Source organism: Halotalea alkalilenta (assembly GCF_001648175.1).
In the GTDB taxonomy this organism is placed as follows: domain Bacteria; phylum Pseudomonadota; class Gammaproteobacteria; order Pseudomonadales; family Halomonadaceae; genus Halotalea; species Halotalea alkalilenta_A.
Window position 1 is genome coordinate 1,878,853 of the sequence record NZ_CP015243.1, and the last position, 56,192, is coordinate 1,935,044.

The following is a 56,192-nucleotide window of genomic DNA, read 5'->3' on the forward strand; positions in this document are numbered from 1 at the left end:
CGCTCGACCAGCTCGACCAGCACAGCGCTGGGCACCTGTTCATAGGTCTCGAGCGCAAGCCTCACCCCTCGGGCCTCGAAGCGCGGCACTGCCTCGCTGAGCAGCTTTCGGGCCTCGAGCGTGGTGGGGCGGTGGTCCGCGCTGTAGAGCATGCTGCGCAGCAGGCTTACGCCAAGGGGCTCGGCGAGATCCAGGTAGCGATCCAGCGGGGCACGGCCGATCCCCCTGGTGCCTAGCTCGAGCTCGACGTCGAGCTCCTCGGCGCGCAGGCGCAGTTTCTCGAGACGTTGGGACGATAGCGTCTCCACCGCGGGGTGATCACAGATCTGGAACACGCCGGCGCCCAGCTCGGCGCACTCCTCGAGCATCGCCTCGATGCTCAGTGGCTTACTGACGCGTGATGATGCGCGCCAGAAAAAGGCATAGGTGCTCAGGCCGATCGCCATGTCGCTGTCTCCTGCTGTGGCCGTTGCGCCGCCCGGTGCGGCATTGGGTGGTCAGGCATTGGAGGCGGTCCGGGTATCGCGGAGCGCGCGCTTGTCCGCGCCGTCGAGCAGCTGCATCAGCACGGCGGAGAGCAGCATGAAACCGCCGACCACGAACATCGGGACGGTGTAGCCGCCGCTCAGATCGTGCAGCGCTCCGGTCAGGTAGCCGGCGCTGAAGCCCGCGAGGTTGCCGATGGTGTTGATCAGCGCTACGCCGGCCGCCGCCGAGGCGCCGGTCAGAAAGCGCGTCGGCAGCGTCCAGAACGTCGGCAGCGCGGAGAAGATCGCGCAGGCGGTCACGGTCAGCACCAGCACCGTGGAGAAGGCCGAGCTCATGTACAGCGCCATCGGCACGCTCACCGCTCCGGCGAGTGCCGGCAGGGTGATGTGCCAGCTGCGAAGTCCGCGCCGGCTGGCGTCGCGTGACCAGAAGTAGAGCACCACCGCCGCCGGCAGGTAGGGGATCGCGGTGATCAGCCCTTTCTCGATCACGTTGAAGGTGGTGCCGAACTGGGCCTGGAACCCGGCGATGATGCTCGGCAGGAAGAACGCCAGCGCATAGAGGCCGTAGATGAAGCCGAAGTAGATCAGGCACAGCACCCACACCCGGCCGTTGAACATCACCGTACGTACGCTGGGATGGTGTGCTCCGCTGCTTTTCTCCACGTGCTCGCGCTCGAGTTCGTCGCTCAGCCAGCGGCGCTCCTCCTCGGTCAGCCAGCGGGCGTCCATCGGGCGGTCGACGAGGTAGAACCAGGCAACGATCCCGATCACGATCGCCGGGAGGGAGACGCCGAGGAACATCACCCGCCAGCCTTCGAGGCCAAACAGGCCGTGCTGCTCGATCAGCGCGGCGGCGAGCGGTGCGCCGATCACCGTGGTCAGCGGCTGGGCGAGATAGAAAAGGCCGAGCACCTTGGCGCGGTAGCGCGACGGCACCCACATGCTCAGGAACAGGATCGCGCCCGGGAAGAAGCCCGCCTCGGCGATGCCAAGCGCCAGGCGCAGGACGTAGAGACCCTCGACGCTCTGGACCCAGGTGAACAGCAGCGAGACGATCCCCCAGCTGACCATGATCCGCGCCAGCCATTTGCGGGCGCCGAACTTATGCAGCGCGAGGTTGCTCGGCACCTCTAGCAGGATGTAGCCGATGAAGAAGATGCCCGAGGCGAGCCCGAACTGCGCGGCGGTGAGGCCGAGGTCCTGGTTCATCCCGTTGGGGCCGGCGAAGGAGATCGCTGTGCGATCGAGGAAGTTGATGAAGAACATCAAGGCGACGAACGGCACCAGCCTGATCGAGACCTTGCGGATCGCCGATTTCTCGACCTCCGATTGCAGCCGATGGTGGTTCACGGTGACTCCTGCGGCAGCCCGTCTTGCTGCCTTGGCGGGTGGAGACATTCGACTCGGCGCCCATCCGGCACCGACGACCGATCTCTAAAGAGCCAATGCATGATTATATGATCGACATGTGATCATATGATTGGTCTGATTGTGAGTATCCATCCGCTTGGCGCGGAGCCATATACAACTTTAGTGTTGGTTTCTGCGCGGCGACGCAGGCGCGTTGGTTTTTTAAATAACGATCAAAATCAAGTTATTGCCGTGTTTTTTAGACGAGGCCATTCCCCGTGTCGCGCAGGGCGCTTTTCGGTGGAATAAAGTGCGAATAGTGTCACGACTCGATCATATGATCGGACGCTGACCTTGGGTTTGATGCCCAGGCGCTGCCTTCAGGACCATGAAAACGCATTGAGCGTGATGATGTCATCATACCAATGGTCGAATATCCTAAGGTTTCAGCCTTTGGCTGACTGGCCATTCGTGGCCTGACGCGGGGCCGGTGTAGGATGAATCGATCGCCGCCCGCGTGGTTTCCCCGGCGCTGCGAGCGATGAGCGCAAGTCGATTCTCGCTAGAGGAGTGCAATGCTGAATGCCGCCGCTGAAACCGCTGAAGAAGCGCCCGGTCGCGAGGCGAAAGCTGTCCGAGATCGTCTTCGAGCAGTTGATCGAGCTGATCCGGGAGGAGGGCTATGCGCCGGGCGACCCGTTGCCCACCGAGCGCGAACTGATGGAAACCTTTGGCGTCGGTCGTCCGGTGGTTCGCGAAGCGCTGCAGCGCCTCGAGGGCATGGGCATGATCTCGATCCAGCACGGCGAGCGGGCGAAGGTGCGTCAGCTCGATATGCACGCACTGATCCAGCAGCTCGATGTGAGCGCTCGTCATCTGCTTTCGACCTCGGCGGAGAGTGTCGACCACCTGCGTGAAGCCAGGGTGTTCTTCGAAACCGGCCTGGTGCGGATCGTCGCCGAACGTGCCGATGCGGATGCGCTCGAGCGGCTTAGGGCGGCACTCGAGCGGATGCGTACGCTGAGCGATGCGCCGCGCACCGAGTTCATTCCCGCCGATATGGCCTTTCACCTCGAGATCGCGCGAATCAGCGGCAACCCTATCTATCTAGCGGTGGCGAAGGCGATCCTCGAGTGGATGGCGGATTACCGCCGCGACATGCTGCGCTTCAAGGGCACCGAGGTATCGATCGCCGAACACGAGCGGATCTTCGAACGGGTCGAGCAGGGCGACGCCGAAGGTGCCGTACGCGCGATGCGCGATCATCTCACCGCCGTTGGCGGCGGCTGAGGGGCGCAGGGCTTCTACGCTACCAGCGTTGGGGAATCACGATCCTGCGCTCCTCGGCCGCCTGATAGGCGGCTTCGACCAGCGCCAGGGTGTGGAAATTGTCGATGCCGTGGGTTTCGGGCAGATCATCGGTCTTTAGCTTCGCCAGCCAGTCCGCCTGGAAGCGCACCACGCTCTGTTGAATCGGCGTCCAGGGGGGCGTGCTCCAGCTCGGCGCGCTGGGCGCGACGAGGCGTTCGGTTCGTTCGATCCGGCCGTCGCGCAACCGATCGATCTGCAGGCGAAAGCCTGCGAGCAGCCGTATTGAGCCCCGTTCGCCATCGATCTCGATCAGCGTCTGGGGAAAGGGATCCTCGCTCTGCCGGGTCGCGTAGCTGCAGTCGACGATCGAGGTCACGCCGCTGGCATGGGCCAGCATCATCGTCGCCACGTCCTCACCCTCGATATCCGCAGAGACTCTTCGCGTCTGGCAGCCCAGCCGCTCGACCTCGCCGAATAGGGCGCGGGCGATGTCGAGCAGGTGGATGCCCAGGTCGGCGATGATGAAACGCTTGGTGCTTGCCAGGTAGGGTTGAGCGCGGAAGACGTCGAAGCCGCTGCGATAGCTGATCCGGGAGAAGAAAGGCTCGCCGATCGCACCGTCGCGCAGCGCGTCGATGGTCTCGCGCACGGCCGCCTGCCAGCGGAAGTTCTCGTGCACGGTGAGCGAGACGCCGGCCCGCGTACAGGCCTCGATCATCATCCGGGCGTCGTGCAGATCGGTGGCGAAAGGCTTCTGGCAGATGACCGGCACGCGATGGGCGCAGGCGAGGGTGATCAGTGAGCGATGCGCGCTGGTCGGCGCTGCGATATCGACGAAGTCGAGCCCGACCTCCTCGAACAGCCGCTCGGCTTCGGTATAGCAGGCGCTGGGCGAAAACGAGAACGAGGCGGCGAAGCGCTCCAGACGCCCGGCATCGAGGTCGCACAGTGCGACGATCTCGACGCCCTCCAGCTCGCGCCAGGCATGCAGCTGGTTCTCGGCGAAGAAACCGCAGCCGAGCAGCGCGCCGCGCAGCGGCGCCCGAGACCGCGCGCTTTGCGCTTCATCATCGATGTCGCGCGGGGTGCGCAGTACGCCGCGCAAGGTTCTGATCTGGGTCATCTTTCTCTCCTCGTCCTACCCGGTCATGGCTTGGATCGAGCGCCGCGGGTCTTGGATGGCGTCGATGCTCAACGCATGCCGAATCCGCCGGGCAGGACATCCTCGACGTTTTCCTTGCTGACCAGCACGCAGTCGACCGACTGTTTCTCCGGGAGCTGCGTGGTGCCGCTGCGCAAGTAGGCATCGGTCTGCTCGACCGCCATTTCCGCCATTCTCGTCGCCTGTTGCAGGCCGGTCGCCTTGATCGTGCCATCGTTCGCGATCTGGCGGATCACGTCCGGGTTGCCATCGATACCGACGACGATCACATCGTTGGCCCCTGCGTTGCGCAGCGCGGCCGCCGCACCCAGCGCCATGGTGTCGTTGCCGGCGAGTACACCGACGATGTCCGGATTGCCCTGCAGGATCGACTGCATCACGTTGTAGCCCTGGGTCTGGTCCCAGTTGGCGGACTGCTGGGCGACCATGGTCATGGTAGGGATCTGGTCCAGCACGCGGTGGAAGCCTTCCGAGCGGACGTGGGCGTTGGTATCGGAGGTGCGTCCGAGCAGCTCGACGTAGTTGCCCTGGTAGCCGACCTGTTCGGCGAAGAACTCCGCCACCGATGTAGCGCACTGGGAGTTGTTCGAGACGATCTGCGCAGTGGCGACACCGTTGGCGTTGACTTCACGGTCGATCAAAAAGACCGGGACGTTCGCATCCTTGGCTCGTCTCACCGCTGCTACCGAGGCATCCGAGCCGGCATTGTCGAGGATGATCGCGCTGCTGCCTTCGCCCAAAGCGGTCTGTATCAGACGCAGCTGGACATCCGGGTCATCCTGATGGTCGAGCGTCTTGACCCGGTAACCGAGCTCGGTGGCCTTGGCGCGCGCCGCGTCGGCTTCCGCCTTGTAGAAGGCATTGCTCGGCGGTGGCGTGATCACAGTGATCAGGTGGTCCGCGGGAGAGAAATCGGCGGCGGCTTGGCCTGCGAATCCCATCGCCGCGGCGAGGGTGAGACTGATCAACGATTGGCGATGCATGGTTGTCGCTCCTTGGATGACCGAACGAATGGTGGGCGGCGGGCGGCTAGTCTTGCCTGGCTCGGCGTTCCGACATCGATTTCTCCACCCGGCGCTGCAGCTGGTCGACCACCACCGCCAGCACGATCACCGCGCCGGTGATCACCGTCTGCCAGAAGTCCGAGATTCCGACCAGCACCATGCCGTTGCTCAGCACACCGAGCACGAAGGCGCCGACCAAGGTGCCGCCGATGGTGCCGACGCCGCCGAACAGTGATGCCCCGCCAAGCACTACGACGGCGATGGCATTGAGTTCATAGGAGGTGGCGATGGCCGGATTGGCGGCGCCGAGGCGGGAGGCGATGATCAGACCGGCGAGCGCGGCGCAGAAGCCTGAGATCGCGTAGGTGCCGATCTTGATCCGGTTGACCCGTACACCGGAGAGCTCGGCCGCGCGCTCGTTGCCGCCGACGGCGAAGACCTGGCGGCCGAATACGGTGCGCCGGGTGACGTAGATCGCGACCAGTGCCAGCGCGACCATCAACCAGATCGGGATCGGCACCGACAGCAGCCGGCCGGTGCCGAGCAGCAGGAAGCCTTCGTTGTTGAGCGCGGCCTGGCCGCTCAGGTCGCCATAGGTGGCGCCGTCGGAGACCAGCTGCGCCGCGCCCCTGGCGACGTAGAGCATGCCCAGGGTCATGATGAAGGGCGTGACCCGCAGCCGGGTGATGAACCAGCCATTGATCATGCCGACCAGGGTGCCTATCGCCAGGGCGGCGGCGCAGACCAGCACCACGTGGGCGAACACAGCGACATCGACGAACGGCAGCCGTAGCCCTTCACTGATCAGGTAGCCGGTGATCATCGCTGAGAGCCCGGCGATCGAACCGACCGAAAGATCGATGCCCGAGGCGAGGATCACGAAGGTCATGCCGATACCGAGGATGGCGAACACCGCGACCTGCTCGGCGACGATCACCAGGTTGCGCGAGGAGAGGAACGACGGCGCCACCAGCGAGAACAGCACGACCAGGAAGATCAGCGCGAGGTAGGCCCGCAGGCGCAGCAGCAGCAGCGGCAGCGACTTGAACGAAGGGCTGGCACCGGCGCGTGGCGTGGTACCGATCGAATCCGTCATCATGCACTCTCCTTGCGCGTGTCTCGTCGTTGGACTTGCGAGCTGGCCACCAGCCGGGCTTCGGTGAGTTCTTCGCGTTGCAGGTCGGCGGTGATTCGGCCCTGGCTCATGACCAGTACGCGATCGGCACCGCTGATGATCTCTCCCAGATCGGACGAGGCGTAAAGAATCGTAAGCCCCCTTTCGGCGAGGCGGTCGATCACCTCGAACAGCTCCCGCCGAGCCTTGATGTCGATCCCTCGGGTCGGCTCGTCGAGCAGCAGTATCTTGGGCTCGGTGAGCAAGTTCTTGCCCAGCACCGCCTTTTGCTGGTTACCGCCGGAAAGGGTCGAGACCAGCACTTCGGGATCGGATACCTTGATCATCAGCTCATCGATGCAGCGCGATACGTCGCGGCGCATCCTGCCCGAACGCAGCCCTGTGATGCCTGCGTAGCGCTCGAGATTGGCCAGCAGCAGGTTGTCGGCGACCGAGCGATTGGGTACCAGGCCCAGCTTCTGGCGATCCTCCGGGACCAGCGCAATGCCCGCCCGGATCCGTTCGGCGATGGTGCCGTCGAGGGGGAGCCTTCGGCCCTCGATCTCGATCGTGCCCGCCAGCGCGCGGCGTAGGCCGATCAAAGTCTCGAACAGCTCGGTTCGCCCCGCTCCCATCAGTCCGTAGAAGCCGACGATCTCGCCGCGCTTGATACTGAACGAGAGCTGTTTCAGCGCCAGACCGCCATTGACCCCGCTCGCTTCGAGGCCTTCGACCCGCAGTGCCACCGGGCGGTCAGCGAAAGTGGCGGCGGCGCGCCCGTCGCGCAGCGGTCCCTCCATCTGCGCACCGATCATGCGTGTCACCAGCCAGTCGACCGTCACCTCGCCCGCCACACCCGTACCGGCCAGGTTGCCGTCACGCAGCACGGTGAAGGTATCGCCGATCTCGATCAGCTCCTCGAGCCGGTGCGAGATGTAGACGATCGAGACGCCTTGGCGCTTGAGCTCCTCGATCAGCGAGAACAGCACCCCGACTTCCGCCTTGCTGAGTGACGAGGTCGGTTCGTCGAGGATCAGAATGTCGACCTCGGAGACCAGCACCTTAGCGATCTCGACGATCTGGCGCTCGCCGATGCTGAGTTCCTGGACCAGCGCATCGACGTCGATCCGCTGGCCCATCCGTGCCAGCACATCGGTGGCGATACGGCGCTGCCGGGCGAGACGAACGGTGCCGCCGGGGCCTTTTAGCTCCTTGCCGATGAACATGTTCTCGGCGACGTTGAGGTTGGCGCAGAGGTTCAGCTCCTGATGGACGATGCCGATGCCACGCTTGATCGCTTCTCGGGGATGGGTGAGATGCAGCGCCTCGCCGCGGTAGTGGAGCGTTCCGGAAGTCGGCTGCTCGATACCGGCGAGGATCTTCATCAGCGTCGATTTTCCCGCACCGTTCTCGCCGATCAGCACGTTGACCTTGGCATGGTGGATGTCGAAGTCGACGCCCTTGAGCGCAACGGTGCCCGGATAGGCCTTGCGGATCGCACGGGCGCTGAGCACGATCCTGGGGGCATCGTCCCGACACCTTTCGGCCGGGGCCGTCATGGCGCCACCTTCAGGCTTACCGGCACGATCCGCTGGGGCCCGCTCGGCCTCAAGTCGAAGACGCCGAGGAAGCGCACCCGCTGGCCCTCCAGCGTGCTGGCTGGATGGTCGGCATAGGCCTGGGCGAGGGCGCGCTGGTTGAGGGCCTGGGCGACGTCGGCGAACTGCATCTGGTTGGTGAAGCTGTCGAGCCCCATGCCCTCCATCGCGTCGCGCAGCGAGGTATCGACCACCAGCGGACCGGCGAACAGCTGGGCCGGGGTGTCGACGCCATCGAGCTCGAGCACGACCACGCCCATCGGCGTATCGGTGCGCACCTCGACCACACGGGCGCTGCCTTCGATCGCATAGCGCGGCGTGCCGCTGGGCTGGCCATATCGCTGGCGAGCGCCGTCCGGGTCCTCGGCAAGGGCTGCGAACAGGGTGGCTGCGTCGAGCTTGGCGCGCTCGAGTGTGGGGAGTACCTGCGTGCTCCACTGGTTATCGACGTAGGTCGCGGGGTCGAAACTGCCGACCGCGAACTTCTGGTCGAGGCCTGCGCTGTTGGCCTCGGTATCGCGTATCACCCGGCCGCTATCGGGATCGACCGGACGCAGGGTGACCAACGGCCCGCGGGTCAATTCGAGCAGTGCGAGCGACAGCGCCACGAGCGTGATGGGCAGGATGGGGAAGGGGAGTCGCCATCGATAGGTCGCCATCGTGTTCTCCGCAGGATGATGATCGGATGTTTGATGACTGATCAAAGCGCACTGATCGAGATGATGTCATCATACCAATGGTCGATCATCCTAAGGTGTGATTGCTCGTCGTTTGCCTGCTCGACATTCTCCCTCGCAGTGCTCGGTTCCCCATCGAAGTCCCAATCATTGGAGAGGATGCCGCGCTCGCCGTCGGATCGTGACGAGGAGGTGCCATGGCGCGTGAAAGAGGAACGCGGGAACGAAGAAAGAGTGCCTTGCAGTGGCTGTACGGTACCGGGCAGCCGCCGGCACTGCCGCGCCGGGTGGTTCTTGGCCGGTTGGGATTCGATTGGTACGGCGAGGCGATTCGCGCGCTGAGCTGGGACGGGCACGAGCTGGTTCGCGCGGTCTCGCTGGTGGTTCGTGACGAAGACTGGGGCAGCTACGCGCCAAAGGTGGTCGATTCGAAGCTTCGGCACGGATCGAAGGGGTGGGAAATCGAGCACTTTTGTCGCATCGAGGATCATCTGGATGGTTCGGCCTTGCTCGATAGCCGTTTCAGCGTGCGGGTAGAAGCCCAAAGCGTGGTGGTCGAGGCGGTGCTCGATGCCCGGCGACGCATTTCCACCTGCCGGGCGGGGATCACCGTACTGCATCCGTTGCAAGGGGTGGTCGGGGCACCGGTCAGCGTGACCCATGCCGACGGCACGGTGAGCGAAAGCCGGTTTCCAGAGCTGATCAGCCCCTGCCAGCCTTTTTTCTCCATTCGTACGCTGCGCCATGCGCCGGCCGAAGACATCGAACTGAGGCTGCATTTCGAAGGCGACGTGTTCGAGATGGAGGATCAGCGCAACTGGTCGGACGCTTCGTTCAAGACCTACAATCGGCCGTTGGCCTGGCCGACCCCTTATGCGATCGAGGCCGGTGATCGAATCGAGCAGCGGCTGACGATCGAGATCATCGAGCGGAGCAGCGGGCGATGAGCGCTGTGCTGCGGGTCGACTTGCGCGCGGCGGATCAGGGCAGGATGCTGCCCTCGCTCGGCTGCGGGCTATGGCTCGAGACGTTCGATGCCGCTTTCGCCACCCGGCTGGGCCAGCTGCTGCGTCCCGCCCATCTCGACCTGCTGGCCGATGCGCGCAGTGCTGGTTGGGAGGCTCGCCTGGACGCCGCGATGGCGCTTTGCGCCAAGATCGAAGCCCAGGCCTGGCTCTATCTGGTGCTGCCCGACGACCGGCCCGAAGCCGCGCTCGAGAGGTTGGCGGCAAGGCTCGATGGCAGCCCGGTCGCGGGTCTGCTGCTCACCCCGGCGGCCTATCTCAAGAGCTACCAGCCCGATGCCGTCTGGCCGAGCGGGCCTTCGCCCGCCGAACTCCTGGCGCTCGGTCGAAGGCGCTTTCCCGACCTGGCGCTGGGCGGCGGTACGCCGACCTACTTCACTGAACTCAACCGCTGCCGGCCCGATCCCCAGGCGATCGATTTCATCACCCACGCCACCTCGCCGATCATCCACGCGGCGGATGATCGGTCGGTGATGGAAAGTCTCGAGAGCCTTGCCCATATCGTTCGTTCATGCCGGGCGTTGGCGCCTGGCAAGCCTTATAGGATCACCACCAGCGCGATCGGCGCCTGGACCAATCCCTATGGCCGGCGGCTGACACCTAATGATGGCCTGCAAAGGGTCACCCTGAGCGAGCGCGATCCTCGCCAGCGCGGTCTCTTCGCCGCCGCCTGGGCGCTTGGCTATCTTGCCGAGATCAGCCGGGTCGGTGGCGTCGATGCCCTGAGCCTGGCATCGCTGGGCGCGCCCTTTGCGCCCGCGACGCAGTCTCATCCCTATCCGCTCTACCTGGTGATCGAGGGAATCCTGCGTGGCAGCCGACGAACGGCGCTGGAGATCGGGCACGCCGGCGGGACCAGGCTTGCCGCGGTCGGCTGGTGCGAGCCCTCGGCAAAGGGGGAACTGTGGCTTGCCAACCTATCGAGCGAACCGCTCAAGGTCGAGCTAGCCGGGGCGCGGGTGGAGCGAGGCGCCGCGCTCGATCTGTCCAGCGTCGAGAGGCTCTGCGCCGATTTCGCTTCATTGGAGTACGGCAGTTGGCAGGAGGCCTCCACGATCGCGCTGTCTCCTTTCGCTTCGGTGCGCCTGGATGTCGCTCTGGTCGACCGAACCGGGCCGGCGTAGCGATTCAGTCACCCCAGCCGACGATCAACCCGGCCCGGCCGCGGCTGGCTGCGATCAGGCGCGCATTGGGTTCGTCGGTATGTTCGATCCAATCCCGCGCGGCTTCGGGCGATCGGCCAAAGCGTCGATGCCGGCCTTCGAGCCGCTCGCGACGCAGGCTGTCGTCGACGTCGAGGAACCAGCTCTGGTCGAGCATCGTCGCTACGCGGTTCCAGCCCGGCTGCTCGAGCAGCAGGTAGTTGCCCTCGGTGATCACCAGTTCGACCTCGGGCTGCACCGCGATCGCGCCGGCCACTGGCTCTTCGATTTCGCGTTCGAAGGCGGGCGCGTAGACCACCTCATCGGTGCGCTGATGACGCAGGCGTTGGAGCAAAGCCAGATAGCCGTCGATGTCGAAGGTGTCCGGTGCGCCCTTGCGCGCCATGCGACCGAGCCTCGAGAGCTGGCGGTTGGAGAGATGAAAGCCGTCCATCGGCACGATGGCCGCGCGGTCTCCCAGGGCGGCGAGAAGCGCTTCGGCGAAGGTCGACTTGCCCGCTCCAGGAGCGCCGCAGATGCCGAGCAGTCGCCGTTGCCCGGGGGTGCAAAGGGCGGCGGCGCGCTCGATCAGGGCTGCGGGTAGTGCAGGGGCGGGTGGCTGAGCGTGCTGGCCGGCGTGATGATCGAGCACTTGGATCTTCCTTATGGTGACGGTTTGGGTCAGGCAATATACCCTAGCCGAATGCGTCTCGATCTCCGAGCACCCACGCGGTGGCGGAAACGAATTCACTTGCGATGTTTGAGGCGTGGCCGGGAAGCTGTGCTAACATATGACGCCTCCCCCCTTGATACTTAGTCGTCTTGCCACCATAAACCAAAGTGTCGGCAACGCGGTCCGAGGTTAGCTTCTCGTGTCGAAATTCCTGTCAGTCAAAGAAAAATGGTCACTGGAAGAACAGTTCGGGCAGATGCTTCGCGAACTGGATGAAAAGAAATCGCCATCCAAGCGTGAAGAAGAGTTCGAATCCCGTCTGCATGCGTTGATGAATGAATATGGCATTGCTGCCTCTACCATCGTCGAATGGTTCATGGCGGAGCGTCAGAGTTAGACCGGGCGGTCGATCGAATGGATCAACTCGATGTCGTTGCCCCCTGTTGTTTTCCTCTCCTGCCGCCGATGTAAGAAGAGGCGGGAATGTAATCGCCGCAGGTTCGAAAAGTGCCGCCGTTGAGCTAAAAAAGTGACTTTGGGACATGGCCCGGTCGGGTCCAGGTGCTATATTTTTCAAGTCTGGTGATGCAAGCCCGATATTGTCTTTGGTGATCGGTTCATCATCGGGCAGAGCCTCGTTGCTTCTTTCGAACTCCATCGGGACTGAATGAAGCGCGGTTCAATGGCTCTTCGCATTCCAATCCAGTCCATCGCGCGCACCCGTGCCTGTCGGGGAAACGAGCCGTCACTTCGATCCTTCGCGCATGTCGCTCGCAGGCTCGGGTGGAAGCTCGGGTGGAAGAGAGCCCAGCGCAGTCGATAACCTCCGCTCATGGTAGGCGCCCTGAGCGCAGGGGCAGTCGATGATCCCGCTCATAGTGAGCGCCCGAGGAACGAGGGCAGTCGAACCATGTATCGCGCCAACCTGCGATGCATCGATTGCATCGCCTTCGAATCTTCCGGATGCGGACAAGCTCATCGAATCACGTGCCAATCTGGGCGAACGGGTTTGAAAGGGACGCTTAGACGCGATTGCCCGTTGGCGCTGTATTTGTATTGCGCACTCATCAGCATGGGTGTGCGGGTTCCACTGAGTTCGTTGGAGACGTATTTCTATAATTCGGGACGCTTTGCGTCTGATTATTTGGAAGGAATGTTATGGCTCGAGAAAGTACCTTATCGATCAAGCAGAAATGGGCCCTGGATTCACAATTGGGCGAAATGCTGCGTAGTCTTGAAGGGCCAGCCGCCAATGATCAACGTTTCGAGAAACGCCTCAATGCGCTGATCGATGAGTATGGCATCGCTCACCAGGATGTCCTCGAGATCGTACTGTCGATGCGCGGCGCCTCGCGCTGAGGCCCGCTCTGGACGCTGGGCGCGGGCGGCTTGATCGGGCCTCGTTCATCGGCAAGCAATGCCATCCGGGTGCGTCTGGTCTTTCTTGACCGCAAATCCCCGCCCCCGTGGAGCGACGAAAAGGCCGCGGCGCTGAACCGGTTCGATGAGTGGGATCTATCTCCCATTCATCTTATTAGTTCAGCGCCGCGGCCTGTTTTTTTCGGACTTTCTTTCCAAGGCTTTCTTTCCGGCACTTTGCCCCGCCCGGCGGCGGGGGCCGTTCAGGGCGCCTTGGTGCTGGCTACGTTGGTGTCGCGTAGCTGGCCGGTGAGCTGGGCGTAGTCGAGCAGGATCTCGGCGCTTTCCTGCAGCTGCGCCTGATTGATCGGCGAATCGCTCTGCGTGGCAGTATCGTCGTCATCCAGGGTTTCGGTCCAGCTCGCCAATGTCTCCAGCCCGAGCGCCTGGCGCCGGCTGTTCTCCAAGGCCAACTGCTCCGCTTCCTGTGCCTGCATCTCCCGGCGGCGCTGCTCGAGATTGAGGCTGACGCTGGTGTTCTGCTCGCGCAGGGTCTTGAGCAGCGAAGCCTCACGTTGCAGATAGCGGAAGTTCGGATTCTGCGCCGCGCGGACGGCATGCTGGTCGCGCAGAGTAGGCAGAGAGGCGTCGAGGTTACCGTAGCGGCGATAGTTCACCGGGCGCACGGTGTCCCACGGCAGTGCGTTGGGCAGCGCGCTCTCGCCAATCTCCTCGTCGCTGAACAGGGTCGGGAAGGTAATGTCCGGCTCGACGCCGCGTTCCTGGGTGCTCTCGCCGGAAATCCGGTAGAACTTGGCGCGAGTCATGCGCAGTTCACCGTGGCTGAGATCGCTCAGGGTCTGCACCGTACCCTTGCCGAAGCTGCGCGAGCCGAGCACCAGCCCGCGGCCGTAGTCCTGGATCGCACCGGCGAAGATCTCAGAGGCGGAGGCCGAAAGACGGTTGATCAGCACCGTGAGCGGTCCGTCCCAGGCGACGCCGCGGTCAGTGTCGCCGTAGAGATTGATTCGCCCGCGTGCGTCCCGCACCTGGACGGTGGGGCCACGATCGATGAATAGCCCGACCATCGAGTTGGCTTCTTGCAGCGCGCCGCCGCCGTTGCCGCGCATGTCGAGCACGATACCCTGGACGTTTTGTGCCTTGAGCTTCTCGATCAGCGCGGCTACGTCGCGTGTGGTGCTGCGATAGTTGGCCTGGCCGGCCTGCCAGGCATCGAAGTCGACGTAGAAGGCCGGCACGGTGATCACGCCGACTCGCTCGGTGTGGCCATTGCGCTGCACCTCGATGACGTCGCTCTTCGCCGCCTGATCCTCGAGGTTGACCGTATCGCGGGTGATGGTCACGGTGCGGGTCTGGGTCACATCGAGCGCGCGCGCAGGGATCACTTCGAGGCGAACGGTGGAGCCCTTGGGTCCGCGGATCAGTTTGACCACGTCGTCCAGGCGCATGCTGACCACGCTGGTCATGTCGCCGCTGTCGCCCTGGCCGACGGCGATGATCCGGTCGGCCGGATGGAGCTGCCCGCTGCGCTCGGCGGGACCGCCGGGCACCAGCTGCGCGACCTTCACGTACTCGTCTTCGGATTGCAGCATCGCGCCGATGCCCTCGAGGGAGAGGCGCATCTGGATGTCGAAGGACTCGCTTTGATCGGGCGACATGTACTCGGTATGCGGATCGATCGAGCTGGTCGCGGCGCCGAGGAACAGGCTCAGCACGTCCTCGTTGTTGGTCTGGCGCACGCGATTGAGCTGGTCGCGATAGCGGTTGACCAGCCGCCGGTTGATCTCGGCGTCATCGATATTCGGCTCGGTGAGTTTCTGAGTCAGCGCCGCGTTCTTCATCCGCTTGGTCCACACCGGGTCGAGTTCGCTGAACTCGTCGACCCAGTTGCTCACCTCGCCTTCGAAAGCGAGGCGTTCGTTGCCGGTGTAATCGAAAGTCGGGTTGGCCTCGAGCTGGGCGATCAGCCACTCGAGCCGCTGTTCGAGACGGCTCTGGAACAAACCATAGAAGGCGTAGACGCGCTCGAGCTCGCCCTGCTCCATGGCCTGGTTGAAGCCGGTGCGCAGGTCGCCGAAGCGCTCTATGTCGGTGGAAAGCAGGTAGAGATGCTGTGGATCCATCATCTCGAGCATGCGAGCGAACGCTTTGCGCGACCAGGCCTCATCGAAGTTGATGTCTTCGTAGTGGCCGAAGCGGATCGACTGAGCGACTTCCCGGGAAGCCTGAGCGTCTTCCGCGGTGGGGGTGATTTCCGCCAGCGCGGGTATGGAGATCAGTAGGCACACCGCCATGGCGGCGATGCGCTGCATGATGACAGACGGGCTCATCAAAGAAGCACTCCCGGTTTGATGTACACTCTTGCATGTCTCAATTGAGAGGTCGTCCTTGCCTGCGATGTCGGTCGTATTGTTGGGCAAGTGGCGAATTGTAGCAGCTGATTGAGATCGCGCGCAGGGCATCGGCGGCGAAATCTCTTCACGTATAGAGCGTTGCGTGCACCGGACTTCGGCCCCGGCGGCGCGAGGGACCTCCGAGCGGCGACGAAAAGCCGTGGAGAAACACATTGGATGGCGCTCAAAACGTTCGTTCATTCGTCTCTCGTGTAGTCGAGCGCCGTTCATCAACCAGGGAGTTCCAATGGCTGAATCGCGGGTCATCGATCGACTTTTTGATTTCCTCAAGACATCCCCAACGCCCTGGCATGCAGTGGCATGCATGGCCGAGAGGCTCGAAGCGAACGGTTTCCAACGTCTTCGCGAGACTTCCTCCTGGTCGATATTAGCGGGCGGAAAGTATTACGTCACTCGTAGCGACGGCGCATTGATCGCCTTTCGCCTGCCGCAGGGCAAGCTTGAGTCGCTGCGGATGATGGGGGCGCACACCGACAGTCCCCAACTGAGGTTGAAGCCACGACCGCTGGTGCGCTCGCGCGACTGGCTTCAGCTCGGTGTCGAAGTGTATGGCGGCGCGCTGCTCAACCCCTGGTTCGATCGCGATCTCGGCATCGCCGGCCGCGTGCAGCTGCGCCGCGCCGGCAGGATCGAACCGCTGCTGGTAGATACGCGTCGCGCGGTGGCGGTGATCCCAAGCCTTGCGATCCACATGGACCGCGAAGCCAACCAGGGCAGGTCGGTCAATGCCCAGACCCAGATGGCAGCGGTGCTCGCCTCGCTCGAAAGCTGCGTCGACCAGACCGTCGAGACGCTGATCGCGCGGCTGATCGAAGAGCAGTATGGCGAATCAGACGCCGAGGTGCTGGATTTCGAGCTTGGCCTCTACGATCGCCAGGCGCCGGCGCAGATCGGACTCGAAGGCGAGCTGTTCGCCAGCGCCCGGCTCGACAACCTGCTGTCTTGCTTCTGTGCGCTCGAAGCGCTGCTCGACGCCGACGGTAGCCAGGGTGCACTGCTGGTCGCCAATGATCACGAGGAGGTCGGCAGCTCCAGCGCCAGCGGTGCCCACGGCACATTCCTCGCCGATGTGCTGGCGCGGCTCAACGAAAGCGTCGGTGAAGGTGGTGAGCAAGGGCGGGTACGGTTGATCCAGCGCTCGCGGATGATCTCCTGCGATAACGCCCACGGCTTGCACCCCAACTTCGCCGACAAGCACGATGCCGGACATGGGCCGAAGCTCAACGGTGGCCCGGTGATCAAGGTCAACGCCAACCAGCGCTACGCTACCAGCAGTGCCACGGCCGCGCTGTTTCGCGACATTTGCCAGAGCGTCGAGGTGCCGGTGCAGACCTTCGTCACCCGTGCCGACATGGGCTGTGGCAGCACCATCGGACCGATCACCGCCAGCGAACTCGGTATCGCCACGCTCGACGTCGGTATCGCGCAATGGGCGATGCACTCGATCCGGGAGACCGCCGGCAGCGCGGATCCCGCTTATCTGATCCGCGCGCTCACCGCCTTTTGCGAGCGTTCGGAACTCGACTGAGGGCCGTTGCGCCCGCCTTGCAATGTCCAAGGCGGGCGCGGGCTGGCGGGACGATAAAAAACCGCCCCGCGACTGAGCGCGGGGCGGTTGGAAATCTTGGTGGCTACGCCCTGATTCGAACAGGGGACCCCATCATTATGAGTGATGTGCTCTAACCAGCTGAGCTACGTAGCCGCTTTCGATGGCTGCGCATCTTACTGATCCGCCTGAATAAGGTCAACTCTCGCAGCAAAAAATCCCTCGTCTTGCAGGGCGAGCGGCACCCGCTTGTGCCAAGCTGGACGAGGTGGGAGAAAAGCCGGCGGGCGTGGGGAGAGCGCATGGAGAGCGAGAAGTGAAGGCAAGTGGCGAGGGGATACCGGCGCTGGGCGTCGCAGCGGGCCGTGAGGGCGATAGGGAGAGGCGCGATGCCTGATCTCTCCGTGCTGATCCAGCACTACGGCTACATCGCGATACTGGTCGGCTGCCTGTTCGAAGGCGAGACCGTGACCATTCTCGGCGGTATCTCCGCCCACCAGGGGTGGTTGAGCCTGCCCGGAGTGATCTTCTTCGCCGGCCTTGGCGGTGCGCTGGGCGATCTGACCCTGTTTTTGCTCGGGCGGCGCTATGGCGAGCGGCTGCTGGCCCGGCTCAAACGCGACCCGGCGCGGATCGAGGCGCTGCGCGACCGTGTGCGTCGGCACCAGGATCTGGCGGTATTTGGCGTGCGCTTTCTTTACGGCCTGAGGCTGGTGGGGCCGTTGGTGATTGGCGCCAGCGGGGTGGGGCTCTGGCGCTTCGTGCTGTTCAACCTGCTCGGCGCCGCCACCTGGGCGACGCTGTTCGTCGTCGGCGGTTATCTGTTCGGTACGGTACTCGCCCGCGTGCTGGGCGACCTGGAGCACCATCTGCTCTGGCTGCTGCCGCTGGCGGCGGCGCTGGCTTTGTTCATCGGCTGGATGCGCCGCAGGCGAATCTAAGGGGTCAATCCTCGCTGTCGCGCTTGCCATCGATCGGCGACATCGGGTGATGGGTCGAGTAGTCGCGCTGCTGCGATTCGCTCAGCGGCGCGCGGTGCAGCAGCGGCCGGTTGAGCGCATCGCGCCAGGCGCGACGCAGGCCGCGCTGGACGTCATCGAACACCTGCTGGGAGATCAGCCGGTCGGCGACCATGCCCTCCATGCTCTCGCTGCTCTGGCGCAGGGCGAGCAGCCTCAGCATGCGGTATTCGAGCTGGTAGGCGCGCGGGCCGAACTGGGCCTCGATCTCGCGAATCACCTGGTCGACGGAGTTGATCCGGATGTCGAGCACCGCGTCGAGCAGCGCGCTCATCCGCTTGCCGAACAGCGGCGCCAAGCGCTTGGCGTTGTAGTCACGCAGCTCCTCGAGCACCGCACGGCGGCAGATCAGCAGCTCGAAGCGGTCGGTGAGCAGCAGCGACAGCGGCCAGCGCAGGTGCAGGTAGCGGTGCATCCAGGTGCTGAACTTGAGCCACACGCTCGGGTCGAGGATCTTGCGCGCCTCCCGGTTGTAGCCGATCCGGCCATCGCTTCGGGCGGCGTCGATCATCCGCCCACCGTTGTGCATCATTGCGTCGAGGTTGCGCACGTTGGTCACGCCGCTGCCGTAGCGGGGGATCAGGTCGCGCTCGCGAGTCGCCAGGGTGACCAGGGCGATCGCCAGCCGGTCGCGTTCGGGCAGCGCCTGGTCGAGGTCGAAGGGCGCGGCTTCGATCGCCATATCACGGCGATAGCGCGCATTGACCGCATCGACGATCGAGGAGGCGATGTGAAAAGTGGCCGCCGTGCGCTTTACCGCGCTCTCTACCTCGATGGTGGAAAGGCGGATCGCTTGCTGCTGTAGCGCGCTATCCTGCGCGCTCAGCTGGTCGAGCTTGAGTGCCCGGATCACCGTGCGCAGGCTCGAGCCATTGATCAGCAGGCTGAAGAGTACGAAGCCGGTGGCGAGGATCGCGACGAAGTGGCGCACCGGCTCGGGAAGATTGGTCTGTTCGGCGATCCCCAGCGCCAGCACCAGGGTCACCGCGCCACGCAGTCCTCCCCAGGTGATCGCCAGCTTGTAGCTGGCGCTGATCGGTGCGGAGAGCTTGACCCGGCTGAGCAGGGGCAGGAAGCCGAACAGCACCAGCAGGCGGGCGAGCAGGGTGGCAATGACCACTACCGCGAGCAGCGGCAGCCAGGCGAGACTGATGCCCTCGAGCATCCTCGGCACCTGCAGGGTGGCGATCAGGAACACCGCGGCGCCGGCTAGCGAGGCGATCTGCCCCCAGAGCAGCTGCAGGTGCGTCCAGTTGACCGGCGAGGTGCGGGTGCGCCCCAGTCCGCTCAATACCAGCCCGGCGGCGACCACCGAGACCACCCCTGAGACGCCGAGACTTTCACCGATCAGGTAGACCGGGTAGGGCAAAGCCAGGGTCAGCGCGGTCTGCGCCTTGCCGTCATTTCCGATCAGCGCCAGCGCCGCCGCACCGAGCCGCCCGACCAGCGCGCCGAACAGCAGGCCACCGCCGAAGGCGATCGAGAGCGCCCAGGCGCCCGCTTGCCAGGTCGCGGCCGCCGCATCGCCGGTGAGCGCGGCGACCAGCACCCCGACGATCGCGATCGCCGCAGCGTCGTTGAGCAGGCTTTCTCCCTCGACCAGGCGAATCAGCCGCGCAGGCGCACCGACGTTGCGAAAGATGGCGATCACCGCCGCCGGGTCGGTGGTGGCGATCACCGCGCCCAGCAGCAGCCCCGCGGTTAGCCCGGCTCCGCCGAGCAGCCACATCGATACCCCCACCATGCCGGTGGCGACGAACACCGCCACCACCGCGAGCAGCAGGATCGGCGCTGCATCCGGCACCATTTCACGCACGTCGACGCTGAGCGCGGCCTGGAACAGCAGTGGCGGAAGGAAAATCCACAGATAGGCCTCCGCAGGAAGTCGCGACGACAGCAGCGGCTCGAACAGCGCCGCCGCAGGCTCCGGCCAGAGCGTCGAAAAAGTGGCGTAGGCGAGCCCCAGCGCGATACCGGTCAAGGCCAGCAGAGTGGCTTCCGGAAAAGCGGTGCGCGAGGAGACGCTCTGCACCGCGGCGATGATCAACAGCACCAAGCCGCCGAGCAGCAGCAGATTGAACAGCACTTCCATCGATGCAACATCCCCGCGCGATAAAGCCTGGATTCAAGTATCGATCCGTTGGCGAATCGGCGCCAGCGCCTTCGCATGCGGGTGGCGAAGCAGCGCAGCTCGAGGAGGTGGTTGGGGCCGCGCCAACGCAAACCGCCCCACCGTCGACGACGGTGGGGCGGTTTGGCCGGGATCGGCGGCGGTTCAGACGTTGAAGCGGAAGTGCATCACGTCGCCGTCCTGGACGATGTAGCTCTTGCCTTCGAGACGCCACTTGCCGGCATCCTTGGCGCCTTGTTCACCCTTGTAGTGGATGAAGTCGTCGTAGCCGATCACCTCGGCGCGGATGAAGCCTTTCTCGAAATCGGTATGGATCACCGCGGCGGCCTGGGGGGCGGTGGCGCCGACCTTGACCGTCCAGGCGCGCACTTCCTTGACCCCGGCGGTGAAGTAGGTCTGTAGGCCCAGCAGGGCGTAGCCGGCGCGGATCACTCGGTCGAGCCCTGGCTCCTCCATGCCTAGCTCGCCGAGGAACATCGCCTTCTCCTCGGGGTCGTCGAGTTCGGCGATCTCGGACTCGAGCTTGTTGCAGACCGCGACCACCAGGGCGTTCTCGGCGGCGGCGATTTCACGCACCACTTCGAGGTGGGGGTTGTTCTCGAAGCCGGTCTCGTCGACGTTGGCGATGTACATGGTCGGCTTGAGGGTGAGAAAGCCGTAGCCGCGTACCAGGGCGAGTTCGTCCGCCTCGAGGCCGAGCGAGCGCAGCGGCAGGCCTTCGGCGACGTGGGGCTGGATGCGTTCGAGCAGCGCCTTGGTCGCGACCGCTTCCTTGTCGCCGCCCTTGGCCATGCGAGTGAGGCGCTGGATGCCGCGCTCGACGCTGTCGAGATCGGCGAGCGCCAGTTCGATGTTGATCGTCTCGATGTCGGCGCGCGGGTCGACCTGGTTGGCGACGTGGATCACGTTGTCGTCGTCAAAGCAGCGCACCACGTGGGCGATGGCGTCGGTCTCGCGGATGTTGGCGAGGAACTGGTTGCCGAGGCCTTCGCCCTTGGAGGCGCCGGCGACGAGGCCTGCGATGTCGACGAATTCCATGGTGGTCGGCACCACCCGCTCGGGCTTGACGATCTCCGCCAGCGCGTCGAGGCGCGGGTCGGGCATCGGCACGATGCCGGTGTTGGGCTCGATGGTGCAGAACGGGAAGTTCTCGGCATCGATCCCGGACTTGGTCAGGGCGTTGAAGAGGGTGGACTTGCCGACGTTGGGAAGGCCGACGATGCCGCAGTTGAAGCCCATGGCGAGATCCTGGAGAAATGTGTTCGTGAACGGTGGTGGCGGCCAGCGCCGCGCGAAAGGCGCAGTCTACACCAGCGCGCCGCTGGCTTCAGTGGCAGGGTGTATCCACCCTGATGCCGAGGCGGGCTGCGATGAGCGAAAACGAGGCCGGTCGGCTAGAACTTGCTCGCGTGCAGCCGGTTCATCGCCTTGGCCCAGTCGCCGGAGAGCGCATAGGGCAGGGCGTCCAAGGCGGCGTCGATGCTCTCGTCGATCGCCCGGCGCTCCGCCTTGCCGGGCAGGCCGAGCACGTAGTCGACCACCTTGGTGGCGTCCCCGGGGTGGCCGATGCCGATGCGCAGGCGATGGAAGTCCCGCGCGTTGCCGAGCGCGCTGATGATGTCGCGCAGGCCGTTGTGTCCGCCGTGGCCGCCGCCTTGCTTGAATCGCGACTGGCCAGGAGGAATGTCGAGCTCGTCGTGCGCGATCAGCAGCGCCTCGGGGGCGAGCTTGTAGAACTTGGCCAAAAGCGATACCGCCTGGCCGCTACGGTTCATGTAGGTGGCCGGCACCAGCAGATGCAGCTCGTGGCCGTCGAGGTTTAGCTTGGCGTAGTCGCCGAGGAATTTGCGCTCGGGCCGCAGCGGGATTCCCGCGCGCCGGGTGAGCAGGTCGATGAACCAGGCGCCGGCATTATGGCGGGTGTCGGCATATTTGGCGCCGGGATTGGCGAGGCCTACGATCGCGCTGACCTGGGACGGCGGCATCGGTTCTTCTCTCGGTAACAGGGGTATCCGTAAAGGGGCATCGCGACACCGTCGCCGGCCTCGGACCGTCTGAAAAGACGAAACCCCGGGCGCCTCGTCGAGGCGTCCGGGGTCGCGGACAACGGCCTTACTCGGGGCTGTTGTCGGTGTTGCCCGCGTCTGCCGCTGCGGCTTCGTCGTCTTCGCCAGCACCGCCGGCCGGACGGGTGACGGTGACCACGCCGATGTTGTGGTCATCGCCATGGCCGAGCGAGACCAGGCTGACGCCCGCCGGCATCTTGATGTCGGAGAGGTGCAGGGTGTCACCGAGGCCCAGCGCGCCGACGTCGAGTTCGAGATACTCGGGGATGTTCGTCGGCAGGCAGCTGACTTCGACGTCGGTGGCGAGAATGTGCAGCACGCCGCCGTCTTCCTTGACGCCCTTGCAGCTTTCTTCGTTGGCGAAGTGCAGCTGGACGGTCAGGGTGATCTCTTCATTGGCGCTGACGCGCATGAAGTCGGCATGGGTGATCACCGGCTTGTACGGATGGCGTTGGAGATCACGAACGACGACCTGCTCGGTCTTGCCTTCGACGTCGATGTTGATGATCGAGGAGAAGAAAGCTTCTTCTTCGACCATTTTGTACAGCGCGGGTTTGTCGATCGCGATCGGGGTCGGCTGGACGTTGCCGCCGTAGATGATCGCGGCGACGCGCTCGTTCACACGGCGCAGGCGGCGGCTCGCACCTTTCCCCAGCTCCGAGCGAACGACAGCGGTGAGATTGTAGTCGTGCTTCATGGATGAATCCTCTTGGGCGCCTGTCGGCGCTCAGTCTATGTAAGCGAATACACGGCCAGGGTCCGCGACCAGACCTCGACCGTTTCGCGGTTCGGGCGGCATAGCGCCGCCCATTCTCCCGCGCGCTGTTCCTCGATCGATCAGTGGAACATCGCGCTGACGGATTCTTCATTGCTGACCCGGCGGATCGCCTCGGCGATCAGCCCGGCCACCGACAGCTGGCGGATCTTGCCGCAGCGTCGGGCATGTTCGGCGAGCGGGATGGTGTCGGTGATCACCAGCTCGTCGAGCAGCGAATTGTTCACGTTGTCCACCGCGGGACCCGAGAGGATCGCATGGGTGGCATAGGCCAGCACTCTAGTGGCGCCGTGGCCCTTGAGCGCCTCGGCGGCCTTGCACAGGGTACCCGCGGTATCGACCATGTCGTCGACCAGGATGCAGGTCCGGTCGCGCACTTCGCCGATGATGTGCATCACCTGGGCCTGGTTGGCCTTGGGGCGGCGCTTGTCGATGATCGCCAGCTCGACGTTGAGCTGCTTGGCCACCGCGCGGGCGCGAACCACGCCGCCGATGTCCGGAGAGACGATCACCACGTCTTCGTAGTTCTGCCGCTCGATGTCGTCGAGCAGGATCGGCGAGCCATAGACGTTGTCCACCGGCACGTCGAAGAAGCCCTGGATCTGGTCGGCATGCAGGTCCATGGTCATCACCCGGTCGACGCCAGCCTTGACCATCATGTCGGCGACCACCTTGGCCGAGATCGGCACGCGGGCGGAGCGCACGCGACGGTCCTGGCGGGCGTAGCCGAAGTAGGGGACCACTGCGGTGATGCGTGTCGCTGACGCGCGACGCAGCGCGTCGACCATCAGGATCAGTTCCATCAGGTTGTCGTTGGTGGGCACGCAGGTCGACTGCAGGATGAAGACGTCCTTACCGCGGACGTTTTCGTTGATCTCGACGGCGATCTCGCCATCGCTGAACTGTCCTACGGTCGCATGGCCTAGACGGTTATCGAGGCACTCGGCGACCCGGCGGGCCAGTTCGGGGTGGGCGTTCCCGGCGAAGACCATCAATTTGGACACAGCGCAGCCACCTTTGGATGCTTATGGAATCTCGAGAGTGGTGTTGGTGCCAGGCGTTTTGGATCGGTGTGCGCCGAAGAGGCAAAGAGGCGCTGAATGAAATGGCTGGGGTACCAGGATTCGAACCTGGGAATGCCGGTACCAGAAACCGGTGCCTTACCACTTGGCGATACCCCAGCAACCGACCTACCTGTCATGCTCGACCGACTGGAACGAGACATGAAGGGAAGAGACGTCACTCGAACTCGCCGACGGTGTCGTCGAGCTCGGCGCAGAATCTTAAGGGTCGCGGTTCGATTCGTCAAGGCGATTTCGGCGTTCGACCTCGACGCCTTGCCTGGACCGCTCCCCGCGCGCCCTCCCTGCAGCGCGCGCCATACTAATCATTGGCCCTGGGGGTGTCAATTTGATCCCGACCCCTGCGAGGGCGCAAGGCATGAGGCGCGCTAAAGGCCGCCGCCGCGCCGGAACCGGCTCAGGAGCCAGTCTGGTTGGGCTGCCATTGGGTAACCACCAGGGTGGCGATCAGGTCGCCGTAGCTCATCCGCAGCCGTCCCGGCAGCCAGTAGCCCGCAGCGTAGCTCCACTGGCGATACTCGATGTTCCAGCCGTCCTGAGTGATCGCCTGGGGGAAGCCCTGTGCGTCGATCTTGACCTGGCTCGGCGAGCGCGGGTCGGGCAGGCCCCGCACCCAATGGTCGAGCGAGGAGATCGGCAGCGACCAGCCCATGCGCTGCTCCATCAGGTCTTCAGGCGTGGCGGCGGAGAACCGGCCATCACCGTTTTCGAGCGTGATCCCGCCTTGTTCGCCGGTCAGCACGTTGCGGCCAACGCCGAACGGGCCGGTGATCAGCATCCGATAGCCGGTGTCCTGCTGGACCCAGTCGAGGTTGGCGCTGCGGCTCTGCTGCGGCGAGCGCAGGCCGATCTTGCCGGTCAGGGTCCAGCGGTCGAGGGCCTCGATCCGGCCCAGCTGGTGCTCCCAGTCTCCCTGGGCCCGGTCGACCTCGGGGGAGGGAGGCTGGCTGGCGCAGCCGGCGAGTAGGGTCAGCAGCAGGGTGAACAGATAGAGGTGCATGCGTTTCATCGCGGAGGTTCTCCTTTTCCAGGCGATGAGGGGGTAGATTCGCTAACGCTGCGCGAGTCCAGCCAGGGCTCGCTTTCGATCAGCGCATCGATGTGCGGGTGAGGCTCGGGGCGGGCCAGGCTGCGCTCGACCAGCTCACGGGCGCGGTCGCGCTGGTCCAGCGCGATCAGCACGCAGGCCAGGTGGGCGGCGATCTCGTCGTCCGGCATCAATCGGTGCGCGCGCTCGAGCAAAGGCAGTGCCCGCTCCGGCTCGTCGAGGCGAAAGTGGGTCCAGCCTAGGCTGTCGAGGATCGCGGGGTTGTCCGGGGCGAGGGCATGGGCGCGCTCGAGCATTCCGAGCGCTTCCTGGTAGCGGTCGGTCAGCTCGGTGAGCGAGTAGCCGTAGGCGTTGAGCACCTCGGGGTCGTCCGGATGGCGCTCGAGCAGGGTGCGCAGGTCGCGCTCCATTCCCGCCGCATCTCGGCGTTCGATCGCGCGAAAGGCGCGGATGAACAGCAGCGGGTCGTTGTCCGGCGCGCGGGCGGCGACCGCGCGGTCGAGCAGCGCGTCGGCATCATTGCTGCGCCCGGCCTGGTCGAGCAGCGACAGGCTCATGTCGAGCAGCGGCGCATCCTGCTCCGGCGCCGCCCGGCGCTGTGCGGCGAGGAAGGCCAGCGCAGCATCGATTCCCCGCTGCTCCTGCAGCAGTTGGGCTACGCGCGCGCGTGAGGCTAGGAAGCTATCGCTCTCGGCGGGCACGGCGCGGTAGTGCTCGATCGCGCCATCCACGTCTTCGCGCTGCTCCGCGGCGAGCCCGAGCAGTGATTGGACGCTGCCGCCGGCCGGCAGCCTGGCCGCCAGTGGGGCAAGCATGGCCTCCGCACGCTGGGGTTGTTCCTGCTGTAGATAGACCCGGGCGAAGGCGAGACGTAGTTCATCTTCATCGACGGGCTGTTCGAGCAGACTCTGGATCTCCTGGTCGGCCTCGTCGAAGCGTTCGAGCATGATCAGCGTCTGCACCGCCGCGAGGCTGAAGCGCAGATCCCGCGGTGCCAACCGCTGGCCGTGGCGGGCATCCTCGAGGGCGCGCTCGGGCTCTGCGCTCCTGCTCGCTATCTGGCTCGAGGCCAGCCAGACCGATGGCAGTTCCGGCCAGCGCTCGCGCAGCCGCTCGATCTCGGCCAGGGCAGCGTCGCGCAGGCCTCTGCGCTCGGTGAGCAGCGCTCTGGCGACCTGCGGGGTCGGATGGTCGGGGTGGGCCTCGATGTGGGCCGCGAGCTGTGCGTCGAGGGCATCGAGGTCGGCACCCTGCTCGGCCGCGCTTTCGATCATCGCCTCGAACTGCAGCGTCTCGCCCGCGGCATCGAGCGCGAGCGCCTGGCGCAGCGCCCCTTCCCAGTCGCCTCGGCGGGCGGCGGCGTCGACCAGCAGCCGGCGCATCGAGATGCTCTCCTGCGGGTTCGGCTGCGCCTGGCCATCGTCGACCTGGCGTGCCCACTGCTCGGCGACGCGCTCGAGCAGTGCGGAGTTGCCGGTCGCCTGGGCGATCTCGCCTGCGCGGCGGATCAGCTCGAGGCTTTCGTAGCGCTCGCCGACGGAGAGATAGCGCTGGGCGGCGAGGCCGAAATCGCCGCTGTAGAGCGCGAACTCGGCTTCGAGCAGCGCGCTCAGCGAGACGGCGTCGAGCCCTGCGTCCTCGTTGGCCGCCTGGGCGGGCCAGGGCGCGAAGGCCAGGCTCAGCGCGAGCAGCAGGGATGTGCGAGAGAGTCGTTTCATTCCGGCCTCATGCCAGGGCTGCTTGGCAAGACCGGCAGTGCGCGGCCGTGCGGGGGTAGTTCACCGAGAGCGGCGCTTGCCGGCCCGGTACGGCGAGCGCCGCTCGGGAACTCTCGCGTGTGGAAACGGTGGGAAGGATCGATCATGCAGCCAGCATAACGGCTCTCTTCGAGGGCGACCATAGCGCGCCCCTTGAGGCGAGCGCGTAGCCGCAGCGCTCGCTCTGTAACGATAGCGCGGCGCAATCGCTTCCATAGCAGTAGCAACCGCGGTGTTCTCAAGGTCTGTGCGTGGGTGGGAGAAGAAAGTATCGCTATGCTAGAATGCTCTGCGTCGACAAGAGGCGCGGTCGCGCCATCCATCTTGGTAAGTTGATCATCTGCGCGTTCGCGCCGTCCTCGCCGTATCCGGCGTGGGACATCGCCATGCGGCTCGTGCCCGAACGCTGGAAGTGCCGGACCGCTGAGAGCTCGGTTCGACTCGACGCTTGAAAAAGACGGGCATCATGACGCTTCTGATTCTGGGCACCAATCATCGTACCGCCTCGCTCGATCTGCGCGAGGCGGTGGCCTTTTCGCCTGAGCAGCTCGAGCAGGCCCACGCCGAACTCGTCGCCCTGGAGGGCGTCGATGAGGCGGTCATCGTCTCGACCTGCAATCGCACCGAGCTGTACCTCAGCGGCGAAGGCCTCGACGCGGGGTTCGGCGCGCGGGCGTTCGCTTGGCTTGCCGGTTTTCACCGGGTGGCGCAGGCTTCGCTTCAGGAGTGCTTCTACCAGCACGTCGGCGATCGAGCGGCGAGGCACCTGATGCGGGTCGCCTGCGGGCTCGACTCGATGGTGCTCGGCGAGCCGCAGATCCTCGGCCAGATAAAAGGCGGCTACCAGCTCGCGCGACGCTACGCCACGCTCGGTGGCCCGCTGGAGCAGCTGTTCCAGTACGCTTTCTCCACCGCCAAGCAGGTGCGCACCGAAACCGGCATCGGCGAGAACCCCGTGTCGGTCGCCTATGCGGCGGTGAATCTCGCCGGGCGGATCTTCGACGATCTTTCTCACTCGCGGGCGCTGCTGATCGGCGCCGGTGAGACCATCGACCTGGTCGCCCGGCATCTGCGCGAGGCCGGTATCCAGGGGCTGATCATCGCCAATCGCACCCAGGCCCGCGCCGAGCGGCTCGCCGCCGAGGTCGGCGGCGTCGCCGTCGGTCTGGAGGAGGTGCCCCAGGCGCTCTCCTGCGCCGACATCGTCATCACCTCCACCGCGAGCCCGCTGCCGGTACTCGGCAAGGGGGCGGTCGAGAGCGCGCTGAAGGTGCGCCGCCATCGTCCGATCTTCATGGTCGACATCGCCGTGCCGCGCGACATCGAACCCGAGGTCGGCGAGCTCGACGACGTCTTCCTTTATACCGTTGACGATCTCAACGAGATCATCGACGAGAACCGCCGCAGCCGCGAGGTCGCCGCCACCCAGGCCGAGTCGATGATCGACGAGCGGGTCGACGAGTGGCACCGCGATCGCCGCGAGCGCGGGGCGGGACAGCTGATCCGGCGCCACCGTCGTCAGGCCGAGGCGCTGCGCCAGGCCGCTGAGGCCCATGCGCTGGCCCAGCTCGAGCGTGGCGAAAACCCCCAGGACGTGATCCGCCGGCTCTCCCACCAGCTCACCAACAAGTTGCTCCATGGCCCCACCGCGCGGCTGCGTGCCGCCTCGGGCGCCGAGCGTCAGGACATCATCGCCGCCGCCGAGGCGCTGCTGCTCGACGAAGCCGCGAGCGATGCCTTCGACGCCGCGGAGATCGACGCGCTGAAGCTCGGCGCGCACTGCCCCATTGGTGCCCACTCTCAGCAGGTCCCCTAGATGAAGGATTCACTACGCGCGCGCTTCGAGCGTGCCGCGGAGCGTTTCGAGGAACTTTCGGCGCTGCTCTCCGAACCCGAGGTCATCCACGATCAGGCCCGCTTTCGCAGCTATTCCCGCGAGTATGCCGAGCTCGACGAGCTGGTCCAGGTCTGGCGCCGCTACGTTGGCCTCGAGGAGGAGCGAGAGGGCGCGCGTGCGATGGCGAAGGACGATGACCCTGACATGCAGGCGATGGCCGAAGAGGAGCTCGAGTCGCTGAACGCCGGGCTCGAGGCGCTCGAGCTCGAGCTCAAGCGCCTGCTGGTGCCCAAGGACCCCGACGATGAGCGAGGGGTGTTTCTCGAGGTGCGCGCCGGCACCGGCGGCGACGAGGCGGCACTGTTCGCCGGCGATCTGTTTCGCATGTACTCGCGCTATGCCGAGGCGCGCGGCTGGCGGGTCGAGCTGATCAGCGCAAGCCACGGCGAGCAGGGCGGCTACAAGGAAGTGATCGCGCGGCTCGAGGGCACCGGGGTCTACGGCCGGCTCAAGTTCGAATCGGGCGCCCACCGGGTGCAGCGGGTCCCGGCCACCGAGTCGCAAGGCCGCATCCATACCTCGGCCTGTACCGTCGCGGTGATGCCCGAGGCGGATGAGGTCGGTGAGATTTCGATCAATCCCGCCGAGCTTCGCGTCGACACCTTCCGCTCCAGCGGCGCGGGTGGCCAGCACGTCAATACCACCGACTCGGCGATCCGGATCACCCACCTGCCCACCGGTACCGTGGTCGAGTGCCAGGACGAGCGCTCCCAGCACAAGAACCGCGCCAAGGCCATGGCGCTGCTCGCCGCCCGGCTCAAGCAGGCCGCCGAAGACGCCCACCACCGCCAGCAGTCGGAGACCCGCCGCTCGCTGGTCGGCTCTGGTGATCGCTCCGAGCGGATCCGCACCTATAACTTTCCCCAGGGGCGGCTCACCGATCACCGCATCAACCTGACGCTCTATAAGCTTTCCGATGTGATCGAGGGCGATCTCGATGGGGTGGTCGAGCCGCTGATCCACGAATACCAGGCCGAGCAGCTGGCCGCGCTCCAGGAGAGCTGAGCCGATGACCCTGGACGCCGCGCTGCGCGAGGCCGCAGGCCGCCTGAGCGGCGCATCGGCGACCCCACGGCTCGACGCCGAGCTGCTGCTCGCGCAACTGCTCGGCAAGCCTCGCAGCTGGCTCTACGCTTGGGGCGACCGCGCGCTCGAGCCAGCCATCGGCGCCACCTTCGAGGCGCTCATCGAGCGTCGCCGCGCCGGTGAGCCGGTAGCCTATCTGGTCGGGTACCGAGAGTTCCATGGCCTCGAGCTCGAAGTCGGCCCGGCGACGCTGATTCCCCGGCCGGATACCGAGTGCCTGGTCGATCTCGCGCTCTCCCTCGCCGAGCAGGAGCAGGGCGACGCGCTCGATCTCGGCACCGGCAGCGGCGCGATCGCGCTGGCCTTCGCCCGCGCCCGGCCGGGCTGGCGGGTGGTCGCCTGCGACCGGATCGAGGAGGCGCTGGCGCTGGCGCGGCGCAACGCCGAGCGTTTGTCGATCGACAATCTCGAGTTCGTCCACAGCGACTGGTTCTCAGCGCCCGGGTTCGCCTCGCGACGCTTCGGGCTGATTCTTTCCAATCCGCCCTACATCGCCGAGGATGATCACCATCTCGCGCTCGGCGATCTGCGCTTCGAGCCGCGCTCCGCGCTGGTCGCGGCCGATGGGGGGCTGGCGGACCTGCGCCGGATCATCATGGATGCCTTTCACCACCTGCTGCCCGGCGGCTGGCTCTTGCTCGAGCACGGCATGGCGCAGGGCGGCGCGGTGCGCGATCTGCTGATGGCGGCCGGATTCGAACGAGTGGCCACCCATCCCGACCTCGGCGGTCGCGAGCGGGTGAGCCTCGGTCGGCGCGCCTGCCCGGCGCCCGGCGAATGACTCCCACCACAGCCTGGCCAGGACGATGAGGAACAAATCCCGCAGCCTCGATCGCATCGATCTCAACATTCTCCGCCACCTGCAGGAGAATGCGCGCATCTCCTACGTCGATCTCGCCGCCAAGGTAGGGCTTTCGACCACCCCCTGCCTCGAACGGGTCAAACGGCTCGAGCGCGCCGGCGTGATCCGCGGCTATCGCGCCCTGCTCGACCCCAAGGCGCTGCGTGCCCAGCTCCTGGTGTTCGTCGAGATCAGCCTCGAGACCCAGTCGCCTTCGGTGTTCGACGAGTTTCGCCGCGCGGTTTCCAAGCTGCCGCAGATCCTCGAGTGTCACTTGGTCTCCGGCCAGTTCGACTACATCCTCAAGTGCCGTATTCCCGAGATGTCCGCCTATCGCCAGCTGCTCGGCGACGTGGTGCTGACCCTGCCCGGGGTCAAGGAGACCAAGAGCTACGTGGTGATGGAGGAGGTCAAGGAGTCGTTCTCGATCGACGTGCCCGAGCTGGATGCGTTCGACTGAGCCGATGCGGGCCATTCGATGTTGAAGAGGGATTCGCGATGAATGACCAACAACTGCTGCGCTACAGCCGCCATCTGCTGCTGCCCGAGATCGACATCGAAGGCCAGCAGCGCCTGCTCGACGCCAGCGCGCTGATCATCGGCCTCGGCGGGCTCGGCTCGGCGGCGGCGCTCTATCTCGCCGCCGCCGGCGTGGGGCGGCTGACCCTGGTCGACTTCGACAGCGTCGAACTCTCCAACCTCCAGCGTCAGGTGATCCATACCCAGGCCCGTATCGGCGAGGCCAAGGCGCGCTCCGCGGCGATCGCGATCGCTGAGCTCAACCCGGATTGCGAGGTCGAGGCGCTGGTCGAGCGGCTCGACGACCAGGCGCTGGTCGAGCAGGCCAGGCGCGCCTCGGTGGTGCTCGACTGTACCGATCGGTTCTCCAGCCGCTACGCGATCAACCGCGCCTGCGTGATGGCCGGCACGCCGCTGGTGTCAGGCGCCGCGATCCGTTTCTCCGGCCAGCTCGCGGTGTTCGATCTGCGCCGCGCGAGTGCGCCCTGCTATGCCTGTCTCTACGGGGTAGAGAGCGACGACGAAGCGCTCTCCTGCGCCGAGAGCGGCGTGGCCGCGCCGCTGGTGGGGGTGATCGGCGCCTGCCAGGCGCTCGAGGCGATGAAACTGCTGAGCGGTGCCGGCGAGCCCGCCTCCGGGATCTCCACCTTCGATGGGCTCAAGGGCGAGTGGCGCCGTTTCGAGCTCGAGCGCGATCCCGCCTGCCCGGTCTGCTGCTACCGCTAGGCTTCGATCCTCGCGGCTTTTTCGCGGCACCGCGAAGCGGCTATGTTGGGTGTTCCATCCATCTTCTTGAAGGAGCCTGCCGTGTCCCGTGGCGGTCGCTTCGTCGATGAGCTGCGCGATGCGGTCTACGGCGCTTGGGATGAGGCGCGGGCGCTGCGCTGAGGCTCTCCGCGTGCGCTGATGACCACCGCGAGCAGGATCAAGGCGCCACCGGCCAAGGTGCGCGTGGCCGGGATCTCGCCGAGCAGCAGCCAGGCGGCGGTGATCGCGTAGACCGGCTCCAGCGCGATCACCACGGCAGCGGCGCTTGCGCGTACTTTGCCCAGCGCCTGCACGAACAGGGTATAGGCCAGTGCGGTGCAGCCGATCCCGAGCAGCGCCAGCAGGCCCCATTCGCTCGCGCTCGGCAAGCGCTCCTCGAACAGCGCGAAGGGGGCGAGCAGCAGGGTGATCATCAGGCACTGCCACCAGCTCGCCACCAGCGGTGCGACCCTTGCCGAGGTGGCGCGGTTGAGGATCGCCAGCAGCGCATAGAGCGCACCCGAGCAGACTCCCCAGAGCAGTCCGGCGAGCGCCCGGTCGCCGAGCTCCAGGTTCGGGGTGACCAGTACCAGGCCGAGGCTCACCGCGCCGAGCGCATAAAGTGCGCGCCGGCTCGGGCGGCTGCGCAGCAGCAGCCATTCGAACACCGTGGTGAAGGCTGGGAAGCAGGCGAAACCGAGGGTGCCGAGCGCCACGCCGCCGAGCTGCACGGCGGCAAAGAAGGTCAGCCAGTGGATCGTCAGCAGCGCGCCGCCGAGCAGCAGCCAGCCGGCGGTGGCGGCGCCCACCTCGCGCCACGGCCGGCTGCCGAGCAGCGGGCACAGCAGCCATAGCGCGAGGAGTGCGAAGGCGCCGCGGCCGAGCACGATCAGCGTCGGTGACAGCGCCAGCGCCGCACCGATCAGGGCGGAAAGGCCGAACAGCGCCGCGGCGACGTGCAGCTGCAGGTGGGCGAGTCGATGGCTGGTCCGAGGCTCAGTCAAGCTTGTTCAAGACCTCGCCAACGGCATCGAACAGGCGATCCAGTTCGGTTTCGGTGGTGGAGAAACCCGGCCCGAACTGGAGGCAGTCGCCGCCGAAGCGAACGTGGAAGCCGGCCTCCCACAGCGCACGTGAGGCATCGCGCGGGCGCAGGGTCGGGTCACTGCCGCGCGGGGCGAGCTGGATCGCGCCGGTCAGGCCATAGTTGCGGATATCGACCACCGGGCCGCTGCCGCGCAGAGCGTGGATCTTCTCCTCGAACGCGGGTGCCAGTGCGGCGGCCTGGTCGGGAAAGCGCTCACGGCTGAAAAGCTCGAGGGTGGCCAGGGCCGCTGCGCAGGCGACCGGATGAGCCGAGTAGGTATAGCCGTGGGTGAATTCCACCGCGTTTCGCGGCAGGTCGGCATTCATGAAGGTGGCATAGATGTCGCGGCTGGCGACCACCGCGCCCATCGGCACCGCGCCGTTGGTGATCTGCTTGGCCAGCGTCATGATGTCCGGCACCACGCCGAAGGCATCGGCGCCGAAGGCGCGACCCATGCGGCCGAAGCCGGTGATCACTTCGTCGAAGATCAACAGGATCTGGTGATCGTCGCAGATCTTGCGAAGCCGCTGGAGATAGCCCTTGGGCGGTACGATCACGCCGGCCGAGCCTGAGAGCGGCTCGACGATCACCGCGGCGATGTTCGAGGCATCATGTATCGCGATCTGGTCGAGCAAGGCATCGGCGAGCTCGGCGCCTTGTTCGGGCTGGCCGCGGCTGAACTCGGCGCCGGGCGTTTGGGTATGGGGCAGGTGGCCGACGTCCAGCATCGTGCCGTAGAGCTTGCGGTTGCCGCCGATACCGCCGACGCTGGTGCCGCCGAGGTTGACCCCGTGGTAGCCCTTGGCGCGGCCGATCAGCCGGGTCTTCTCCGGGCGTCCCTTGAGCCGCCAGTAGGCGCGCGCCATCTTCAGCGCGGTGTCCGCGCTCTCGGAACCGGAGCCGGTGAAGAATACGTGGTCGAGCCCTTCAGGGGTCAAGGCGGCGACTTTTTCCGCCAGTTCGAAGGCCAGCGGGTGACCGAACTGGAACGCGGGCGCGTAGTCGAGGGTACGCAGCTGGCGCTCGACTGCGGCGCGGATGGTTTCGCGATTGTGCCCGGCGCCGCAGCACCAGAGCCCGGAGAGCGAGTCGAACAGCTTGCGGCCGCGCGAGTCGATCAGGTAGCGTCCCTCGGCGCCATGTACCATGTAGGGTTGGTCGTGAAACTCACGGTTGGCGGTGAACGGCATCCAGTAGGCGCTGCCGACCGCTGCGGTGGAAGAAGCGGAGGGAGCCGAAATGGGGGGCGAGACGTGCGGCTGCGCGGTGGGGGTGCTCATGGGGGCCTCATCGGGAGTCAAAACGCGGCGAAGCCGCGTACGCCAGTTAGCCTCGCTCCGGGGGCCGCGAGAGACAATAGCTAAATGCCAACCCTTGCGTGAGCCGGCGGTCAACTATCGATGATCGGGGGAGGGCGGGGGGTGCCTCGCGACGAGCGTGTATGAGTGAACGCAAGAATGTGCTGGGCAGGATCAGCGACTTCGACATCCGCCTGCTGCGGGTCTTCGCCACCGTAGTGGAGTGCGGCGGCTTCACTGCCGCGGAGGTACCGCTCGGCATCGGACGCTCGGCGATCAGCGTGCATATGAGCGATCTCGAGGCGCGGATCGGGCTGACCCTGTGCCGCCGAGGGCGCTCCGGCTTCGCCCTCACCGAAGAGGGGCGCGAGGTGCATCGTGCCGCACTCGAGCTTTTCGCAGCGCTTGGCACCTTTCGCGATGGGGTCAACGACCTGCATGCACAGCTGCGCGGCGAGCTCGACATCGGCATCACCGACAATCTGCTCAGCATGCCGCAGATGCGGGTCACCGAGGCACTGGCGCGACTCAAGCGCAGCGGTCCCGAGGTGCGGATCAACATCTCGATGATTCCACCCAACGAGGTGGAGCTCGGCGTGCTCGACGGGCGCCTCGATGTCGGCGTGCTGCCGTGGATCGCGCCGATCGGCGGGCTCGACTACCTGAGCCTCTACGAGGAGCGTTCCAACCTCTACTGTGCTTCGACCCATCCGCTGTTCGGCGCTGATGACGACCAGGAATGCGACCTTCTGGCCTACGACGCGGTGGCGCCGAGCTATGCGGTGAGCGGCGAGGTGCGCGCTCGCTATGCCGGGCTCAACGCTACCGCCAGCGCTTCCGATCGCGAAGGGGTGGCATTTTTGATCCTCACCGGCTGCTACATCGGTTTTCTGCCCGATCACATGGCCGAACCCTGGGTGGCACGAGGCCTGCTGCGATCGCTTGCGCATCTGAGCCCCGGTTTCGATACCTCCTTCGTCGCCGCCACCCGCAAGGGGCGGGAGCCGGGAAGGGTGCTCGAACGCTTCCTCAGCGGCCTCAGGGCAAGTTGATGGGCTGGCCGCGGGGCGATGGCTTTTTGCTCCGCCAGGCGACACAATCCAGTGACAATCGAACCTAGGTTTCAACTGAAAAGTCGATGAGCGAAGGAAGACCGGGCCCTGTCGGCCCGGCGGGCCTGAGCGCAGGTATTTTTCGGACGAACCGTAGCCACGTGCCGGCCCAGGCCGGCACCGATGGAGTTTAGATGCGTTCGCGGCCTTCCCGATCGGCGTACGACGAAGTCTCCTCCTATTACAGTGACACCCGCAGGGTGACCCTGGCACCGACGCCGGTGCTGGAGGGCTTTCGTCGTGCTGACGTGTGCGTGATCGGCGGCGGCATCACTGGCTGCTCGACGGCGCTGCACCTCGCCGAGCGCGGCTTCGACGTGGTCCTGCTCGAAGCGCAAGAGATCGGCCATGGTGCTTCCGGGCGCAGCGGTGGCCAGATCCTCACCGGGCTCGGCACCGGCATCGAGCAGGTCGAGGGCGAGCTCGGTCCGGACGCCGCGCGACGCATCTGGGAAATGAGTCGCGAAGCGGTGACGCTGACCGAGCGGCTGATCGAGCGCCATTCGATTCCCTGCGACTACCGCAAGGGTTACGTCCACGCCGCCAACAAGCCGCGCCATGTTCGTCACCAGCGCGATTGGATCGAACGCATGGCGAGCCGCTACGACTATCACGGTCTCGACTGGCTCGATCGCGACCAGCTTCGCGCCCATGTGGTGACCGATGCGTATCTCGGTGGGGTATTCGATCACGACGCAGGCCACCTCCATCCGCTCGACTACACCCTCGGCCTCGCCCGCGCTGCGCAGCGCGCAGGCGCCTCGCTGCACACTGGCAACCGGGTTGCCGAGATCGACGCAGGCGAAGGCGGGCGGCTGCGGGTATCCGGACGGCGCGGAATCGTCGAAGCCGAGTTCGTGGTCCAGGCCACCAACGCCTATTTCAGCGGACTGGTGCCTGAGCTCGATGCCAAGCTGATGCCGGTCGACAACTACATCGTCGCCACCGCGCCGCTCAGCGAGGCCCAGGTCGCCGCCTCGCTGCCAAGCGACGCGGCGGTTTCCGATGCGCGTTTCGTGCTCGATTACTATCGGCTTTCCGCCGACCGCAGGCTGCTGTTCGGCGGCCAGGTGAGCTACACCGGGCGGCAGCCGTTCGCACTCGATCTGCGGATCAAGCGACGGATAAAACGGCTGTTCCCCGCGCTCGCCGGGCTCGATATCGACTATCGCTGGGGCGGGAAGGTCGCGATCACGCTCGATCGGGCGCCGCACTTCGGTCGCCATGGTGACAAGCTCTATTTCGCCCAAGGCTACTCCGGCCACGGCATGGCGCTGGCCGGTTTGGCCGGGCAGCTGATCGGCGAGGCGATCGCCGGGCAGGCCGAGCGCTTCGACCTGTTCGCACGGCTCAAGCACCGCGATTTTCCCGGCGGGCGGCGTCTGCGCACTCCGCTGCTGGCATTGGCGACGACTTTCTATAAACTGCGCGATCTTCTCTAGGGCGACCGACCCGCTGAGGCGTCGAGACATACCCGAGCCGCTGGCCCGCATGGCGGTCAACCTTGCGTGAACATCTGGAGGTGCTGACATGACAGCCAATACCGCGTCTTCTTCCTCCGCGGGGCTCGAACGGCAAGCGCAGGCCCGGGCGGCGACCCGCGAGGCCTCGTCGATTACCCTCAAGGGGCTGTCGAAGCGCTTCGGCAACGACGCCATCGCCCTCGACGGCGTCGATCTCAAGATCGAGGCCGGTGAGTTCTTCACTCTGCTCGGCCCCTCGGGCTGCGGCAAGACCACGCTGCTCAGGATCCTCGCCGGGCTCGACGTCGCCGACGACGGCACCGTCGAGATCGGCGGGCGCGAGGTCACCGATACCCCGCCGCACAGGCGCAGCGTCAACACCGTGTTCCAGTCCTATGCGCTGTTCCCGCATCTCTCGGTGCGCGACAACATCGCCTTCGGGCTCAGGATGCGCGGGATCAAGGCCGCCGAGCGCGACCGCCGGGTCGATGAGATCGCCACGCTGATGAAGCTCGATGCGCTGCTCGAGCGGCGTATCCACCAGCTCTCCGGCGGCCAGCGCCAGCGCATTGCGCTGGCCCGCGCGTTGGTCAACGAGCCCGACGTGCTGCTGCTCGACGAGCCGCTCTCGGCGCTCGACGCCGGGCTGCGCGGCGATCTCCAGGTCGAGCTCAAGCGGCTGCAGCAGCGCCTCGGCATGACCTTCGTCTTCGTCACCCACGACCAGGAGGAGGCGATGGTGATGTCCGACCGCATCGCGCTGCTCGACGGCGGCAAGATCCAGCAGGTCGGCACCCCGCCGCAGGTCTACGAGCGCCCGGTCAACCGCTTCGTCGCCCGCTTCATCGGCCACGACAACCTGTTCAAGGTGCGCGGCCGCGACGGCCAGCGGATCACCACCTCGCTCGGCGAGCTCACCACCGAGTCGAGCGGCGATGGCCAGCTGGCGCTGATTCGCCCCGAGACGCTGGAGCTCTCCGCGCCGGGCAGCCCCGGGGTCGACCCGGGCCTGGCGCTCAACCGGCTGCCGGGCAAGGTGGAGGAGCGCTTCTACCGCGGCGCCACGGTCGAGTATCGGCTCTCCTGCGGCGGCAGCGACATCCTCGCCGAGGCGGCCAACTCGGGGGAGCGATTGTTCAAGGTCGGCGACGCGGTGCAGATCGAGATCTATCCCGAAGACGTCGTGCTGATCGACGAGTGAGCGAGGAGAGTCCCATGTCGCAAGCCGCCATCCGCTCGCCGTCGCGCCGGGCGGACGCCGTCCACCTGCTGTGGACCACCGCGCCATCGGTGCTGTGGATCAGTGTGTTCCTGGTGCTGCCGAGCCTCTACCTGGTGTCGATGGCGTTCATGACCAACGGCACCTACGGCCAGCCGGAGCTGCCGCTCGGCTTCGAGGCGTTCCGCCAGCTCGCCGGCTACGGTTTTCTCGGCTGGAGCCCGGGCAACTTCTACACCCTGATGCGCTCGCTCTACTACACCCTGATCTCGACCGGGCTCACCGTGCTGGTCGCCTATCCGATCGCCTACTACATCTCGACCTGCCGGCCGAGCCTGCGGGTGATCATGCTGCTGGCGGTGGTGGTGCCGTCGTGGACCAACCAGGTGGTGCGGGCGTTCGGCTGGATGAACCTGCTCGCCCCCGGTACGCCGCTGGCCGAGCTGGCGGGCTGGCTGGGGCTGGCCTCGCCGCAGCTCGGGCTCTACCCCTCGTCGTTCGCGGTGATGCTGGGGCTGGTCTACAACTTCCTGCCGTTCATGGTGCTGCCGCTCTACAGCGCGTTCGAGAAGCTCGACGTCTCCCAGCTCGAGGCGGCGCGCGATCTCTACGCCTCGCCGACGCGGGCGTTCTTCGCCGCGATCCTGCCGCAGACGCTGGCCGGGCTGCTCGCGGGGCTGGTGCTGGTGATGATCCCGGCGTTCGGCATGTACGTGGTGCCGGAGCTGCTCGGCGGAGGCCGGGCGATGATGATCGGCAACCTGGTGGCGACCCAGTTCGCCGAGGGCTCGAACTGGCCGCTGGGTGCCGCCGGGGCGATCCTGATGCTGGCGGCGACGCTCGCCGGGATCTGGCTGCTGCGCCGTCTTGGCCGGCGGCTGGGCGGTGGCGAGGAGGTGGTGATATGAGGCGGCGTCGGGTGCATCCAGGGTTCGCGCTCTTCTGGTGGCTGACCATCGCGTTTCTCTACCTGCCGCTGGCGGTGGTGGTGCTGTTCTCGTTCAACGAGATCAACAGCGCGGCCAACTTCGCCGGCTTCTCGCTGCGCTGGTACCAGCGGCTGCTCGGCAACCAGCAGATCATCGATGCGTTCTACAACTCGATGGTACTGGCGCTGGTGTCGTCGCTGATCGCGCTGGTGCTCGGCGCGCTGATGGGCTACGGGCTCTACCGTCATCGCGGCCGCCGGCTGGGCTGGCTGATTGCGCTGATCTACCTGCCGATCGTGATGCCGGACGTGGTGTTCGGGATCTCGGAGATGGCGTTCTTCGTGCGCTTCAACGCGCTGACCGGGTGGCTCAGGCCGGGGATGACGACGATGATCATCGCCCACGTGACCTTCCAGCTGCCGTTCGTGGCGCTGGTGGTGTACTCGCGCTTCGTCGGGCTCGACGCTTCGCTGTTCGACGCGGCGAAGGATCTCTACGCGAGCCCGTGGAAGCGGGCGGTGTACTTCATCATTCCGGCGATCAAGCCGGCGCTGGTGGCGGGTTTCTTTCTGGCCTTCACATTGTCGTTCGACGACTTCGTGATCAGCTTCTTCACTTCGGGGCCTGAGAGCGCGACGCTGCCGATCTACATCTGGGGAGCGATCCGCCGGGGTATCTCACCGGAGATCAACGCGATCGGTGCGCTGATGATCTTCGCGGTGATGATCGCAGCGCTGGTGAGCCTTGCCTTCACCCTGCGCTCGCGCCGTCGCGAGGGGGTGCTGTGAGAGGGGTGCGGTGAGCGGGGTGCTGTGAGAGGGGTGCTGTGAGAGGGGTGCGGTGAGAGGGGGGCTTGGGCCTGCCCGGCTGCGACGAATACCTTCTTGAGGGGCCGGCCACGCCGATTCGGCCCTAGACTGAGCGACGTGGATTCGATCATGGAAACAGCGAGCGGAAATATGGACATCGAGGCCTGGTTCAAGGAGCACGGGATCACCGAGGTGGAGTGCCTGGTCAGCGACATGACCGGCGTACTGAAGGGCAAGATCATGCCGGCCGGCAAATACCTGCGCGGTGGCCGGCCGAGGCTGCCCGACTCGGTGTTCATCCAGACCGTCACCGGCGGCTATCCGGATGACGAGGACCTGCGCTTTTGGAACTTCGCCGAGCTAGACATGCAGCTGATCGCCGATCCCGGCGCGCTGTTTCTGGTGCCGTGGGCCGAGGAGCCGACCGCCCAGATCATCCATGACTGCCTCTACATGAGCGGCGAGCCGGTGGAGATCTCACCGCGCTACGTGCTGCGCCGGGTGCTCGATCTCTATGCCGCCCGCGGCTGGGAGCCAGTGGTGGCGCCGGAGATGGAGTTCTACCTGGTCAAGACCAACACCGACGCCGACTACCCGCTCGAACCGCCGATCGGTCGCTCGGGGCGACAGGAGACCGGGCGCCAGTCCTACAGCATCGACGCGGTGAACGAGTTCGATCCGCTGTTCGAGGAGATGTACGACTTCTGCGAGAAGCAGGGGCTCGATCTCGACACCCTGATCCACGAGGAAGGGGCGGGGCAGATGGAGGTCAACTTCCAGCACGGTGATCCGCTGCATCTCGCCGACCAGGTGCTGATCTTCAAGCGCACCCTGCGTGAGACCGCGCTGCGTCACGGGATGTATGCGACCTTCATGGCCAAGCCGATGGCCAATGAGCCGGGTAGTGCGATGCACATCCACCAGAGCCTTCGCGCGGCGGGGCAGGGCGACAATCTGTTCGCCGACGAGGACGGCCAGCCGAGCCGGATGTTCCTCAACTTCATTGGCGGGCTGCAGCGCTACATTCCCGCGGCGATGCCGTTCTTCGCCCCCAACATCAACTCCTACCGCCGGCTGATGCCGAGCGACAGCGGCGGCAGCGCGCCGACCAACGCCGAGTGGAGCTACGACAATCGCACCGTCGGCCTGCGGGTGCCGATCGGCGATACCGCCAACATGCGCATCGAGAACCGTCTGCCCGGCGCCGATGCCAACCCCTATCTGGCGATGGCGGCGACCCTGGCCTGCGGCTACCTGGGCCTGCTGGAACGCCTCGACCCTCGTCCGCCGCTGGTCGGTTCGGTGAGCGGCGGCGATCTCACCCTGCCCAACGACGTGGTGCCTTCGCTCGCCATGCTCGGTGAGTGCAAACCGCTGATCGACGTGCTCGGCGAGCGCTTCGTGCGCAGCTACCTGGCGGTCAAGCGCGCCGAGCACGCCGCCTATTTCCGCGTGATCAGCTCATGGGAGCGCGAGCATCTGCTGCTGCGGGTCTGAGCCGCTTGGCTTGCGCTTGGTGTTGAAAATGAGGCGCCGATCGCGCTGTTGGCGGCGTGCACCATCAGGTGCGACTCTTTTCTTAACGGTCAATAATCAATTCGGTGACTTTTGATTTGTTTGGATAAATTTGATTTATGTCGGCTGGCTGTGTGTAAAATCCAATGTGCGTCCGCGATCTCGTACGCTCCTCGAGCGCGAGTTCGACAGTAACAAAATCATCGCGAAGGAGCGCATTAGATGACCCCATCCACCCTGCGGCGCCTGCTCGGCGGCCTCTTAGGCATAGTGGTGGTGGCGCTGCTGATCCTTTGGATCGGTCCGTCGACCATCGCCCGTTTCCGCGCCGACTTGCTCTACTACACCGGCCAGCATCTGCTGCTGGTGGCCTTCTCGATGGTCGGTGCGCTGATCACTGGTCTCGGCGCCGGCATCGTGCTCAGCCGGCCATCGGTGACCAAGAGCGCTGAGCGCTTCATGCAGATTTTCAACATCGCCAACACGGTGCCGCCGATGGCGGTACTGGCGATCGCTTTGGCGTTCTTCGGCATCGGTGGCACGTCGGCGGTGTTCGCCCTCTGGCTCGCAGCGCTGCTGCCGATCGTGCGCAATACCTACCAAGGGCTCGCGGGCGTCGATGGGGCGCTCAAGGAAGCGGCGCGCGGGCTCGGCATGCGCCCGTTGCAGTCGCTTTGGCAGGTCGAACTGCCCAATGCCTGGCCTGTGATCATGGGCGGCGTACGCATCGCTTTGGTGATCAACGTCGGCAGCGCGCCGCTTTCGTTTCTGATCGGAGCCAATAGTCTCGGCAACCTGATCTTCCCTGGCATCTACTTGAACGATCCGTCGCAGATGCTGCTCGGCGCGGTGGCGACGGCCCTGCTCGCGCTGGTGCTCGATGGCCTCGCCGCCTGGCTGACCTTGCGGCTGTCCCGCCACCAGGCGCCTAGCGAGAGGGCCGTCGCATGAGTCTACCTACGCTTCGCTGGACGCGACTGGCGGTGGTGCCGCTGGCCGCACTCGCGCTCTGCGCCGCACCCTTGGCCCAGGCGCAGCAGCCGAACATCCGCGTCGCCGCCAAGGCGTTCACCGAGCAGCGCCTGCTGGCGACCTTGACCCAGGTCTACCTCCAGCATCTCGGCTACAGCGTCGATGTCACCTGGGGGCTTTCCACTGCGCTGACGCGTCCTGCTCAGCTCAACAACGAGATCGACCTGGTCTGGGAGTACACCGGTACCTCGCTGATCGTCTACAACCACGTCGAGGAGGTGCTCGACGCCGAAGCCTCCTACCAGCGCGTCAGCGAGCTCGATGGTGAGAAGGGACTGACCTGGCTGGCGCCGACCTCGTTCAACAACACCTATGCGATCGCGATGCCGGAAGAGATCGCCCAGCGCGACGGCGACATCCGCACCATGAGCCAGATGGCCGAGTGGATGGCAGCGCATCCCGATCAGTTCCACCTGTTCGCGATGGACTACGATTTCGCCGGCCGCCCCGATGGCCTGCCGGGCATGGCCGAGCGCTATGGCTATCGTTTCTCGCGCAGCGAGCTGCGCTCCATGGACCCTGGCCTCGTCTATCTGGCGCTGCGCAACCAGCAGGCCTATGGCGGTATCGTCTACACCACCGATGGACGCATCGACGCCTTCGACCTGCGTGTGCTGGAGGATGACAAGAACTACTTTCCGGCCTACAACGCAGCGCCGATAGTGCGCAGCGACTATCTGGAGGCGCACCCTGAACTGCGTGAACAGATGGACCGGCTGTCCGCGCTGCTGGACGAGGAGACCATGCGTGGGCTCAACGCCCGGGTCGACATCGAGCAGCAATCGACCACCAGCGTGGCGCGGGATTTCCTCTCCAGCCACGGATTGATTTGAGGCCGCCATGGATTTCACCACCACTCTCGCCAATATGGACTGGCAGCAGGTGATGCTGCTGACCTGGCAGCACGTCTATCTGGTCGGTACCGCCGTCGGGCTCGCGATCCTGATCGGCGTACCGCTCGGGGTGCTGATGGTACGCCTGCGCTGGCTCGCCACGCCGCTGCTCACCGTGGCCACGATCGTGATCACGATTCCTTCGATCGCGCTGTTCGGGATCATGCTGCCGATCTACTCCACCTTCGGCATGGGGCTCGGCGCGGCACCCGCGATCACCGCGGTGTTCCTCTATTCGCTGCTGCCGATCCTGCGTAACACCTACATCGCCCTCGACGGCGTCGACCCAGGGATCCGCGAAGCCGGGCGTGGCATCGGGATGACTTTCTGGCAGCGGCTGTGGATGGTCGACCTGCCGCTGGCGGTGCCGGTGATTCTCGGCGGCGTGCGTACCGCCGTGGTGATGAACATCGGGGTGATGACCATCGCCGCGGTGATCGGCGCCGGCGGCCTCGGTCTTTTGATCCTCAACGGTATCGGCCAGAGCAATGTGCCGCTCCTGGTGATCGGCGCGATCATCGTCAGCCTCCTGGCGATCGTGGTCGATACCCTCCTGAATCTCCTGCAGCGTCTGTTGACCTCCAAAGGGATCGAGCAATGATCGAACTCGACAAACTGAGCAAGGTGTTCGGGCAGAAGCACGGCACCAAGCAGACCACCGCGGTCGACAGCGTCAGTCTCACCGTTGAGGAGGGCGAGATCTGCGTGTTCCTCGGCCCCTCCGGCTGTGGCAAGACCACCACCTTGAAGATGATCAACCGGCTGATCGAACCGAGCTCGGGCCGGGTGCTGATCAACGGCGACGATACCTCGCAGATGGACAAGGTCGAGCTGCGCCGCTCGCTCGGCTACGTGATCCAGCAGATCGGCCTGTTTCCCAACATGACCATCGAGGAGAACATCGTCGTGGTACCCCGGCTGCTCGGCTGGGACGCCGCACGGATGCGCGAGCGCGTCCGTGAGCTGATGGCGATGGTGGCGTTGGAGCCCAAGCAGTACCTGTCGCGCTACCCGCGCGAGCTCTCCGGTGGCCAGCAGCAGCGCATCGGCGTGATCCGCGCGCTCGCCGCCGATCCGCCCCTGCTGCTGATGGACGAACCGTTCGGCGCGGTCGACCCGGTCAACCGTGGCACCATCCAGGACGAGTTCTTCACCATGCAGCGCACCCTCAACAAGACGGTGATCATGGTGAGCCACGACATCGACGAGGCGATCAAGCTCGGCGACAAGGTGGCGATGTTCCGTGACGGCAAGCTGATCCAGTTCGACCACCCGGATACCATCCTCGCCCACCCGAAGGATGACTTCATCCGCGCCTTCGTCGGCGCCGACCACACGCTCAAGCGCCTCTTGCTGGTCCACGCGGGCGACGCCGCCGACGATTCTCCGGCGATGCGACCCTCGACCACGGTGGCCGCGGCGCTCGAGCAGATGGAGGAGGACGATCGGCGCTATCTGGTGATCAGCGACGAGTCGAATCACGCACTCGGCTTCGTTCGCCGTCGCGATCTGCGCCGGGTCGATCCCGAGACGCCGATCGAGCGGTTCCGCGCCGATTTCGCGGTCACCGCCAGCCGGGATGAGAACCTGCGCGTGCTGCTCTCGCGGATGTACGAGTACAACACCTCCTGGCTGCCAGTGCTCGACGAGGAGGGTGGCTTCCTCGGTGAGGTGACCCAGGAGTCGATCGCCGGCTACCTGAGCTCGGGGCGCTCTCGCGGTCAGGCGCCGGCGACCAGTATCCACTCCCCGGCGGAGGTCGGCTGAGATGCCCGAGCGCGTCGCATGACGACGCCCGTACTGCTCGCCGTGCTGCTGGCGGCGGCGCTGCACGCTGGTTGGAATGCGTTGGTCAAGGTCGGGCTCGATCGCCTGTTGGCGATCACCCTGATCCAGGTCGCCTCGATGCTGGCCGCGCTGGCGCTGCTGCCTTTTGCCGGTCTGCCGCCCAAGGTGGCATGGCCTTGGCTTGAGTTCTCCGCCGTGCTGCACGTCGGCTACAATCTCGCCCTGGTGCGCGCTTATCGCTATGGCGATCTTGGCCAAGTCTATCCTATCGCCCGTGGTACCTCGCCGCTGCTGGTGGCGCTGGTATCGATGTCGCTGTTCGACGCCGAGCTCGACGCACCGACCCTTGCGGGCATCGCGCTTTTGGTCGCCGGCATCTGGCTGATGGCGCTGCGCGGCGGCGGGGGGCTTAGGCTACGCGGCGAGACGCTGGCCTGGGCGCTGACCACTTCGGTGTTCATCGCCGCCTATACGCTCGCCGACGGCTATGGCGCGCGAGCCGCCGGCGACGCGCTGGTCTACGTCTGCTGGCTGTTCCTGCTCGATGGTCTGGGTATGCTGCTGGTCACCCTGGCGCTGCGCGGACCCGGCATGTTCGGCGCGTTCAAGCCCTACTGGGCAGCGGGGCTCGGCGGTGGCGCGATGTCTCTGGCGGCCTACGGCATCGCGATCTGGGCGATGACCCAGGCGCCGGTGGCGCTGGTCTCGGCGCTGCGCGAGACCAGCGTACTGTTCGCTTTGCTGATCGCGACGCTGTGGCTCAAGGAGCCGTTGCCCCCCGGGCGCCTGCTCGCCGGGGCGGTGATCGTCGCCGGGGTGATCGTCACTCGGCTAGGATGAGATGAGGGAAAAGCCCTTGGGTCTTGATCACCGCTTCGCCTCGATTCCCTCCATTCGCTTCGCCTTCGGCGATGCGCGCCGACCGCTGCCGCTGTCCTTCGCCGCCGAGCCATCGCTCGACCGGCGCCAGGTGCACGGCGTGCGGGTGGTCGAGGTGGACGTACCCGGCCAGGCCTGTGGCGAGGCGGATGGATTCTGTACCTGGCGAGCTGGGGTGATGGTCAACGTGATCACCGCCGACTGTCTGCCGCTTCTGTTCGCCCGCGAGGACGGCGGCGCGGTGGCGGCGGTGCACGCCGGCTGGCGCGGGCTGCTCGATGGCGTGCTCGAGTCGACGGTGGCGATGATCGCCCAACGTGACGATCCGGCGCGCTGGCGCTGCCTGATCGGTCCCGCCGCCGGCCCCTGCTGCTACGAGGTCGATGAACCGCTGGTCCGGCGCTTCGAGGCCCGGCTGCCGTGGCTCGCCCCCCATCTGATCGCTCCGCGCCATCGCCACCTCGACCTGGGTGCGATCGCGCGAGCGCGGCTGAACGCCGCCGGGATCGAAGATGTGGAAACCCTCGATGCCTGTACGATCTGCAGCCGCGACGAGCGCGGGGAGTTTCGCTACCACAGCTATCGCCGCCGCCGAAAAGAGGCGGGGCCGACCAACCAGTACGCCTGCATCATAATCGACCCCGATGATGGCGGGCCGGCGCGCACGGGCTGAGCCCGGTGTCGAATGGTCAGACTTCGTTCGGCGGCAGCGCCCTGATCGGAACCACCGTCGCTGGACGACCTTCGCGCCACTCGATCTCCGCCTCGATATGGTAGACGCGGCGCAGCCGCTGCGTGGTGAGCACCTGCGCCGGGGAGCCTTCGATCACGCCGCGGCCGGGCTCGAACATCCAAAGGTGATCGGCATAGCGCGCGGCGAGTGAGAGATCATGCAACGCCACCACCACCACCGTGTCGTTGCGAGCGGCGCTGGAGCCGAGCCACTCGAACAGCTGCAGCTGATGGTGCAGGTCTAGAGCGCTGGAGGGCTCGTCGAGCAGTAGTATTCTCGGCTCGCGCACTGCGGCCAGCGCGAGCGAGACGCGCTGGCGCTGGCCGCCGGAAAGCGCCGCCAGCGGGCGTTCGCAGAGCGAGGTCAACGACAGCTCCTCCAGCCGTTCTCCCACCGCCTGGTAGGAGCGCGGCAGCGGTTCGTCGAACGCGGTCCTGCGTGCCAGCAACACCGCTTCGAACACCGTGATCAGCGAGCGCGGTGCGCTTTCCTGCGGCATGTAGTAGACCGCCTGGGCGCGCGCCTTGGGTGACATATCGAACAGCTCGAGCCCGGCCAGGCTCGCCTTTCCCTCGGCCTTGTCGACCCCGGCCAGTGCCCTCAGCAGGGTGGATTTGCCTGCCCCGTTGGCACCCAGCAGTGCGGTGATACGGCCTGCCTCGGCATGCAGGCCGCCGATCCCGGTGAGGATATCGACCCCGGCCTTGGTGCAGTCGAGCCGCTCGATGACCAGTGTCATTCAGATCTCCCTCCGGCTGCGCAGCACGAGGGAGACGAAGAACGGCAGGCCGACCATTGCGGTGATCAGTCCGATTGGCAGCAGCGTTCCCGGCACCAGGAGTTTCGCCAGCGAGGATGAGCAGGACATCAGCACGGCACCGGTCAAGGCCGACATCGGCAACAGCCGCCGCTGGTCCTCGCCGACCAGCAGGCGAGCGATGTGGGGAGCGACCAGGCCGATGAAGCCGATGGTGCCGACGAAGGCGACCGAGGTGGCGGTCAGCAGGGCGCAGCAAATCATGATCACCAGGCGTAGCCGCACGACCTCCACACCCATCGCCCGGGCCTGTAGCTCACCGAGCCGCAGCGCGGTGAGTCTCCAGCCGAAATGCAAGAACACCGGTACCGTGATCGTGATCGCCAGCGCAAGCAGGATGACACTGCTCCAGTCGGCGCGCGAGAGGCTGCCGAGGGTCCAGAACACCAGCTGCTGCAGCGCCTCGCTCGAAGCGATGAACTGCAAAAGCCCCAGTGCCGAATGAAAGAAGAACATGATCGCCACGCCGATCAGCACCATGATCTGGGTGCTCACCCCTTGCAGGCGGCTCAGTGCCCAGACCGCCATGGCGGCGATCATCGCGGCGGCGAAGGCGCTGGCGGCGATCCCGGGCTGGGCGCCGAGCAGCGAGGGCAGGCCGATGATGATCGCTAAGGCGGCGCCGAAGCTGGCCGCCGAGGAGATACCCAGGGTGAAAGGATCGGCGAGCGGATTGGCGAGGATCGTCTGCATCTGGGCGCCCGCCATCGCCAAGGCGGCCCCCACCAGCACGGCCATCAGCGCGATGGGCAGGCGGATTTCCCACACCACCACCTGCAGCAGCGGGGGCATCGACGAGGGCGACAGCAGCGTCTCGATCACGGCGGAGATCGGATAGTCACCCGGTCCTGTGGCGACATCGAGGCACAGGGCGAGGACCATCAGCAGCGCCGTCAGCAGGATCAGCCGATGGCTTCGTCTGTTCTTGGCAAGATGGAGATCGACACTGCGCTGCCAGCGTTTCTCCCCGGGGGCGGCCGGGCGGTTCGGGCCGGTGCTCAGCGAATCGGTCATCTGCGCTCCACCATGTCGGTAGTCGCACCGGTGAAGAAGGTGCCCAGCGGCGCGATCGGCATGAAGCGGGTGAAGAATTCATCGAGGTCGCGCTGGGGATCGAGTCCGGCGGTGGCGTCGGGGTGCAGCCAGCCGGCGATCGCTTCCAAGGCGATGAAAGCGAACGGGCCGTGGTGCAGATAGTGCCACAGCACGTAGTCGCGACGCTGCTGGATCGCCTGCAAGTGCTGCCAGCCAGGCAGCTGCCGGGTCTCGCGCTCGAGATCGGCGCGTGTATCTTCCGCTGCGACGCCGAACCCGGCGCGAATGGCCTCGTTGCCATAGCCCCAGGTCGCCGCGGTGCTGATGATCACCTCTGGATCGCGGTCGAGCACGTACTCGTTGCTCAGCAGCGGAGTGTCGCTGCCGAGGCGCTCGGCGTCGGCGATGTTGCTGCCCTTGGCGCGTTCGAGCAGTTCGGCGAGTCCGCCGCGTGCGTTGGTGCGGCAGCAGGATGCCCGCAGCCCCGGCGCGATGTTGAGCAGTACGCTGGGGCGCTGGTCTACCCCTGCCAGGCGTCGGTCGACCTCGGCGAGACGGGCGTCGATGAAGGCGTTGATCTCCCCGGCGCGCTCGCGCGCGCCGAGCACTTCGCCGAGCAGCGCCAGGCTGGCCTGCTGGTTGGCCAGCGGAGACAGGTGGAAATCGACGAATAGATAAGGGATCTCCAGCCGGTCGAGCAGCTCGAGCAGGCGCCCGCCCGCGAGCTCTCCGTGCTCGGAGAGGTTGAAGATCACCAGGTCCGGGGCAAGGCCGACCAGCGCCTCGGCATCGAGTGGCGGGGTCGGCACCTCACCCAGCGTCGGCAACGTCTCGAGTCCCGGCATCACTTCGCGCAGGGCGTCGAAGGCGAACGGATCGAACAGCGCCAGGCTCGAACGCCAGCCCACCAGGCGCTGGTCGATATGTTCGTCAAGCGCGACCAAGGCATAGAGCAGGCGCGGCTGAGCGAGGAATATCCGCTCTGGCCTTGCGTCGAGCTCGAACTGGTGTCCGGCCAGGTCAGTATGGCGCTGCCCCCCGGCCGCCGGCAGCATCCACGCCAGTCCCAGGGCGAGCACCAGCCCGGCGATAGCGGTTCGAGCCGGCGCGCGCAGGCTCAAAGCTCCAGCCCCACGCTCAGCAGTACCTGTCGGGGTTCACCGATGCTCACCGCGTTGCGGTTGCTGGCGCTGGAGGTGTAGTAGCGTTCGTCGGCGATGTTCTTGACGTTCAGGCGCAAATTCACCGGGTGCCGGCCGAAAGCCGTGTCGTAGCTGATGAAGCCGTCCGATACGGTATAGCTGGGCAGGGTGAAATCGTTGGCGGGATTGCCGGCGCGCTCGCCGACGTAGCGCGCGCCCAGGCCCGCTCTCAGTTCGCGTGCTCCCAGCGCGCTGCCGAACGAGTACACGCCATAGAGCGCGGCGGTGTGGCGCGGTGCCTGCTCGAGCCGATTGCCCTCGTAGTCGGGGTCGTTGATCACCTTGGTGAAGTCATAGGCGTAGCTCGCCAGCAGGCTCAGGTTCTCGCTGAGGTTGCCGGTCGCATCGATCTCGATGCCGCGCGAGATCGCCCCTCCCGCAGTAGTCGTGCGGTACTCTCCATTGATGATTTCCCCCACCAGCACGTTTTCCTTCTTGATGTCGAAAGCGGCGATCGACATCGTCAGGCCGCCCGTGGCGTTGTACTTGGCCCCCAGCTCCCACGAGCGGCCGCGTTCCGGTGGCGTGTCGCCGATCTCTGAGGCCAGCACCGAGTTGGGTTTGAACGATTCGGTGTAGCTGCCGTAGAGCGAGGTGCGGGGCGTCAGGCGATAGATCAGCCCCAGGTTGTAGACCATGGCGTCGCGGTTGGAATTGGTGTTGGTGACGAAGGGGCGGCCTCGGCCCGCCAGCTGCGAATATGACTGATAGCGTGCCCCGACGACGCCTATCCAGCGCTCGTTGAAGTGGATCGAATCCTGGGCGAAGAACGAGCGGCTGCGCAGATAGTCCGTCTGGTCGCTTTCGGCGGATTGGACCTCCGAGGGCAGCGGCGTCTGACCGTATTCCGGGTCGAAGGCGTCGAGGAAGCGGCGCTCTCTGTCGCGGATCATGTCGGAACGAAATGTCTTGCGCAGTTCGTAGTCGCTGCCGAAGAGCAGATCGTGGCGCAGCCCGGCCCATTGGACGCTGCCGGCGAGATTGAACGTCGCGAAGCTGATGCTGCTGCGGGCGCCGCGGGTGCCATCGAGGCGCCGATTGACGATGCCGGTACTGGGGTCGTAGCTCATCACCCGTGCCTGGTAATCGTCATAGAGCGCGCGGTTGTAGGCATAGTCGACGTTCAGCCGCCAGTCGTCGCCCAGCGCTTGACCGAGATGCAGGGTAACCAGATCGCTGCGCCCGTCGGTGCTGTTGAACGGTTCGTCGAGGCGGGTACGGCGAGACAGTTTCAGCGGCTCGTTGGTCGAAGGGTCGATCAGCGTTCCCCGGTCGAAGGGCACGTGGTAGTCGATGTACTCATAGGCCAGGCGGATCTCGGTTCGCTCTCCATACCACGCCAGCGACGGTGCGATGGTGGTCCTGCGCTGGGTGCCGAAGTTCCTCCAATAGTCACTGTCGTCGTAGTCGGCGATGAAGCGATAGGCGAGTCCGTCGTTGCCGATCGGCCCGGTGACATCGATTTGCTGGCCGCTGCCCGAGGCGCCGTGGCCATAGAAATTGGCACGGGTCGAAAGGCGTGCCTGCTGGGTCAGCTCGGGTCGCTTGCTGATGACGTTGATCACCCCGCCGGGTTCGATGATTCCATAGAGCAGCGAGGAGGGGCCCTTCATCACCTCGATGCGCTCGACGCTCGCGGTGTAGTTGAAGGGCTGGATGGTACGCAGCCCGTCCCTGAGCGATGAGCCATCGCGGTTACCGCCGAAGCCCCGTTTGATCACCGCATCCTGGGTACCGCCCAGGGTGTTGGCTTGGGTCATGCCGCTGATCGTCGAGACCGCCTCGTCCAACGACGCTGGCTGGCGATCGGTGAGCGCCCGATTGGTCACCGTGGTGACCACCTGGGGGATTTCCAGCGTCGGGGTATCCCGCTTGCTCACCGAGGCTTCGCTCGGCGGCTGGTAGCTCAGGGACGTGTCGGTTATGCGGCGGGCCTGAACGACGATGGTCTTGAGCGCTTCCTCCTGGTCCTCGGCGCTGGCCAGCGCAGGGAGCAGCAGGCAAGGCAGTGAAACGAAGAGCGCTGTCGTCGCCAGGATGCATCTTTCAACAGGGATGGTCATAGGGTGCGCTATCCACAAGCGTGCGGGGGCTTGGGAACTTTTCCGTAAGTTATTGAAACGTTGATTTATATTTCTCGGGTATGGAGCCTGCTCGAGGCGCGCAACCTTAATGTCGAATGATATTTTGTGTCAATTGCATTCAGTGGTCATTTGTTTTCTTGCCCGCTCGTCGGCTTCGTCGCGATGGATGCGTTTGCGCATGGTCTGTGGTCGATGAATGGCCGCAGGCGGGATCGACGTGCGCTGTGATCGGAGTCGTTGATCGACGCGGATCGCCTCGGTTTGGCGGAGTAATCGTCTGGTGGCAGTGGAAGAGTCAAGTCAAACAAATGTTCAAGAAAGGCTCTTTTTGTCGAGCTCGAGAGGGCGTTATTGGGTCTGTGTCATGTCGAGGGCATAGCGCCCTACTGATCTAAACGAAGTGTTTATTAGCTATTAATTACATAACAATCAATTAGTTGAAAATGACCTGCCTAAATTCTCAGTTGTTTTTGCCGAGGGCATGGATCAATGATTATCCGAATCCGGAGCTCATTCAGTTGAGCGTCAATTGATCATATGAATATCGGCAGGAGGTCACTATGACTGAATCGACGGCGTCGGCAGCCAATCCTTCGACGATGGTGGAAATTCCCAAGACGATGAAGGCCATCGTTGCCTATGCCCCCGGTGACTATCGCTTCGAAGAGGTGCAGGTGCCCGAGATCGAGGAGCGTGAAATCCTGGTCAAGGTCGAGGGCTGCGGGATCTGTGCCAGTGACCTCAAATCTTTCGGTGGCGCGCCAAGCTTCTGGGGGGATGAGATCCAGGCGCCTTATATCAAAGCGCCTATGATTCCTGGCCATGAATTCATTGGCCGGGTGGTCAAGGTCGGCGCCGAGGTCACTGATTACCAAGTTGGAGACCGCATCATCTCGGAGCAGATCGTACCGTGCTGGAAGTGTCGATTCTGTAACCGTGGGCAGTACTGGATGTGCGAGAAGCACGATCTCTACGGCTTCCAGTACAACGTCAATGGCGGCATGGCCGAGTACATGAAGTTTACCAAGGAAGCGATCAACTACAAGGTGCCCGAGGAGCTCTCGATCGAGCAGGCGATCCTGATCGAGCCCTATGCCTGCTCGCTGCACGCGGTACAGCGTGCGCAGATCCAGCTCGGTGACGTGGTGGTGCTCTCGGGCTCGGGCACGCTGGGACTCGGCATGGTGGGTGCTGCGAAGAAGGCCGGTGCCGAGAAGCTGGTGGTGCTCGATCTATTCGACGAGCGGCTGGAGCTGGCGAGCAAGTTCGGCGCCGACCTGACTCTCAATCCCAGGCGCGACGACGTGGTCTCGATCATCAAGGAGATGACCGAGGGGTATGGCTGTGACGTCTACATCGAAGCCACGGGACACCCGAAATCGGTCGAACAGGGCTTGGCGATGATCAGGAAGCTGGGGCGGTTCGTCGAGTTCAGCGTGTTCAAGGATCCGGTGTCGGTGGATTGGAGCATCATCTCCGATCGCAAGGAGCTCGACGTGCTCGGCTCACACCTGGGGCCTTACTGCTATCCCCTGGTGATCGAGGGGATCCGCAACGGCGACTTCCCCACCGAAGGCGTGGTCACGCACAAGCTGCCGCTTGCGAACTTCATGGATGGGTTCGAGCTGATGAAAATTGGCGATAAGTCATTGAAGATCATACTAGTTCCCTGATTTTACGCCATGCGCAAACCGAACTGGCGCTCGAAAGCACACCGTGGATAGCAGCGCGTGTGCGATGAGCGGCTAACCAATGCCTCACCCTGAAACAAAGAGGTCATCTTCCATGAGCTCACGAGCTGGTACGAGAGCAGCGGCCCATCCCCGAAAAAGAATCGGCGCTGGTGTTTTGTTCGCCGCCGCGATTGTGCTCGTGGGGGCAATGGCCTGGGATACCAAAGTCATAGAAGTCGGGGGAGAAGACGAGCTCCAAGACGGCAGTTTTTCAGCCGAGCGCTATGGCGAGGAGCAGTTCATTCGCATCCAGGCCAGCGTCGAGGAACGAGCGGTCGATGCTGAGGAGCTTGCCAATGCGATTGCGGAAGACCAGACCGCTGCGGGCAGTCGGTACGGCGTGCCAACGGGGGTCGCTCCAGCCATCCCGGTCAGGTTTACGGGCGTTGTCGGTGAGGGTCGCTCCGGCATCTACGTGGTCGATGTTAGGGGCGTGCCCGAGGATTTGACCATCCGTGTCCAGACGGGGCCGGCGATCAACGGCACAGATCTGCGCGATGCCACTGGCGACATTGGATTTGGACAATTCACCAACCAGATCGAGTATCAGAATGCTGGGTCGGCGATCAACGAAGCGATGAAGAATCAGGTGCTATCTGAGATAGATGCGAGCGATTTGAGTGGAAAGAATATCTCGGTCACTGGGGTATTCAAGCTGGTAAATCAGAAAAACTGGCTCATTACGCCGGTCAGGATAAGTGTGCAATGAGTCAGGTCTATTCGATCATGGGTGACGTGCGATGAGCCAGATCTATGTCTGTGAGGATCTCGCTGGAGAAGTCGCTATGTCGGCGCGAAATATCGCCAAATCATTCGGCAACATCCATGCTTTGAAAAACGTGAATTTCGACATCCATCGCGGACAGGTCACTACTCTATTTGGTGAGAACGGTGCCGGAAAGTCGACGCTGATGAAGATCCTTTCCGGCGTCATACAGCCCACTTCGGGTGAGATCCTCCTGGAGGGCGAGCCGGTGAGCTTTTCCTCGACCACGCAGGCGCAGCGACACGGCATCTCGATCATCCACCAGGAGCTGAGTCTTGCACCCAACCTGAGCGTTCGCGACAACATCTTCCTGGCCCGTGAGCTGGGTGGTGCGACGGGCATCGATTATGCCGAGGAGGAGCGTCAGACGAGGCTTTTGATGGAAGAGTTGGACGAGGCGATCGATCCGTCGACTCCTGTGGAGGATCTTCGACTGGGACAGCAGCAGATAGTCGAGATCGCCCGGGCGCTATCGATCGATTCACGCATCTTGATCATGGACGAGCCTACTTCGGCGCTGAGCGCATCGGAAGTCGAGGTGCTGTTCCGGGTCATCGGTGACCTGAAGAGCCGCGGCGTCTCGATCGTTTATATCTCTCATCATCTCGAGGAAGCGCTGCAGATCACCGATCACGCGGTGGTGCTGCGCGACGGCACGATGACCGCCTACGCCAAGCGTGAGGAGATCGACCTCGAATGGATCGTGCGTCATATGGTCGGCGAGAACTTCGATCTCGGCTCCCCGCCGGCTGGCCACAGCCTGGGCGAGGTCACCCTGGCGCTCGAGCAAGTCTCGGTGCGGGATGTCACCGTCCCGGAACGTTCGGTCGTCGACCGATTCTCCTTGAACGTGCGCGCCGGAGAGATCGTCTGCATCTACGGGCTGATGGGGGCCGGGCGCACCGAGCTGCTCGAGTGCGTGGCGGGGCGCGTGCCGATGAGCGAGGGGCGGATCCTGCTCGAAGGCGAGGAGATATCCGGCCTGAGCATCGCCAGGCGGATCGAAAAGGGGCTGGTGCTGGTTCCCGAGGATCGCCAGCGTGATGGTCTGGTTCAGACCATGTCGGTAGGGCAGAACCTGTCGCTTGCGAGCATCCAGGCTTTTACCAGATGGATGTTCACCTCCTTGCGGCGTGAGCAGAGCGTCATCCGCGACTCGATCAGCAGTGTGCACATCAAGACCGACGGCGCGGAGGCGGAAATCGGGTCGCTCTCCGGCGGCAACCAGCAGAAAGTCGTCATCGGCAAGATGCTTGCCACGCAGCCCAGGGTGGTGCTGCTCGACGAGCCGAGTCGCGGGATAGACATCGGCGCCAAGTCGGAAGTGTTCAAGCTGCTGCGCGAAGGCGCCGCTCAAGGCCTGGCCGTGGTGTTTTCGACCTCCGAGGTCGGCGAGTGCCTGAGTATCGCGCATCGGGTCGTGGTGATGAGTCGCGGCAGGATCTCTGCGGAGTTCGGCGCCGATGTGACCAAGGAAGAGATCATGGCTGCCTCGGGCGAAGCCGTGGTCGCTTGATTCAATCTCATAGCGGAGTCACCACCATGCCTGATGTCAGCCACGCCAACGCTAAGGCGCGATCGGGGGTGCCCAGAGGCAACATCGATCTGGGGCGCATATTGCTCGAGGGCCGCGCCTTCTTCGCCCTGATCGCGATCATCGTCATCTTCTCGGTCCTGTCACCGGTCTACTTCTCGACCAACAACTTCCTCACCATGTCGTCCCACGTGGCGATTTTCGGGCTGCTCTCCATTGGCATGCTGCTGGTCATCCTGACCGGCGGTATCGATCTGTCCGTTGGTTCGACGATGGGGCTTGCGGGAGTGGTCGCCGGCTTCCTGATGCAGGGTGTGAGCTTCGAGTCCCTTGGCATCGTGGCCTATCCGCCGGTATGGGTGGTCGTCATTCTGACCTGTGCGCTGGGGGCCTTCGTCGGCTCGATCAA

General features: G+C 65.2%; 50 protein-coding genes and 2 tRNA genes (2 of these 52 only partly in view). 28 read left to right on the forward strand and 24 right to left on the reverse strand.

The genetic code is table 11. From position 1 onward, the window contains the following. Positions 1–446 carry the 5' portion of a sugar phosphate isomerase/epimerase family protein gene (locus tag A5892_RS08240; RefSeq protein ID WP_064122401.1) on the reverse strand. The gene continues 364 nt to the left of window position 1, outside the view, so only the first 446 of its 810 coding nucleotides appear in the window; its start codon is at positions 444–446; the stop codon falls past the left edge of the window. A 51-nt stretch (positions 447–497) separates the two neighbouring features. Next, positions 498–1,841, reverse strand: coding sequence for an MFS transporter (locus A5892_RS08245; protein WP_064122402.1), 1,344 nt, complete (start codon positions 1,839–1,841; stop codon positions 498–500). 582 nt (positions 1,842–2,423) lie between these two features. Here A5892_RS08245 and nanR point away from each other — a divergent pair. Beyond that, positions 2,424–3,131 (forward strand): transcriptional regulator NanR, encoded by a 708-nt coding sequence (nanR, locus tag A5892_RS08250; RefSeq protein WP_064122403.1) that lies wholly within the window; start codon positions 2,424–2,426, stop codon positions 3,129–3,131. Positions 3,132–3,150: 19 nt separating this feature from the next. On the opposite strand, the gene A5892_RS08255 is transcribed toward nanR, so the two are convergent. The 5 genes from A5892_RS08255 to A5892_RS08275 all read right to left on the reverse strand — a co-directional run bounded on the left by A5892_RS08255 (position 3,151) and on the right by A5892_RS08275 (position 8,689). Continuing rightward, positions 3,151–4,275 (reverse strand): Gfo/Idh/MocA family protein, encoded by a 1,125-nt coding sequence (locus A5892_RS08255; RefSeq protein ID WP_082890339.1) that lies wholly within the window; start codon positions 4,273–4,275, stop codon positions 3,151–3,153. Between the two features lie 68 nt (positions 4,276–4,343). Continuing rightward, complete coding sequence (locus A5892_RS08260) at positions 4,344–5,297, reverse strand: D-ribose ABC transporter substrate-binding protein (RefSeq protein WP_064122404.1); 954 nt, start codon at positions 5,295–5,297, stop codon at positions 4,344–4,346. A 46-nt stretch (positions 5,298–5,343) separates the two neighbouring features. Next, on the reverse strand, positions 5,344–6,417 hold the full coding sequence (locus A5892_RS08265) for an ABC transporter permease (RefSeq protein WP_223302831.1): 1,074 nt from the start codon (positions 6,415–6,417) through the stop codon (positions 5,344–5,346). Further along, positions 6,414–7,991, reverse strand: a complete 1,578-nt coding sequence (locus A5892_RS08270) for a sugar ABC transporter ATP-binding protein (protein ID WP_064122406.1) — start codon at positions 7,989–7,991, stop codon at positions 6,414–6,416. Before A5892_RS08270 ends, A5892_RS08265 begins: the two co-directional genes overlap by 4 nt. Next, entirely contained in the window at positions 7,988–8,689 is a 702-nt protein-coding gene (locus A5892_RS08275) for a DUF2291 family protein (RefSeq protein WP_064122407.1), read from the reverse strand. Before A5892_RS08275 ends, A5892_RS08270 begins: the two co-directional genes overlap by 4 nt. Positions 8,690–8,904: 215 nt before the next feature. On the opposite strand from A5892_RS08275, the gene A5892_RS08280 reads away from it, so the two are divergent. Both A5892_RS08280 and A5892_RS08285 read left to right on the forward strand, forming a co-directional pair. Next, on the forward strand, positions 8,905–9,654 hold the full coding sequence (locus tag A5892_RS08280; RefSeq protein ID WP_150123512.1) for a hypothetical protein: 750 nt from the start codon (positions 8,905–8,907) through the stop codon (positions 9,652–9,654). Then, complete coding sequence (locus A5892_RS08285) at positions 9,651–10,856, forward strand: hypothetical protein (RefSeq protein WP_064122409.1); 1,206 nt, start codon at positions 9,651–9,653, stop codon at positions 10,854–10,856. Before A5892_RS08280 ends, A5892_RS08285 begins: the two co-directional genes overlap by 4 nt. A 4-nt stretch (positions 10,857–10,860) precedes the next feature. On the opposite strand, the gene A5892_RS08290 is transcribed toward A5892_RS08285, so the two are convergent. After that, positions 10,861–11,526, reverse strand: coding sequence for a nucleoside/nucleotide kinase family protein (locus A5892_RS08290; RefSeq protein WP_064122410.1), 666 nt, complete (start codon positions 11,524–11,526; stop codon positions 10,861–10,863). A gap of 220 nt (positions 11,527–11,746) precedes the next feature. Between A5892_RS08290 and A5892_RS20215 the strand changes: the two genes are divergently transcribed. Continuing rightward, positions 11,747–11,944 (forward strand): hypothetical protein, encoded by a 198-nt coding sequence (locus A5892_RS20215; protein ID WP_150123513.1) that lies wholly within the window; start codon positions 11,747–11,749, stop codon positions 11,942–11,944. Between the two features lie 824 nt (positions 11,945–12,768). Continuing rightward, positions 12,769–12,906, forward strand: a complete 138-nt coding sequence (locus A5892_RS20470; protein ID WP_190295668.1) for a hypothetical protein — start codon at positions 12,769–12,771, stop codon at positions 12,904–12,906. A gap of 263 nt (positions 12,907–13,169) precedes the next feature. Here the strand turns inward: A5892_RS20470 and A5892_RS08295 are convergent, their stop codons facing one another. Beyond that, positions 13,170–15,257 carry a carboxy terminal-processing peptidase gene (locus A5892_RS08295; protein ID WP_064122411.1) on the reverse strand — a complete coding sequence of 696 codons (2,088 nt, stop codon included), beginning with the start codon at positions 15,255–15,257 and terminating at the stop codon, positions 13,170–13,172. A 310-nt stretch (positions 15,258–15,567) separates the two neighbouring features. Here A5892_RS08295 and A5892_RS08300 point away from each other — a divergent pair, with 310 nt between their 5' ends. Continuing rightward, positions 15,568–16,869 carry a M18 family aminopeptidase gene (locus A5892_RS08300; protein WP_064122412.1) on the forward strand — a complete coding sequence of 434 codons (1,302 nt, stop codon included), beginning with the start codon at positions 15,568–15,570 and terminating at the stop codon, positions 16,867–16,869. Positions 16,870–16,966: 97 nt separating this feature from the next. Here the strand turns inward: A5892_RS08300 and A5892_RS08305 are convergent. Next, positions 16,967–17,043: transfer RNA gene (locus tag A5892_RS08305), tRNA-Met, on the reverse strand. A 233-nt stretch (positions 17,044–17,276) separates the two neighbouring features. On the opposite strand from A5892_RS08305, the gene A5892_RS08310 reads away from it, so the two are divergent. Next, on the forward strand, positions 17,277–17,828 hold the full coding sequence (locus A5892_RS08310) for a DedA family protein (protein ID WP_064122413.1): 552 nt from the start codon (positions 17,277–17,279) through the stop codon (positions 17,826–17,828). A gap of 4 nt (positions 17,829–17,832) precedes the next feature. Here the strand turns inward: A5892_RS08310 and A5892_RS08315 are convergent, their stop codons facing one another. From A5892_RS08315 to A5892_RS08350, 8 genes are all read right to left on the reverse strand, one after another. Beyond that, entirely contained in the window at positions 17,833–19,998 is a 2,166-nt protein-coding gene (locus tag A5892_RS08315; protein WP_064122414.1) for a cation:proton antiporter, read from the reverse strand. A 183-nt stretch (positions 19,999–20,181) separates the two neighbouring features. Next, a complete protein-coding gene (ychF, locus tag A5892_RS08320; RefSeq protein WP_027351251.1) occupies positions 20,182–21,276 on the reverse strand; it encodes a redox-regulated ATPase YchF in 1,095 nt (364 codons plus the stop codon). Between the two features lie 155 nt (positions 21,277–21,431). After that, a complete protein-coding gene (gene pth / locus A5892_RS08325) occupies positions 21,432–22,022 on the reverse strand; it encodes an aminoacyl-tRNA hydrolase (protein ID WP_064122415.1) in 591 nt (196 codons plus the stop codon). A gap of 127 nt (positions 22,023–22,149) precedes the next feature. Then, positions 22,150–22,800, reverse strand: coding sequence for a 50S ribosomal protein L25/general stress protein Ctc (locus tag A5892_RS08330; protein WP_064122416.1), 651 nt, complete (start codon positions 22,798–22,800; stop codon positions 22,150–22,152). 140 nt (positions 22,801–22,940) lie between these two features. Then, entirely contained in the window at positions 22,941–23,882 is a 942-nt protein-coding gene (locus A5892_RS08335) for a ribose-phosphate pyrophosphokinase (protein WP_190295669.1), read from the reverse strand. 102 nt (positions 23,883–23,984) lie between these two features. After that, positions 23,985–24,059 (reverse strand) — tRNA-Gln (locus A5892_RS08340). A gap of 298 nt (positions 24,060–24,357) precedes the next feature. Next, positions 24,358–24,969 carry a lipoprotein insertase outer membrane protein LolB gene (gene lolB / locus A5892_RS08345; RefSeq protein WP_064122417.1) on the reverse strand — a complete coding sequence of 204 codons (612 nt, stop codon included), beginning with the start codon at positions 24,967–24,969 and terminating at the stop codon, positions 24,358–24,360. Next, complete coding sequence (locus tag A5892_RS08350; protein ID WP_064122418.1) at positions 24,966–26,726, reverse strand: tetratricopeptide repeat protein; 1,761 nt, start codon at positions 26,724–26,726, stop codon at positions 24,966–24,968. Before A5892_RS08350 ends, lolB begins: the two co-directional genes overlap by 4 nt. A gap of 505 nt (positions 26,727–27,231) precedes the next feature. Between A5892_RS08350 and hemA the strand changes: the two genes are divergently transcribed. The 5 genes from hemA to A5892_RS08375 are packed head-to-tail and all read left to right on the forward strand — an operon-like array spanning position 27,232 to position 31,834. Further along, entirely contained in the window at positions 27,232–28,581 is a 1,350-nt protein-coding gene (hemA, locus tag A5892_RS08355; RefSeq protein ID WP_064122419.1) for a glutamyl-tRNA reductase, read from the forward strand. Then, positions 28,582–29,667, forward strand: coding sequence for a peptide chain release factor 1 (gene prfA / locus A5892_RS08360; protein ID WP_064122420.1), 1,086 nt, complete (start codon positions 28,582–28,584; stop codon positions 29,665–29,667). It begins immediately after the preceding gene. Between the two features lie 4 nt (positions 29,668–29,671). Next, positions 29,672–30,529 (forward strand): peptide chain release factor N(5)-glutamine methyltransferase, encoded by an 858-nt coding sequence (gene prmC / locus A5892_RS08365; RefSeq protein ID WP_064122421.1) that lies wholly within the window; start codon positions 29,672–29,674, stop codon positions 30,527–30,529. 25 nt (positions 30,530–30,554) lie between these two features. After that, the gene (locus tag A5892_RS08370) at positions 30,555–31,049 is read left to right on the forward strand and encodes an Lrp/AsnC ligand binding domain-containing protein (RefSeq protein WP_027351259.1); all 495 of its coding nucleotides are present in this window, start codon (positions 30,555–30,557) and stop codon (positions 31,047–31,049) included. 38 nt (positions 31,050–31,087) lie between these two features. Continuing rightward, the gene (locus tag A5892_RS08375) at positions 31,088–31,834 is read left to right on the forward strand and encodes a HesA/MoeB/ThiF family protein (protein WP_064122422.1); all 747 of its coding nucleotides are present in this window, start codon (positions 31,088–31,090) and stop codon (positions 31,832–31,834) included. Between the two features lie 125 nt (positions 31,835–31,959). Here the strand turns inward: A5892_RS08375 and A5892_RS08380 are convergent, their stop codons facing one another. Both A5892_RS08380 and A5892_RS08385 read right to left on the reverse strand, forming a co-directional pair. Further along, positions 31,960–32,859: a DMT family transporter gene (locus A5892_RS08380; protein WP_064122423.1), complete on the reverse strand. Its 900-nt coding sequence runs from the start codon at positions 32,857–32,859 to the stop codon at positions 31,960–31,962. Next, positions 32,852–34,132, reverse strand: a complete 1,281-nt coding sequence (locus A5892_RS08385) for an aspartate aminotransferase family protein (protein ID WP_317627719.1) — start codon at positions 34,130–34,132, stop codon at positions 32,852–32,854. The genes A5892_RS08380 and A5892_RS08385 overlap by 8 nt, the downstream gene beginning before the upstream one ends. 251 nt (positions 34,133–34,383) lie before the next feature. Here A5892_RS08385 and A5892_RS08390 point away from each other — a divergent pair, with 251 nt between their 5' ends. The 12 genes from A5892_RS08390 to A5892_RS08445 all read left to right on the forward strand — a co-directional run bounded on the left by A5892_RS08390 (position 34,384) and on the right by A5892_RS08445 (position 46,552). Beyond that, positions 34,384–35,292 (forward strand): LysR family transcriptional regulator, encoded by a 909-nt coding sequence (locus A5892_RS08390; RefSeq protein WP_064122425.1) that lies wholly within the window; start codon positions 34,384–34,386, stop codon positions 35,290–35,292. 194 nt (positions 35,293–35,486) lie between these two features. Next, entirely contained in the window at positions 35,487–36,794 is a 1,308-nt protein-coding gene (locus A5892_RS08395) for an NAD(P)/FAD-dependent oxidoreductase (RefSeq protein WP_064122426.1), read from the forward strand. Positions 36,795–36,882: 88 nt separating this feature from the next. Then, the gene (locus tag A5892_RS08400; RefSeq protein ID WP_064122427.1) at positions 36,883–38,016 is read left to right on the forward strand and encodes an ABC transporter ATP-binding protein; all 1,134 of its coding nucleotides are present in this window, start codon (positions 36,883–36,885) and stop codon (positions 38,014–38,016) included. A 14-nt stretch (positions 38,017–38,030) separates the two neighbouring features. Then, complete coding sequence (locus A5892_RS08405; protein WP_064122428.1) at positions 38,031–38,942, forward strand: ABC transporter permease; 912 nt, start codon at positions 38,031–38,033, stop codon at positions 38,940–38,942. Then, complete coding sequence (locus tag A5892_RS08410; protein WP_064122429.1) at positions 38,939–39,751, forward strand: ABC transporter permease; 813 nt, start codon at positions 38,939–38,941, stop codon at positions 39,749–39,751. Before A5892_RS08405 ends, A5892_RS08410 begins: the two co-directional genes overlap by 4 nt. A gap of 150 nt (positions 39,752–39,901) precedes the next feature. Beyond that, positions 39,902–41,269 (forward strand): glutamine synthetase family protein, encoded by a 1,368-nt coding sequence (locus A5892_RS08415; protein ID WP_064122430.1) that lies wholly within the window; start codon positions 39,902–39,904, stop codon positions 41,267–41,269. A 240-nt stretch (positions 41,270–41,509) separates the two neighbouring features. Beyond that, positions 41,510–42,238 (forward strand): ABC transporter permease, encoded by a 729-nt coding sequence (locus tag A5892_RS08420; RefSeq protein WP_064122431.1) that lies wholly within the window; start codon positions 41,510–41,512, stop codon positions 42,236–42,238. Beyond that, complete coding sequence (locus A5892_RS08425) at positions 42,235–43,152, forward strand: glycine betaine ABC transporter substrate-binding protein (protein WP_064122432.1); 918 nt, start codon at positions 42,235–42,237, stop codon at positions 43,150–43,152. The genes A5892_RS08420 and A5892_RS08425 overlap by 4 nt, the downstream gene beginning before the upstream one ends. Before the next feature lie 7 nt (positions 43,153–43,159). Beyond that, on the forward strand, positions 43,160–43,813 hold the full coding sequence (locus A5892_RS08430) for an ABC transporter permease (protein ID WP_064122433.1): 654 nt from the start codon (positions 43,160–43,162) through the stop codon (positions 43,811–43,813). Next, on the forward strand, positions 43,810–44,979 hold the full coding sequence (locus A5892_RS08435) for an ABC transporter ATP-binding protein (protein ID WP_064122434.1): 1,170 nt from the start codon (positions 43,810–43,812) through the stop codon (positions 44,977–44,979). Before A5892_RS08430 ends, A5892_RS08435 begins: the two co-directional genes overlap by 4 nt. Positions 44,980–44,997: 18 nt before the next feature. Further along, positions 44,998–45,840 carry an EamA family transporter gene (locus tag A5892_RS08440; RefSeq protein ID WP_064122435.1) on the forward strand — a complete coding sequence of 281 codons (843 nt, stop codon included), beginning with the start codon at positions 44,998–45,000 and terminating at the stop codon, positions 45,838–45,840. A 16-nt stretch (positions 45,841–45,856) separates the two neighbouring features. Then, positions 45,857–46,552, forward strand: a complete 696-nt coding sequence (locus A5892_RS08445) for a polyphenol oxidase family protein (RefSeq protein WP_190295670.1) — start codon at positions 45,857–45,859, stop codon at positions 46,550–46,552. Positions 46,553–46,568: 16 nt separating this feature from the next. Here A5892_RS08445 and A5892_RS08450 read toward each other — a convergent pair whose 3' ends face one another. The 4 genes from A5892_RS08450 to A5892_RS08465 are packed head-to-tail and all read right to left on the reverse strand — an operon-like array spanning position 46,569 to position 51,729. Continuing rightward, the gene (locus tag A5892_RS08450; RefSeq protein WP_082890340.1) at positions 46,569–47,351 is read right to left on the reverse strand and encodes an ABC transporter ATP-binding protein; all 783 of its coding nucleotides are present in this window, start codon (positions 47,349–47,351) and stop codon (positions 46,569–46,571) included. Then, positions 47,352–48,443: a FecCD family ABC transporter permease gene (locus A5892_RS08455; protein WP_064122437.1), complete on the reverse strand. Its 1,092-nt coding sequence runs from the start codon at positions 48,441–48,443 to the stop codon at positions 47,352–47,354. Further along, positions 48,440–49,585 carry an ABC transporter substrate-binding protein gene (locus tag A5892_RS08460; protein ID WP_064122438.1) on the reverse strand — a complete coding sequence of 382 codons (1,146 nt, stop codon included), beginning with the start codon at positions 49,583–49,585 and terminating at the stop codon, positions 48,440–48,442. Before A5892_RS08460 ends, A5892_RS08455 begins: the two co-directional genes overlap by 4 nt. After that, positions 49,582–51,729 carry a TonB-dependent siderophore receptor gene (locus tag A5892_RS08465; RefSeq protein WP_064122439.1) on the reverse strand — a complete coding sequence of 716 codons (2,148 nt, stop codon included), beginning with the start codon at positions 51,727–51,729 and terminating at the stop codon, positions 49,582–49,584. The genes A5892_RS08460 and A5892_RS08465 overlap by 4 nt, the downstream gene beginning before the upstream one ends. 581 nt (positions 51,730–52,310) lie before the next feature. Between A5892_RS08465 and A5892_RS08470 the strand changes: the two genes are divergently transcribed. The 4 genes from A5892_RS08470 to A5892_RS08485 all read left to right on the forward strand — a co-directional run. Then, complete coding sequence (locus A5892_RS08470; RefSeq protein WP_223302832.1) at positions 52,311–53,423, forward strand: MDR/zinc-dependent alcohol dehydrogenase-like family protein; 1,113 nt, start codon at positions 52,311–52,313, stop codon at positions 53,421–53,423. A 112-nt stretch (positions 53,424–53,535) separates the two neighbouring features. Next, on the forward strand, positions 53,536–54,192 hold the full coding sequence (locus A5892_RS08475) for a DUF2291 family protein (protein ID WP_064122440.1): 657 nt from the start codon (positions 53,536–53,538) through the stop codon (positions 54,190–54,192). Positions 54,193–54,223: 31 nt separating this feature from the next. Continuing rightward, positions 54,224–55,765 carry a sugar ABC transporter ATP-binding protein gene (locus A5892_RS08480; protein ID WP_064122441.1) on the forward strand — a complete coding sequence of 514 codons (1,542 nt, stop codon included), beginning with the start codon at positions 54,224–54,226 and terminating at the stop codon, positions 55,763–55,765. Positions 55,766–55,791: 26 nt separating this feature from the next. After that, on the forward strand, positions 55,792–56,192 hold the 5' end (the start) of the coding sequence (locus A5892_RS08485; protein WP_064122442.1) for an ABC transporter permease. The gene runs 751 nt beyond the window's last position; only the first 401 of its 1,152 coding nucleotides appear in the window; it begins with the start codon at positions 55,792–55,794; its stop codon lies off the right edge, out of view.

What these genes read in the sequence shown, in the direction of transcription:
- nanR (WP_064122403.1), top strand. Translation starts at nt 2,424, where the DNA reads ATGCCGCCGCTGAAACCGCTGAAGAAGCGCCCGGTCGCGAGGCGAAAG.
- A5892_RS08255 (WP_082890339.1), bottom strand. Translation starts at nt 4,275, where the DNA reads ATGACCCAGATCAGAACCTTGCGCGGCGTACTGCGCACCCCGCGCGAC.
- A5892_RS08260 (WP_064122404.1), bottom strand. Translation starts at nt 5,297, where the DNA reads ATGCATCGCCAATCGTTGATCAGTCTCACCCTCGCCGCGGCGATGGGA.
- A5892_RS08265 (WP_223302831.1), bottom strand. Translation starts at nt 6,417, where the DNA reads ATGATGACGGATTCGATCGGTACCACGCCACGCGCCGGTGCCAGCCCT.
- A5892_RS08270 (WP_064122406.1), bottom strand. Translation starts at nt 7,991, where the DNA reads ATGACGGCCCCGGCCGAAAGGTGTCGGGACGATGCCCCCAGGATCGTG.
- A5892_RS08275 (WP_064122407.1), bottom strand. Translation starts at nt 8,689, where the DNA reads ATGGCGACCTATCGATGGCGACTCCCCTTCCCCATCCTGCCCATCACG.
- A5892_RS08280 (WP_150123512.1), top strand. Translation starts at nt 8,905, where the DNA reads ATGGCGCGTGAAAGAGGAACGCGGGAACGAAGAAAGAGTGCCTTGCAG.
- A5892_RS08285 (WP_064122409.1), top strand. Translation starts at nt 9,651, where the DNA reads ATGAGCGCTGTGCTGCGGGTCGACTTGCGCGCGGCGGATCAGGGCAGG.
- A5892_RS20470 (WP_190295668.1), top strand. Translation starts at nt 12,769, where the DNA reads ATGCTGCGTAGTCTTGAAGGGCCAGCCGCCAATGATCAACGTTTCGAG.
- A5892_RS08295 (WP_064122411.1), bottom strand. Translation starts at nt 15,257, where the DNA reads ATGAGCCCGTCTGTCATCATGCAGCGCATCGCCGCCATGGCGGTGTGC.
- A5892_RS08300 (WP_064122412.1), top strand. Translation starts at nt 15,568, where the DNA reads ATGGCTGAATCGCGGGTCATCGATCGACTTTTTGATTTCCTCAAGACA.
- A5892_RS08310 (WP_064122413.1), top strand. Translation starts at nt 17,277, where the DNA reads ATGCCTGATCTCTCCGTGCTGATCCAGCACTACGGCTACATCGCGATA.
- A5892_RS08315 (WP_064122414.1), bottom strand. Translation starts at nt 19,998, where the DNA reads ATGGAAGTGCTGTTCAATCTGCTGCTGCTCGGCGGCTTGGTGCTGTTG.
- ychF (WP_027351251.1), bottom strand. Translation starts at nt 21,276, where the DNA reads ATGGGCTTCAACTGCGGCATCGTCGGCCTTCCCAACGTCGGCAAGTCC.
- pth (WP_064122415.1), bottom strand. Translation starts at nt 22,022, where the DNA reads ATGCCGCCGTCCCAGGTCAGCGCGATCGTAGGCCTCGCCAATCCCGGC.
- A5892_RS08330 (WP_064122416.1), bottom strand. Translation starts at nt 22,800, where the DNA reads ATGAAGCACGACTACAATCTCACCGCTGTCGTTCGCTCGGAGCTGGGG.
- lolB (WP_064122417.1), bottom strand. Translation starts at nt 24,969, where the DNA reads ATGAAACGCATGCACCTCTATCTGTTCACCCTGCTGCTGACCCTACTC.
- A5892_RS08350 (WP_064122418.1), bottom strand. Translation starts at nt 26,726, where the DNA reads ATGAAACGACTCTCTCGCACATCCCTGCTGCTCGCGCTGAGCCTGGCC.
- hemA (WP_064122419.1), top strand. Translation starts at nt 27,232, where the DNA reads ATGACGCTTCTGATTCTGGGCACCAATCATCGTACCGCCTCGCTCGAT.
- prfA (WP_064122420.1), top strand. Translation starts at nt 28,582, where the DNA reads ATGAAGGATTCACTACGCGCGCGCTTCGAGCGTGCCGCGGAGCGTTTC.
- prmC (WP_064122421.1), top strand. Translation starts at nt 29,672, where the DNA reads ATGACCCTGGACGCCGCGCTGCGCGAGGCCGCAGGCCGCCTGAGCGGC.
- A5892_RS08370 (WP_027351259.1), top strand. Translation starts at nt 30,555, where the DNA reads ATGAGGAACAAATCCCGCAGCCTCGATCGCATCGATCTCAACATTCTC.
- A5892_RS08375 (WP_064122422.1), top strand. Translation starts at nt 31,088, where the DNA reads ATGAATGACCAACAACTGCTGCGCTACAGCCGCCATCTGCTGCTGCCC.
- A5892_RS08385 (WP_317627719.1), bottom strand. Translation starts at nt 34,132, where the DNA reads ATGCCGTTCACCGCCAACCGTGAGTTTCACGACCAACCCTACATGGTA.
- A5892_RS08390 (WP_064122425.1), top strand. Translation starts at nt 34,384, where the DNA reads ATGAGTGAACGCAAGAATGTGCTGGGCAGGATCAGCGACTTCGACATC.
- A5892_RS08395 (WP_064122426.1), top strand. Translation starts at nt 35,487, where the DNA reads ATGCGTTCGCGGCCTTCCCGATCGGCGTACGACGAAGTCTCCTCCTAT.
- A5892_RS08400 (WP_064122427.1), top strand. Translation starts at nt 36,883, where the DNA reads ATGACAGCCAATACCGCGTCTTCTTCCTCCGCGGGGCTCGAACGGCAA.
- A5892_RS08405 (WP_064122428.1), top strand. Translation starts at nt 38,031, where the DNA reads ATGTCGCAAGCCGCCATCCGCTCGCCGTCGCGCCGGGCGGACGCCGTC.
- A5892_RS08410 (WP_064122429.1), top strand. Translation starts at nt 38,939, where the DNA reads ATGAGGCGGCGTCGGGTGCATCCAGGGTTCGCGCTCTTCTGGTGGCTG.
- A5892_RS08415 (WP_064122430.1), top strand. Translation starts at nt 39,902, where the DNA reads ATGGAAACAGCGAGCGGAAATATGGACATCGAGGCCTGGTTCAAGGAG.
- A5892_RS08420 (WP_064122431.1), top strand. Translation starts at nt 41,510, where the DNA reads ATGACCCCATCCACCCTGCGGCGCCTGCTCGGCGGCCTCTTAGGCATA.
- A5892_RS08425 (WP_064122432.1), top strand. Translation starts at nt 42,235, where the DNA reads ATGAGTCTACCTACGCTTCGCTGGACGCGACTGGCGGTGGTGCCGCTG.
- A5892_RS08430 (WP_064122433.1), top strand. Translation starts at nt 43,160, where the DNA reads ATGGATTTCACCACCACTCTCGCCAATATGGACTGGCAGCAGGTGATG.
- A5892_RS08435 (WP_064122434.1), top strand. Translation starts at nt 43,810, where the DNA reads ATGATCGAACTCGACAAACTGAGCAAGGTGTTCGGGCAGAAGCACGGC.
- A5892_RS08440 (WP_064122435.1), top strand. Translation starts at nt 44,998, where the DNA reads ATGACGACGCCCGTACTGCTCGCCGTGCTGCTGGCGGCGGCGCTGCAC.
- A5892_RS08450 (WP_082890340.1), bottom strand. Translation starts at nt 47,351, where the DNA reads ATGACACTGGTCATCGAGCGGCTCGACTGCACCAAGGCCGGGGTCGAT.
- A5892_RS08455 (WP_064122437.1), bottom strand. Translation starts at nt 48,443, where the DNA reads ATGACCGATTCGCTGAGCACCGGCCCGAACCGCCCGGCCGCCCCCGGG.
- A5892_RS08465 (WP_064122439.1), bottom strand. Translation starts at nt 51,729, where the DNA reads ATGACCATCCCTGTTGAAAGATGCATCCTGGCGACGACAGCGCTCTTC.
- A5892_RS08470 (WP_223302832.1), top strand. Translation starts at nt 52,311, where the DNA reads ATGACTGAATCGACGGCGTCGGCAGCCAATCCTTCGACGATGGTGGAA.
- A5892_RS08475 (WP_064122440.1), top strand. Translation starts at nt 53,536, where the DNA reads ATGAGCTCACGAGCTGGTACGAGAGCAGCGGCCCATCCCCGAAAAAGA.
- A5892_RS08480 (WP_064122441.1), top strand. Translation starts at nt 54,224, where the DNA reads ATGAGCCAGATCTATGTCTGTGAGGATCTCGCTGGAGAAGTCGCTATG.